The 57671-nt window shown below is 47.3% G+C and carries 48 protein-coding genes and 1 tRNA gene (1 of these 49 running past the window's edge); 18 read left to right on the top strand and 31 right to left on the bottom strand.

Annotated features, from left to right (window positions below):
• From A1359_RS22285 to rlmE, 7 genes are all read right to left on the bottom strand, one after another.
• On the bottom strand, window positions 1-206 hold the 5' portion of the coding sequence (locus A1359_RS22285; protein WP_157200476.1) for a hypothetical protein. The gene continues 160 nt to the left of window position 1, outside the view; 206 of the gene's 366 nt are visible here — the first part of the coding sequence; its start codon is at window positions 204-206; its stop codon lies off the left edge, out of view.
• Between the two features lie 7 nt (window positions 207-213).
• A tRNA-Leu gene (locus A1359_RS04965) sits at window positions 214-299 on the bottom strand.
• 20 nt (window positions 300-319) lie between these two features.
• Window positions 320-694 (bottom strand): preprotein translocase subunit SecG, encoded by a 375-nt coding sequence (secG, locus tag A1359_RS04960; protein WP_066978865.1) that lies wholly within the window; start codon window positions 692-694, stop codon window positions 320-322.
• A 21-nt stretch (window positions 695-715) separates the two neighbouring features.
• The gene (gene tpiA, locus A1359_RS04955; RefSeq protein ID WP_066978862.1) at window positions 716-1462 is read right to left on the bottom strand and encodes a triose-phosphate isomerase; all 747 of its coding nucleotides are present in this window, start codon (window positions 1460-1462) and stop codon (window positions 716-718) included.
• A gap of 54 nt (window positions 1463-1516) precedes the next feature.
• The gene (glmM, locus tag A1359_RS04950; protein WP_066978859.1) at window positions 1517-2857 is read right to left on the bottom strand and encodes a phosphoglucosamine mutase; all 1341 of its coding nucleotides are present in this window, start codon (window positions 2855-2857) and stop codon (window positions 1517-1519) included.
• A 72-nt stretch (window positions 2858-2929) separates the two neighbouring features.
• On the bottom strand, window positions 2930-4852 hold the full coding sequence (gene ftsH, locus A1359_RS04945; RefSeq protein WP_066978856.1) for an ATP-dependent zinc metalloprotease FtsH: 1923 nt from the start codon (window positions 4850-4852) through the stop codon (window positions 2930-2932).
• Window positions 4853-4973: 121 nt separating this feature from the next.
• Entirely contained in the window at window positions 4974-5591 is a 618-nt protein-coding gene (rlmE, locus tag A1359_RS04940) for a 23S rRNA (uridine(2552)-2'-O)-methyltransferase RlmE (RefSeq protein ID WP_066978853.1), read from the bottom strand.
• A gap of 49 nt (window positions 5592-5640) precedes the next feature.
• Between rlmE and A1359_RS04935 the strand changes: the two genes are divergently transcribed.
• A complete protein-coding gene (locus tag A1359_RS04935) occupies window positions 5641-5907 on the top strand; it encodes a YhbY family RNA-binding protein (protein ID WP_066978850.1) in 267 nt (88 codons plus the stop codon).
• A 41-nt stretch (window positions 5908-5948) separates the two neighbouring features.
• On the opposite strand, the gene greA is transcribed toward A1359_RS04935, so the two are convergent.
• From greA to hrcA, 9 genes are all read right to left on the bottom strand, one after another.
• Entirely contained in the window at window positions 5949-6425 is a 477-nt protein-coding gene (gene greA / locus A1359_RS04930; protein WP_066978847.1) for a transcription elongation factor GreA, read from the bottom strand.
• A gap of 27 nt (window positions 6426-6452) precedes the next feature.
• Window positions 6453-9677 (bottom strand): carbamoyl-phosphate synthase large subunit, encoded by a 3225-nt coding sequence (gene carB / locus A1359_RS04925; RefSeq protein ID WP_066978843.1) that lies wholly within the window; start codon window positions 9675-9677, stop codon window positions 6453-6455.
• A 15-nt stretch (window positions 9678-9692) separates the two neighbouring features.
• Window positions 9693-10826, bottom strand: a complete 1134-nt coding sequence (gene carA / locus A1359_RS04920) for a glutamine-hydrolyzing carbamoyl-phosphate synthase small subunit (protein ID WP_066978840.1) — start codon at window positions 10824-10826, stop codon at window positions 9693-9695.
• A 104-nt stretch (window positions 10827-10930) separates the two neighbouring features.
• A complete protein-coding gene (gene dapB, locus A1359_RS04915; protein ID WP_198159276.1) occupies window positions 10931-11740 on the bottom strand; it encodes a 4-hydroxy-tetrahydrodipicolinate reductase in 810 nt (269 codons plus the stop codon).
• A 3-nt stretch (window positions 11741-11743) separates the two neighbouring features.
• A complete protein-coding gene (gene dnaJ, locus A1359_RS04910; RefSeq protein WP_066978834.1) occupies window positions 11744-12886 on the bottom strand; it encodes a molecular chaperone DnaJ in 1143 nt (380 codons plus the stop codon).
• Between the two features lie 81 nt (window positions 12887-12967).
• A complete protein-coding gene (locus A1359_RS04905; RefSeq protein WP_066978830.1) occupies window positions 12968-13498 on the bottom strand; it encodes an REP-associated tyrosine transposase in 531 nt (176 codons plus the stop codon).
• A 561-nt stretch (window positions 13499-14059) separates the two neighbouring features.
• Complete coding sequence (gene dnaK, locus A1359_RS04895; protein WP_066978824.1) at window positions 14060-15994, bottom strand: molecular chaperone DnaK; 1935 nt, start codon at window positions 15992-15994, stop codon at window positions 14060-14062.
• A gap of 69 nt (window positions 15995-16063) precedes the next feature.
• The gene (gene grpE, locus A1359_RS04890; protein WP_066978821.1) at window positions 16064-16708 is read right to left on the bottom strand and encodes a nucleotide exchange factor GrpE; all 645 of its coding nucleotides are present in this window, start codon (window positions 16706-16708) and stop codon (window positions 16064-16066) included.
• A 50-nt stretch (window positions 16709-16758) separates the two neighbouring features.
• Window positions 16759-17799 carry a heat-inducible transcriptional repressor HrcA gene (gene hrcA, locus A1359_RS04885; protein WP_066978818.1) on the bottom strand — a complete coding sequence of 347 codons (1041 nt, stop codon included), beginning with the start codon at window positions 17797-17799 and terminating at the stop codon, window positions 16759-16761.
• A 352-nt stretch (window positions 17800-18151) separates the two neighbouring features.
• Between hrcA and A1359_RS04880 the strand changes: the two genes are divergently transcribed.
• From A1359_RS04880 to A1359_RS04870, 3 genes are all read left to right on the top strand, one after another.
• Entirely contained in the window at window positions 18152-20080 is a 1929-nt protein-coding gene (locus A1359_RS04880) for a cation:proton antiporter (protein ID WP_066978814.1), read from the top strand.
• A 110-nt stretch (window positions 20081-20190) separates the two neighbouring features.
• The gene (locus A1359_RS04875) at window positions 20191-21774 is read left to right on the top strand and encodes a peptide chain release factor 3 (RefSeq protein ID WP_066978811.1); all 1584 of its coding nucleotides are present in this window, start codon (window positions 20191-20193) and stop codon (window positions 21772-21774) included.
• Between the two features lie 289 nt (window positions 21775-22063).
• The gene (locus A1359_RS04870) at window positions 22064-22921 is read left to right on the top strand and encodes a ThiF family adenylyltransferase (RefSeq protein ID WP_066978808.1); all 858 of its coding nucleotides are present in this window, start codon (window positions 22064-22066) and stop codon (window positions 22919-22921) included.
• 143 nt (window positions 22922-23064) lie between these two features.
• Here the strand turns inward: A1359_RS04870 and A1359_RS04865 are convergent, their stop codons facing one another.
• From A1359_RS04865 to A1359_RS04850, 4 genes are all read right to left on the bottom strand, one after another.
• Window positions 23065-23607 (bottom strand): hypothetical protein, encoded by a 543-nt coding sequence (locus tag A1359_RS04865; protein WP_157200475.1) that lies wholly within the window; start codon window positions 23605-23607, stop codon window positions 23065-23067.
• Window positions 23608-23928: 321 nt separating this feature from the next.
• Complete coding sequence (locus A1359_RS04860; RefSeq protein ID WP_066978803.1) at window positions 23929-24210, bottom strand: hypothetical protein; 282 nt, start codon at window positions 24208-24210, stop codon at window positions 23929-23931.
• A 408-nt stretch (window positions 24211-24618) separates the two neighbouring features.
• Window positions 24619-25398, bottom strand: coding sequence for a class D beta-lactamase (gene blaOXA / locus A1359_RS04855; RefSeq protein ID WP_066978966.1), 780 nt, complete (start codon window positions 25396-25398; stop codon window positions 24619-24621).
• Between the two features lie 498 nt (window positions 25399-25896).
• Window positions 25897-27117, bottom strand: a complete 1221-nt coding sequence (locus A1359_RS04850) for an FAD-dependent monooxygenase (RefSeq protein WP_066978963.1) — start codon at window positions 27115-27117, stop codon at window positions 25897-25899.
• A 253-nt stretch (window positions 27118-27370) separates the two neighbouring features.
• Between A1359_RS04850 and A1359_RS04845 the strand changes: the two genes are divergently transcribed.
• Both A1359_RS04845 and A1359_RS04840 read left to right on the top strand, forming a co-directional pair.
• A complete protein-coding gene (locus tag A1359_RS04845; protein ID WP_066978960.1) occupies window positions 27371-32854 on the top strand; it encodes a glutamate synthase-related protein in 5484 nt (1827 codons plus the stop codon).
• A 99-nt stretch (window positions 32855-32953) separates the two neighbouring features.
• Window positions 32954-34693, top strand: a complete 1740-nt coding sequence (locus A1359_RS04840) for a diflavin oxidoreductase (protein WP_066978957.1) — start codon at window positions 32954-32956, stop codon at window positions 34691-34693.
• 242 nt (window positions 34694-34935) lie between these two features.
• Here A1359_RS04840 and A1359_RS04835 read toward each other — a convergent pair whose 3' ends face one another.
• A complete protein-coding gene (locus A1359_RS04835) occupies window positions 34936-35877 on the bottom strand; it encodes a hypothetical protein (protein ID WP_066978800.1) in 942 nt (313 codons plus the stop codon).
• 609 nt (window positions 35878-36486) lie between these two features.
• On the opposite strand from A1359_RS04835, the gene A1359_RS04830 reads away from it, so the two are divergent.
• The 5 genes from A1359_RS04830 to A1359_RS04805 all read left to right on the top strand — a co-directional run bounded on the left by A1359_RS04830 (window position 36487) and on the right by A1359_RS04805 (window position 40611).
• Window positions 36487-36876, top strand: a complete 390-nt coding sequence (locus A1359_RS04830; protein ID WP_066978796.1) for a DUF6632 domain-containing protein — start codon at window positions 36487-36489, stop codon at window positions 36874-36876.
• Window positions 36877-37017: 141 nt separating this feature from the next.
• Window positions 37018-37683 carry a hypothetical protein gene (locus A1359_RS04825; RefSeq protein ID WP_066978793.1) on the top strand — a complete coding sequence of 222 codons (666 nt, stop codon included), beginning with the start codon at window positions 37018-37020 and terminating at the stop codon, window positions 37681-37683.
• Window positions 37684-38793: 1110 nt separating this feature from the next.
• Window positions 38794-39672: a DUF2092 domain-containing protein gene (locus A1359_RS04815; protein WP_083960502.1), complete on the top strand. Its 879-nt coding sequence runs from the start codon at window positions 38794-38796 to the stop codon at window positions 39670-39672.
• 18 nt (window positions 39673-39690) lie between these two features.
• Complete coding sequence (locus tag A1359_RS04810; RefSeq protein WP_066978783.1) at window positions 39691-40065, top strand: hypothetical protein; 375 nt, start codon at window positions 39691-39693, stop codon at window positions 40063-40065.
• 312 nt (window positions 40066-40377) lie between these two features.
• Entirely contained in the window at window positions 40378-40611 is a 234-nt protein-coding gene (locus A1359_RS04805) for an addiction module protein (RefSeq protein WP_066978780.1), read from the top strand.
• Between the two features lie 207 nt (window positions 40612-40818).
• Here the strand turns inward: A1359_RS04805 and hypF are convergent, their stop codons facing one another.
• From hypF to A1359_RS23070, 7 genes are all read right to left on the bottom strand, one after another.
• Entirely contained in the window at window positions 40819-43077 is a 2259-nt protein-coding gene (hypF, locus tag A1359_RS04800; RefSeq protein WP_232322121.1) for a carbamoyltransferase HypF, read from the bottom strand.
• A gap of 6 nt (window positions 43078-43083) precedes the next feature.
• Window positions 43084-44196, bottom strand: a complete 1113-nt coding sequence (gene hypD, locus A1359_RS04795) for a hydrogenase formation protein HypD (RefSeq protein WP_066978774.1) — start codon at window positions 44194-44196, stop codon at window positions 43084-43086.
• A gap of 24 nt (window positions 44197-44220) precedes the next feature.
• Window positions 44221-45063, bottom strand: a complete 843-nt coding sequence (gene hypB / locus A1359_RS04790; protein WP_066978772.1) for a hydrogenase nickel incorporation protein HypB — start codon at window positions 45061-45063, stop codon at window positions 44221-44223.
• A 36-nt stretch (window positions 45064-45099) separates the two neighbouring features.
• Window positions 45100-45450 (bottom strand): hydrogenase maturation nickel metallochaperone HypA, encoded by a 351-nt coding sequence (gene hypA / locus A1359_RS04785; protein ID WP_066978769.1) that lies wholly within the window; start codon window positions 45448-45450, stop codon window positions 45100-45102.
• The gene (locus A1359_RS04780; protein ID WP_066978766.1) at window positions 45443-45679 is read right to left on the bottom strand and encodes a HypC/HybG/HupF family hydrogenase formation chaperone; all 237 of its coding nucleotides are present in this window, start codon (window positions 45677-45679) and stop codon (window positions 45443-45445) included. The genes hypA and A1359_RS04780 overlap by 8 nt, the downstream gene beginning before the upstream one ends.
• Window positions 45680-46103: 424 nt before the next feature.
• On the bottom strand, window positions 46104-47285 hold the full coding sequence (locus A1359_RS23075) for a hypothetical protein (RefSeq protein WP_232322120.1): 1182 nt from the start codon (window positions 47283-47285) through the stop codon (window positions 46104-46106).
• Between the two features lie 156 nt (window positions 47286-47441).
• Complete coding sequence (locus A1359_RS23070; protein ID WP_232322119.1) at window positions 47442-48128, bottom strand: hypothetical protein; 687 nt, start codon at window positions 48126-48128, stop codon at window positions 47442-47444.
• A 305-nt stretch (window positions 48129-48433) separates the two neighbouring features.
• Between A1359_RS23070 and A1359_RS04770 the strand changes: the two genes are divergently transcribed.
• Both A1359_RS04770 and A1359_RS04765 read left to right on the top strand, forming a co-directional pair.
• Window positions 48434-50560 (top strand): bifunctional diguanylate cyclase/phosphodiesterase, encoded by a 2127-nt coding sequence (locus A1359_RS04770; protein WP_232322118.1) that lies wholly within the window; start codon window positions 48434-48436, stop codon window positions 50558-50560.
• Between the two features lie 419 nt (window positions 50561-50979).
• On the top strand, window positions 50980-51561 hold the full coding sequence (locus A1359_RS04765) for a hypothetical protein (RefSeq protein WP_066978763.1): 582 nt from the start codon (window positions 50980-50982) through the stop codon (window positions 51559-51561).
• Between the two features lie 135 nt (window positions 51562-51696).
• Here the strand turns inward: A1359_RS04765 and bfr are convergent, their stop codons facing one another.
• The 3 genes from bfr to A1359_RS04750 form a co-directional block, all read right to left on the bottom strand.
• A complete protein-coding gene (bfr, locus tag A1359_RS04760) occupies window positions 51697-52164 on the bottom strand; it encodes a bacterioferritin (protein ID WP_066978760.1) in 468 nt (155 codons plus the stop codon).
• Window positions 52165-52308: 144 nt separating this feature from the next.
• Window positions 52309-52983: a copper resistance protein B gene (locus A1359_RS04755; RefSeq protein ID WP_232322117.1), complete on the bottom strand. Its 675-nt coding sequence runs from the start codon at window positions 52981-52983 to the stop codon at window positions 52309-52311.
• Window positions 52976-54652, bottom strand: a complete 1677-nt coding sequence (locus A1359_RS04750; protein ID WP_083960501.1) for a copper resistance system multicopper oxidase — start codon at window positions 54650-54652, stop codon at window positions 52976-52978. Before A1359_RS04750 ends, A1359_RS04755 begins: the two co-directional genes overlap by 8 nt.
• 194 nt (window positions 54653-54846) lie before the next feature.
• Between A1359_RS04750 and A1359_RS04745 the strand changes: the two genes are divergently transcribed.
• From A1359_RS04745 to A1359_RS04725, 5 genes are all read left to right on the top strand, one after another.
• Complete coding sequence (locus A1359_RS04745) at window positions 54847-55122, top strand: hypothetical protein (protein ID WP_066978753.1); 276 nt, start codon at window positions 54847-54849, stop codon at window positions 55120-55122.
• Window positions 55122-55316, top strand: coding sequence for a hemin uptake protein HemP (hemP, locus tag A1359_RS23425; RefSeq protein WP_066978750.1), 195 nt, complete (start codon window positions 55122-55124; stop codon window positions 55314-55316). The genes A1359_RS04745 and hemP overlap by 1 nt, the downstream gene beginning before the upstream one ends.
• 78 nt (window positions 55317-55394) lie before the next feature.
• Window positions 55395-56189 carry an energy transducer TonB gene (locus A1359_RS04735; RefSeq protein ID WP_066978747.1) on the top strand — a complete coding sequence of 265 codons (795 nt, stop codon included), beginning with the start codon at window positions 55395-55397 and terminating at the stop codon, window positions 56187-56189.
• 4 nt (window positions 56190-56193) lie between these two features.
• Complete coding sequence (locus A1359_RS04730) at window positions 56194-56937, top strand: MotA/TolQ/ExbB proton channel family protein (protein WP_066978744.1); 744 nt, start codon at window positions 56194-56196, stop codon at window positions 56935-56937.
• The gene (locus A1359_RS04725) at window positions 56937-57362 is read left to right on the top strand and encodes an ExbD/TolR family protein (RefSeq protein WP_066978741.1); all 426 of its coding nucleotides are present in this window, start codon (window positions 56937-56939) and stop codon (window positions 57360-57362) included. The genes A1359_RS04730 and A1359_RS04725 overlap by 1 nt, the downstream gene beginning before the upstream one ends.
• Window positions 57363-57671 lie beyond the last annotated feature (309 nt).

Below are 57671 nucleotides of genomic sequence, written 5' to 3'. Positions count from 1 at the left end.
GCGCTTAAAACCACTTGAAAAAAGCGTCCAAAAAAGCGGCGGTCTATATGGTCAGTGCCTAGGCGCAGCAAAACAGTTTGGTCCTTGACCAAGTGAAAGTTGATAACAAATCGAATGAAATCACGGCTTGCATCTCTTTGCACAATAAAAAACCCGCTAAGCCAGACAGCTTGCGGGTTTTTGCATCTCTTTGCACTTCCGTGCATTCTCAAATGGTACCGATGGGCGGATTTGAACCGCCACGGACTACGTCCACCACCCCCTCAAGATGGCGTGTCTACCAGTTTCACCACATCGGCTTTAAATTTACTTTTTTTGACTATTCTACTTCCTTAATTGCTGGATCTTCCGGCAAGGCGGTAAGTGGTATTGCATCAGCAGCAGGAGCTTGAGTTAGTGGCACATCTGATGGCTGTTCTTTTACAACAGGTGCGTCCATGATGATGTCGGATTTTTTGACATGATAGCCGCTCAACACAGCCAGACCTAAGCTGGTCATGAAAAACAAGCTGGCAAAAATAGCGGTGGATCTGGATAAAAACGATGCAGAACCTTGAGCACCAAAAACCGATCCTGATGCACCACTTCCGAATGCAGCGCCGGCATCAGCGCCTTTACCCTGCTGCATCAGAACCAGGCCGACAATCCCAATACCTAAAAGGATGTGAATAACAATGACAATTTGATACAGCATATTAATCCTAAAGCAAAAATTCTAAACTGAATGACAAATCTGCAGGAAACCTTTTGCATCCAACGAAGCACCGCCTACTAAGCCGCCATCAATATCAGGCATGGCGAAAAGTGCTTTTGCATTGTCTGGCTTGACGCTACCACCGTACAGAATCTGTACTTTTTCGGCGATAACGGGGTTTCTTGCTGCGATACGTTGACGAATATATTGATGAACTTCTTGCGCCTGTTCGTCGCTGGCGGTTTTACCGGTGCCAATAGCCCAAACGGGTTCGTAAGCAATGACAGCATTTTCAAACGCTTCAATACCAGCAGCTTCGATAACAGCATCCAGTTGTTCATCAACGACTTGGAATGTTCTGTCTTGCTCACGCTCTTCCAGGGTTTCACCCACACAAAGAACAGGAATCACATTTTGTTTTTGAGCTTGGCAAAAACGGCTGGCTACTGTTTGATTGGTATCACCGTAGTAAGAACGTCTTTCTGAGTGACCCACTAAAGCATACTTGCAAGCACAATCAGCCAACATGGCAGCCGAAATTTCGCCTGTGTAAGCACCTGAAGCTTGATCAGCTACATTTTGTGCGCCCAGTGCGATCGGTGATGCAGCCAATGCGCCACGAACATCTGACAAATAGACAAATGGAACGCAAACCGCAACTTCTTGGCTAGTGGCATTCAATCCTTCAGCCAATGCTTTCGCAAGTTGCACACCCTCTTCCCGAGAGCCATTCATTTTCCAGTTTCCCATAATCAAAGGTTGCCGCATCACATACTCCAGGCTAAATAAAGCCGACTATAATAAACCCTGAAGGCATTCAATTCAAGATACGATTGCTGTTCTGACATCATTAGCCAGTTGATTAGCATATTTATTAACGTCATCTTCATTCACGCCTTCTACCATTACTCGCACCAAAGGCTCTGTACCTGAGGAGCGTAGCAGTACCCTGCCCTTGTCGCCAAGCTTTTTCTCAACGGCTTCAACCGCTTTTTTGATGCTTTCAATTTCGTCAAGCTTAACCTTAATTTCGGTGCGAATATTGATCAAAACTTGTGGATATTTTTTCATACCCGATTTTAGTTCGTGCAAACTTTTGCCAGTGCGCTGCATTTCTGCCAACACTTGCAAGGCAGACACGATGCCATCGCCGGTTGTCGTTTTATCCAGACAAATAATATGACCGGAACCCTCGCCGCCCAACATGCCTTTTTTCTCAGCTAATAATTCCATAACATAGCGATCACCTACATTGGCGCGGAACAACTGCACGCCTAAGGCCTTTAGGCCATGCTCCATTCCCAGATTGGTCATCAGTGTGCCTACCACAGGGCCGTGCAGCTTACCTTCCTCCAGACGGGATTTGGCGATAATGTAGATTAACTCATCACCATCGACTATCTCGCCTTTGTGATCGACCATAATGATTCTATCGCCGTCTCCATCCAGCGCTATGCCAAGATCGGCTCGATATTCCCATACTTTGGCAGCCAAGGCCTCCGGACTCGTCGCACCGCACTCATCATTGATATTCAACCCATCAGGATCGGCACCAATGGTAACGACTTCCGCACCCACCTCGCTGAATACATGCGGTGCAATATGGTAGGTTGCGCCATTTGCACAATCAATAACAATGCGCATACCTTTAAAATCCAAATGCGGCGGCACGGTTGACTTACAAAACTCGATGTAGCGGCCGGCGGCATCGCCTATGCGCTTAGCTTTTCCAAGCTTTGCCGACTCCACTGTCGTCATAGGCGCATCAATATATTGTTCAATTTGATGCTCCAGATCGTCCGGCAGCTTGGTACCATTGACTGAAAAGAATTTGATACCGTTATCGTAATAGGGATTGTGTGACGCGCTGATAACAATCCCGGCTTTAGCTCTTAAAGTACGCGTCAGATAGGCTACACCCGGTGTTGGCATTGGGCCCAACATGCGGGTATCAACCCCGGCCGCAGACAAACCGGCTTCCAACGCTGATTCAAACATGTAGCCCGAAATACGCGTATCTTTACCAACGATGACAAAACCGCTGCCTTCCTTTGCAAACACCCGACCGGTCGCCCAACCGAGTTTAAGCATGAAATCTGCCGTAATGGGATAGTCACCGACTTTTCCGCGAATACCATCAGTACCAAAATATTTTTTTGCCATATTCAATTCCACATTCCTGTTACCAAAAAAAAGAGAGACCGAAGCCTCTCTTAGTTTTAATTGCCTGCAGGCTTAACCTTGCTCGGTAGCACCATCAACAGTCGCATTACTATCGTCTTTTTTACCCCAATGATCGACTTCAAGATCGGTATTGGAAGAAGGCGGCGTGTCATCCCAACCTTTCGGTTCTCTGACCGGCTTTCTGTTCATCAAATCTTCGATTTGAAATTTATCGATAGTTTCATACTTCATCAATGCTTCAGACATGGTATGCAAAATATCCATATTTTCTTTCAGAATATTTTCTGCACGCTCATAATTTCTATCAATAATCGAGCGAATTTCTTCATCAATAGTATGTGAGGTTTCTTCGGCGACAGATTTATGCTGGGTCACTGAACGCCCCAGAAAAACCTCGCCTTCCTCTTCACTATACGTTAATGGCCCCAATCTTTGCGACAAACCCCATTTGGTTACCATATTTCTAGCCAATTCGGTAGCGCGCTCGATGTCGTTTGAAGCACCGGTTGAAACTTGCTCCCAACCAAAAACCAGCTCTTCGGCAATCCGACCACCATAAAGACTTGAAATCATACTATCCAGCTTACATTTACTGGCACTGTATTGATCGCGCTCAGGCAAAAACATAGTCACACCCAATGCTCGGCCACGGGGCATGATACTCACTTTATAGACTGGGTCATGTTCCGGCACCAACTTGCCTACGATGGCATGTCCCGCTTCGTGGTAAGCGGTCATTTTCTTTTCTTTTTCATCCATGACCATGGAGTGTCTTTCCGCACCCATGATTAATTTGTCTTTGGCTTTTTCCAAATCGACCATGCTGACTAAACGTTTGTTAAAACGCGCTGCGAACAAAGCTGCTTCGTTAACCAAATTGGCCAAATCTGCACCGGAAAAACCTGGCGTGCCTTGGGCGATATATTTAACGGTGATATCTTCAGAAAGCGGCACTTTTTTCAAATGTACATTCAAAATTTGTTCACGCCCTCTAACATCCGGCAAACCGACCACAACTTGTCTGTCGAAACGACCCGGACGCAATAAGGCTTTATCCAATACATCGGAACGGTTGGTTGCAGCAATCACGATAATACCTTCGTGACCTTCAAACCCGTCCATTTCAACCAACAACTGGTTCAAGGTTTGCTCACGCTCGTCGTTACCGCCACCCAAACCTGCGCCACGAGAACGACCGACCGCGTCAATTTCGTCAATAAAGATAATACAAGGCGCATGTTTCTTGGCTTGTTCAAACATGTCGCGCACCCTAGAGGCGCCGACACCAACAAACATTTCTACGAAATCGGAACCTGAAATAGTAAAGAATGGCACTTTAGCTTCGCCAGCAATCGCTCGAGCCAGCAGTGTTTTACCTGTTCCCGGCGGGCCAACCATTAAAGCACCACGCGGTACTTTGCCACCTAATTTCTGGTATTTAGCCGGATCTTTAAGGAAGTCGACCATTTCCTGCACTTCTTCCTTCGCTTCGTCACAGCCTGCTACATCAGCAAAAGTGACTTTGTTCTGATCCTGATCCAGCATTCTGGCTTTGCTTTTACCAAAACCCATGGCTCCACCGCGACCACCAACACCGCCGCCTTGCATTTGGCGCATAAAAAACACCCAAACTGCAATCAGTAACAAGATAGGTCCAAAAGATACAAAAATCTGCATCAGCATGGAAGGCTCTTCAGGTGGCTTAACGACAATCTCCACCCCATTGGCTAACAAATCATCGATCAAATGCGGATCATCAGGCTTGTAAGTTTTAAACTTATCGCCCGATTGCATTCTGCCAATGACGGTATCGTCTGCAATGGCGACTTGCTGCACTTGGCCAGCTTTCACTGCATCAATCATCTGTGAATACGACAAGGTAGCATCAGCTCGAATCGACCGAGAGCCAAAATTGTTGAAAACCGCCATCAAAACCACTGCGATAACAACCCACAGCACTAAATTTTTCATCATATCGCTCAATTTACGCGCTCCGGCCACATTCGGCCCAAATATTTAAAAACGGAGTAATTATATCAGGAATACTCATCTCCCTACCGACCATCATAGCCTGCTGCCTTATGAGTGTACCAAGCTATTTAAATCCTTTTGCCAAAATATACACTTCATTACTTCTGGCCCGTGAAGCTTTGGGCTTGCGAATAACCACACTGGAAAACTGTTGTTTAACTTGATTATGGTAGGCATCAAAGCCTGCACCTTGGAACATTTTAATCAAAAACGTACCACCTTTGACTAAAATACTCTGCGCCGCATCCAAGGCCAATTCGCCTAAATAGATCGCTCGGGGCTGATCAACTTCTTTATTACCACTCATATTGGGGGCCATGTCTGACAATAACAAGTGTACCGGCTCATCATCAAGTACTTTATAAAGTTTTTGCAAGACTTCCTCTTCCCTAAAATCACCCTGAATAAAATCGACACCGACAATCGGCTCAATCTCTAACAAGTCCAAAGCGATCACTTTATCGTTTTTGCCGGCAATTTTCCTGACATATTCCGACCACCCACCCGGCGCCGCCCCCAAATCGACCACATTGATACCAGGGCGAATGATTTTATCTTTCTCTTGAATCTCAATGAGCTTGAATACTGCACGTGAACGATAACCAAGCGCCTGTGCTTTCTTGACATATTCGTCCTGAAAATGTTCCTGCATCCACTGCTGACTACTTTTAGTGCGTGCCATAAATTCTATTGGTGTAAAATTGCTACTATTTTAAGTTAAAGGAAACAGAGTGAATCTCATTGAAAAGAAAAAGCTGAAAGCCCAAGCCCACCTGCTTAAACCGGTGGTGATGATTGGTCATTCCGGCTTAACCCCGGCAGTCATGAAGGAAATCAATTTAGCGCTGGATACTCACGAATTAATCAAAGTCAAAATTCGAGCCGAAAGAGACGACAGAAACATAATCAGGACTCAAATCTGCGCAGAAACGACTGCAGAACTGATACAGTCGATTGGTCAAGTAGCGGTATTTTTTAGAAAGAACCCTAAAAAGTAAAGCCGGGGAGGTAAAACCTCCCTTACTTCATTCCTTATCGGTTAGATATATTCAACCGATAATATTTCGTATTCAATATTACCGCCCGGTGCTTTCACAATCACCACATCTTCGGCTTCTTTGCCAATTAGAGCACGCGCAATCGGTGAGCCCACGGAAATTCGACCCTGCTTGATATCCGCTTCATCCTCACCAACAATTTGATAGGTGACAACTTTACCGGATTCAATATCCTCGATTTCCACTGTTGCCCCAAATATCACTTTGCCATTAGCATCGGTTTTAGTCACATCAATGATGTTTGCATTGGATAACTTACTTTCGATCTCAGCAATTCTGCCTTCTGCAAAACTTTGCTGCTCACGCGCGGCGTGATATTCGGCATTTTCTTTCAAATCGCCGTGTTCGCGGGCGTCAGATATCGCCTGAATGATACGCGGTCTGACGACAGTTTTTAATTCATCCAGCTCGGTACGTAGTTTATTGGCACCCGTCACCGTCAGCGGCACTTTATTCATGAATAACTCCTAAAAACATTTCAAACATCATCCTTTAATAAAAGTTTTATGCAAATCCTGCAAACAATTAACATCACCGGCCGACAACTCACCTAAAGCAAAACAAGCCGCTCTGGCACCGGCCATAGTGGTGTAGTAAGTCACCTTACGCTGCAAGGCTTCGCGACGCATGGTAAACGAATCGGCCACCGCTTTCGCGCCTTCAGTGGTATTAACGATCAATTGGATTTCGCCATTTTTGATCATATCCACCGTATTGGGTCGACCTTCGTTAACCTTGAAAATTTCTTCGCATGCTATGCCGGCGGCTTTCAAGACCTTGGCCGTACCACGGGTTGCGACAATTTCATAGTTTTTGTCGATCAACATCTTAGCCAAATCGGGTAATTTAGGTTTATCGGCATCGCGAATACTAATCAACACTTTGCCGCTTTGACTCAAGTCGACACCAGCCGCTCTTTGCGACTTAGCGAAAGCTTCGCCAAAGGTTTTACCGACCCCCATTACTTCACCGGTTGACTTCATTTCCGGCCCCAATAAGGAATCGACGCCAGGGAATTTGATGAACGGGAATACAGCTTCCTTAACAGAAAAATACTCAGGGATACGCTCTTCGGTGATGCCTTGCTGTTTCAGGGTTTTGCCCACCATGCAACGCGCAGCGATTTTCGCCAGCGGATAGCCGGTGGCTTTAGACACAAACGGTGCGGTACGCGAAGCCCTTGGATTGACTTCAAGCACGTAAATGGTCTCACCCTGAATGGCAAACTGGGTATTCATCAAACCGCAGACGCCCAAAGCTTCGGCCATTTTAGCCACCTGAGCGCGTAATTGATCTTGCAGATGCACAGGCAAATCATAAGGTGGAATTGAACACGCCGAGTCGCCGGAATGTACACCCGCCTGCTCGATATGCTCCATCAAGCCGCCGATCAGCACTGTTTCGCCGTCGTAAATCGCATCGACATCCATTTCTACCGCATCATCCAGGAATCTATCCAGCAATACCGGCGAATCGTTAGACACGCTGACCGCTTCTTTCATGTAGCGGCGTAGACCTTCTTCGTTGAAGACAATTTCCATCGCCCGCCCACCTAATACATAAGACGGACGCACGACCAACGGATAGCCCAGCTCTTTGGCGGAATTGACAGCCTGCTCTACCGAACGCGCGGTAGCATTCGGTGGCTGCAATAGACTCAAGCGTTCCAAAAGTTTTTGGAAACGTTCACGATCTTCGGCTAAATCGATAGAATCCGGCGAGGTGCCGATAATCGGTGCACCTGCAGCTTCCAGGGCGCGCGCCAATTTTAACGGGGTTTGACCACCGTACTGGACGATAACGCCTTTAGGTTTTTCCAGATCGATAATTTCCAGCACGTCTTCCAGCGTCAACGACTCAAAATACAGTCTGTCAGAGGTATCGAAGTCGGTGGATACGGTTTCCGGGTTGCAGTTGACCATGATGGTTTCATAGCCGTCTTCACGCAGCGCCAGCGCCGCATGCACACAGCAATAGTCAAATTCTATCCCCTGACCGATTCGGTTTGGACCGCCACCGAGAATAATGATTTTTTCTCTATCGGTGGGATTGGCTTCGCACTCCTGCTCGTAAGTCGAATACAAATAAGCCGTATCAGAGGCAAATTCTGCCGCACAGGAATCGATACGCTTGTAAACCGGACGTACACCTTGTTTATGTCGAATATTGCGTACTTCCGATTCTTTAGTCGCCAATAACTTGGCCAAACGCGCATCGGAAAAGCCTTTCCGTTTCAGACTCAATAATTCACCGGCTTCCAGCGTCGCCAGCGTTTTGGTTGACAGGGTTTTTTCGGTCACGATCAAATCTTCAACCTGCGCCAAAAACCACGGGTCGATTTTCGATGCCTGATGAATTTCGTCAAAACTTAAACCACTACGAAATGCATCGGCCAGATACCACAAACGTTCAGGCCCCGGATAACGTAATTCTCGCAAAATAGTATCTTCACTATTTTCTGCGGTTAAATCGATGATTTCATCCAGACCGTCCACACCCACTTCCAAGCCACGTAAGGCTTTTTGCAAGGATTCCTGGAAAGTACGGCCGATTGCCATCACTTCGCCCACCGATTTCATCTGCGTGGTCAGTCTGTCATTGGCTTGCGGAAATTTTTCGAAGGCAAACCTTGGCACCTTGGTCACCACATAATCGATGCTCGGCTCAAACGATGCCGGAGTGCTGCCGCCGGTAATCTCGTTACGCAATTCATCCAGCGTGTAGCCAACAGCCAACTTGGCGGCCACTTTAGCAATTGGAAAGCCGGTGGCTTTGGAGGCAAGCGCCGAAGAGCGCGATACCCTTGGATTCATTTCGATCACGATTAAGCGACCATCGTCGGGGTTTACCGCAAACTGTACGTTGGAACCACCGGTATCGACCCCGATTTCCCGCAGCACGGCCAAGGAGGCATTCCGCAGAATTTGGTATTCTTTATCGGTCAGGGTTTGTGCCGGCGCCACAGTGATGGAATCGCCGGTATGTACGCCCATAGGATCAAAGTTTTCAATCGAACAGATAATGATGCAATTGTCTTTTGAATCGCGCACTACTTCCATTTCGAACTCTTTCCAGCCCAAAATCGATTCTTCGATTAATAATTCGCTAGTTGGCGACAAATACAAGCCGCGCTCGCAAATCTCGATAAATTCTTCACGGTTGTAGGCAATACCGCCGCCGCTGCCACCCATGGTAAACGACGGCCTAACAACAGTCGGATAACCCACTTCTTCTTGCGCAGCAAAAGCTTCTTCCATGCTGTGCGCGACTTTGGCTTTTGAGACAGCCAGACCGATTCGACCCATCGCCTCATTAAACAAGGCGCGATCCTCGGCCATGTTGATGGCTTCCTTGGTTGCGCCTATCATTTCCACACCGTATTTTTCCAATACGCCGTGCTTGTCCAAAGCCAAGGCACAGTTCAGCGCAGTCTGACCACCCATGGTCGGCAATACGGCATCGGGACGTTCCTTTTCAATAATTTTTTCTACCGTTTGCCAATCGATAGGCTCGATGTAAATCGCATCGGCCATATCCGGATCGGTCATGATGGTAGCGGGATTGGAGTTGACCAGAATCACCCGGTAGCCTTCTTCGCGCAAGGCTTTACAGGCTTGAGTACCTGAATAATCGAACTCGCAAGCCTGACCGATAACGATCGGTCCGGCGCCCAGTAATAAAATCGATTTTATGTCGGTTCTTTTTGGCATAGGACTCTATAACACTTAAGCAGGACGGGGCTGATTCATCAGCGCCATGAAATCATCAAACAAGGCCTCGACATCATGCGGACCTGGACTGGCTTCAGGATGCCCCTGAAAACTGAATGCCGGACAATCGGTACGCTCCATGCCCTGCAAACTGCCGTCGAACAGTGAATGATAAGTAGCGCGTAAATTAACAGGCAAAGAATCCGCACTAACCGCAAAACCATGATTCTGACTACTAATCATCACTCGACCACTGTCTTTATGCTGTACCGGATGATTAGCGCCGTGATGGCCGAATTTCATTTTTTCGGTTTTCGCGCCGCTGGCAAGCGCCAGTAATTGATGACCTAAACAGATGCCAAACAGCGGAATCTTGTGCTCCAGTATGATTTTAATGGCTTCGATAGCATAATCGCATGGCTCCGGATCGCCCGGGCCGTTGGATAAAAACACCCCATCGGGATTCATCGCCAGCACCTTATCCGCCGGCGTAGTGGCGGGCACCACGGTTACTCGGCAACCGCGATTGACTAACAAGCGCAAAATATTACGTTTGACGCCAAAATCATAGGCCACGACGTGCTTTGTTGGCTTTAAAGCTTCGGTATGGCCTTCACCCAAGCGCCAGACGTTTTCAGACCATTCGTATACTTTAGACGTGGTGACTTCTTTGGCCAAATCCATACCTTGCAAGCCGGGAAAGCCCTCAATGGCCTGTTTGGCGGCTTCGACATTAATACTGTCGCCAGCCATGATACAACCACGTTGCGCACCTTTATCACGTAATAAACGGGTCAATTTGCGGGTATCAATATCGGCAATCGCCACCACCTTATGCTCACGCAGATACTCCGGCAAGGTTTTTTCAAGGCGCCAGTTACTAGCTAATAATGGCAAATCCCGCACCACCAAGCCACTGGCAAAAACAGCTATGGACTCGTCATCTTCGGCATTGGTGCCGACATTGCCGATGTGCGGATAAGTTAAAGTAACAATTTGGCGCGCGTAGGAAGGGTCGCTGAGTATTTCCTGGTAACCGGTCATTGCCGTATTAAAAACCACTTCCCCAACGGAACAGCCATCGGCACCTATAGAGATGCCGTGAAACTCAGTTCCGTCTTCCAATACCAGTAGTGCAGGTTTATTCAAGATTGGCCACCTTAGATGTAGAAAACGGGATGAGCCTGACGACTAATCCCGTTCCGAGAGAGTAAAAACTAATGCAATTTTACGAAATTATGGCGATTTGGTCATTAACAATTTTTCAGATCTAACACATCCTGCATATCAAACAGGCCAACAGACTTATCTTCCAGCCATATTGCAGCCCTTACCGCACCATTGGCGAAAGTCATACGGCTAGTGGCTTTATGGGTAATTTCCACCCGCTCACCCTCGTCAGCAAACATCACAGTATGCTCGCCTACAATGTCGCCGGCCCGTATAGTAGAAAAACCAATGGTTTTGCGATCACGCACACCAGTATCGCCTTCGCGACCATAAATTGCGCAGTCTTTTAAGTCACGACCCAGGGCTGAAGCCACCACTTCACCCATACGCAGTGCCGTGCCGGACGGTGCATCGACTTTGTGCCTATGATGCGCCTCTATGACTTCGATATCGGTGTATTCACCCATCACCTTGGCGGTTATTTCCAATAACTTTAAGGACAAATTGACACCGACACTAAAATTCGGCGCCATCACAATGGCGATATCCTTGGCTGCCTCGGCAATCATGGCTTTTTGTGCCACTGAATAACCGGTGGTGCCTATCACGACTTTTTTACCCGCTAGTCGGCAAATTTCGATGTAGTCCATCGATGCTTCCGGCCGGGTAAAATCGATTAACACATCAAATTGATCCAAAACAGCCGCTAAATTATCCCCCACAGACAATCCCAAGCTGGATATTGCCGCCAATTCGCCAGCGTCTTTACCTACTGCCAGGCTTTCAGGCCGGGAAATAGCCACTGTCAACTCAGCCTGTTCGGACAAAGCCGCCGCCTTTACCAAGCATACGCCCATACGGCCGGACACTCCGACCAACGCAATACGTATCATGATTTATCCTGTCAATTTATCGAAAAAGCTTTTCACACCGTCAACCCAGCCGTGCTCTTGCGGGCTATGCTGCTTGCCACCACCACTGAGTGATGCCTGCAACTGCTCTACCAAGGCTTGCTGTTCTTTGGTTAAGCGCACAGGTGTTTCAATCTGCACTCGGCACAACAAATCACCTACCGCACCACCACGCACCGGCTTAACACCTTTACCTCGTAAGCGGAATAGTTTGCCGGTTTGCGTTTCCGCAGGGACTTTCAGCTTAACTTTACCATTTAGAGTCGGCACTTCCAGTTCACCGCCTAAGCAGGCAGTTGGAAAACTGATGGGCATTTCACAATATAAATTGGCGCCATCGCGGGTAAAAATCGCATGATCCTTAACCTGCACTTGTACATACAGATCTCCCGATGGCCCACTATTCACGCCGGCCTCGCCTTCCCCGGCCAACCGTATCCGGTCACCGGTATCTACTCCGGGTGGTACTTTGACATTGAGGGTTTTGGTTTCCTGTATCCGCCCCTGACCGTAACATTTAGGACAGGGATCTTTGATCTGCTTGCCGCTGCCATGACAGGTCGGACAAGTTTGTTGCACGGAAAAGAATCCCTGTTGCATCCTGACCTGGCCGTGGCCATGACAGGTGCTACAGGTGACAGGGCTACTACCTTTTTTAGCGCCGGAGCCGCTACATTCACCGCACGCCACCAGCACAGGCACCTTAACGACCGCCTCGGTGCCACCTACAGCCTCTTCCAGCGTCAACTCCAGGTTGTAGCGTAAATCGGCGCCACGCTGCACGTTGCTGCGCTGCTGCCGGCCACCGCCGCCAAAAATATCACCGAACACATCACCAAAAATATCACTAAAATCCGCACCGCCGCCGCTAAAACCACCACGACCGCCCATGGACTGATCGACGCCGGCATGACCAAATTGATCATAAGCCGAACGTTTTTTCGGGTCCGACAGCACTTCATAAGCTTCCTTGATCAGCTTGAATTTCTTCTCAGCTTCCACTGGACTGTCACTATTTCTGTCCGGATGAAATTTCATCGCCATCTTGCGATAACTTTTCTTGATCTCGGCTTCACTGGCGTTGCGATCAACTTCCAGCAGTTTGTAAAAATCTTCTTTTGCGGCCATTTTTAATTTAAGGGATATTTCTTTAATATTTATTTACGAGAACGTAGGATGGGTAGAGCGACAGCGAAACCCATCAAACAATTATTCCAAATCCAAATCACTTTCCAAAACGTTAGCACCCGACCAATTCACAGGAAGAATGCCGCGTTTAACATAACGATGAAACGACGAATAAGGCCAATCTTGCGCCCATTTTACAAGACCATGCTTGACTGGGTTGAAATGAATATAATCCACATGCTTCATAAAGTCGTCTTCATCTCTGACGCAATGTTCCCAAAATCGCCTTTGCCAAATGCCCCGTTCTTGCTTAAGCGCCCGACTATTGGAAATCCACTCAACTGATTCAATATTGCGCGAAAACTCGGCTTTAATTTGTCGCCAACGCAGACTGAAATCATCGTCACCTTCCGGCAAAGTCCATATGCAATGCAGATGTTCCGGCAACACAACCATGGCATCAATGCTAAAAGGATGCTTTTGCCTCACATTCCGAAAGGCTTCCCGCAAAGTGCCGACATGTTCAACCAATAATGCTCGATTTCGCTCAGCCAAATTGACGGTAAAAAAATAACAGCCAGCTTTGATTCGATAGCGACGGTATTCTGTCATTGCTTCAATACCTTTACAGGTTAATTAGCGCCGCCAGACAACCATCAAATTGTTAACCACTACGATAACTCGTCCAGCAATTCCGTGGAGTTGATATTGACAGCTTCAATATAATTACGCTCGATTAACAGCAATGTAGGATGGGTAGAGCGACAGCGAAACCCATCAAGACAGTACCAACTATTTATGATCCCGACTCACTCTCCAAAACACCAACTCCGACCACACCGTTTACAGAATGCTGCTTTAACATAGCGGTGAAACGCTTTAAATCGATGGGTTTCGCTATCGCTCTACCCATCCTACGGACTGCAGCCCATAGCGTTACCACGCAGAGCTTCACTGCCATTAAGTTAAGGAAGAACAATCCCTTCTCCCTCCGGGAGAAGGTTAGGATGAGGGGATTAAATAAAGCTTTTTTGCCTTATTATAAATCTCCTCTCCCCAACCCTCTCCAGCAGGAGAGGGAGCTTTTTCTTAACTTAATGGCATTGACGCAGAGCTTGGGGACGATAAATAAAAAGTAAAGGCGGATTACCTTTCGGCAATCCGCCCTATGCATTACTTATTATCGTCCTTAACTTCCTCAAACTCGGCATCGACCACATCGTGATCTGAATCGGCTTGTTGTTGACCACCTTCAGCATGCGCTTCACCAGCACCGGCTTCCGCACCACCTTTTTGAGCATAAACCCGCTCAGCCAGTTTGCCGGACAGTTCGGTCAACGCATTGGTTTTGGCTTCGATGGCATCTTTATCGTCGCCTTTCAACACAGCATGCAAGTCACTAATCGCAGACTCAATGGCTGATTTTTCTTCGCCGCTGACTTGATCACCCAAGTCTTTCATGGATTTTTCGGTGGCGTGTATCATGCCTTCGGCTGAATTACGCGCGGAAACCAGCTCTTTCAACTTGCGATCTTCATCAGCATGCAATTCAGCATCTCTGACCATACGTTCAACTTCGTCGTCGGACAAACCGCTGGAGGCTTTGATAATAATCGATTGTTTTTTACCGGTAGCTTTGTCTTTGGCAGACACGTTCAAAATACCGTTGGCATCGATATCAAAAGACACTTCGACTTGCGGAATACCCCGTGGTGCAGGTGGAATGTCCTGTAAATCGAAACGGCCCAAGGATTTATTGCCGGAAGCCACTTCGCGCTCGCCTTGCAATACGTGTACGGTAACCGCTGTTTGGTTGTCTTCCGCAGTCGAGAACACTTGCGAAGCGTTAGTCGGAATAGTGGTGTTTTTCTCGATTAACTTGGTCATCACGCCGCCCAGGGTTTCGATACCCAAAGACAGTGGCGTCACATCCAACAATAATACGTCTTTAACATCGCCACCCAAAACACCGGCTTGAATCGCTGCGCCCAGCGCTACTGCTTCGTCAGGGTTAACGTCTTTACGCGGCTCTTTACCGAACAATTCTTTTACAAAAGCCTGTACTTTCGGCATCCGCGATTGACCACCGACCAAAATCACATCGTTAATTTTTGATGTTGAAATGCCGGCATCTTTAATCGCTTGCAGGCAAGGGCCTTTGGTGCGCTCGATCAACTCGTCAACCAACGACTCCAGTTTGGCGCGGGTCAGTTTAACGTTCAAATGCTTAGGACCTGCCGCATCCGCTGTGATGTACGGCAGATTAATGTCGGTTTGCTCGGAAGACGATAGCTCGATTTTGGCTTTTTCCGCGGCTTCTTTCAAACGCTGCAATGCCAGAGGATCGTTGTGCAGATCGATGCCGCTGTCTTTTTTAAACTCGCCGGCCAAAAATTCTATGACGCGCAAGTCAAAATCTTCGCCGCCCAGGAAAGTATCGCCGTTGGTGGCCAATACTTCGAACTGGTGCTCGCCTTCGATTTCAGCGATTTCGATGATGGAAATATCAAACGTACCACCACCCAAGTCGTAAACCGCGATGGTGGTATCACCTTTAGGTTTGTCCATGCCGAACGCCAATGCCGCAGCAGTCGGTTCATTGATGATGCGTTTGACGTCCAGACCGGCAATCCGACCAGCGTCTTTAGTCGCTTGACGTTGTGAATCGTTGAAATAGGCCGGTACGGTGATCACAGCTTCGGTGACTTCTTCACCCAAAAAGGCTTCGGCGTCTTTTTTCATCTTCATCAATACGCGAGATGATACTTCAGGCGGCGCCATTTTTTTGCCGTGGCATTCCACCCAGGCATCGCCATTGTTGGCTTCCATAATTTTGTATGGCACCATTTTGATATCTTTTTGCACCGCATCTTCTTTAAAGCGACGGCCGATCAGACGTTTGATGGCAAACAAAGTGTTTTCAGGATTGGTGACCGCTTGGCGTTTGGCCGATTGACCAACCAATACTTCGTTGTCGCCAGTAAAGGCGATAATAGAGGGAGTGGTACGTGCGCCTTCGCTATTTTCGATCACGCGGGCAGTGCCATTTTCCAGGACAGCCACACATGAGTTAGTGGTGCCCAAATCGATTCCGATCATTTTAGCCATTGAATTTTCTCCAGACTTGAATAGGTAAATTAAAAAGTTGTTAGCGATATGCGGTTGATAGTTTTAATTTCAAGCCTGCTCATCAATTTTTGAGCTATCGACCGGTTTATCCTCGGCTTTGGCAACCACCACCATCGCCGGACGCAACAAACGGCCGTTTAAAACATAACCTTTTTGGAACACAGTGATGACATGATTAGGCGCAATGGTTGAACTGGGTTGCATGACCATGGCCTGATGTAATTCCGGATTAAACGGCTGCCCGGCAGGATCGATGGTTTCGATATTGAATTTGGCAAACACGGCTTCGAACTGTTTCATGGTCAGCTCGCTACCTTCCCTAAGCTTAACCAGCTCCGGACTATCGCCCGCAGCCGCTTGAACACCTAATTCCAGACTATCCAGCACACTCAATAATTCTTTGGCAAATTTGGCCAAGCCGTATTTGCGCTCATCTTCCAGGTCTTTCTGTACCCGCTTTTTCAGGTTTTCCATTTCCGCCAAGGTACGCACGGCTTTGTCCAGGTTTGCCGCAGCTTGCTGTTGCGCCTCTGCTAATTGTTGCTGCAAGACTTCGATACTGACTTCTACCGGCTGGGTATCCTCGGCATTTTCTTCGACTTGCTCAGAAAACACTTCGTTGGTTTGCTCAAGCACTTCAGCGATTAAATCACTATCCGTCTGCTGCTCATGGCTTGATTGCTGATGACTCATGGTTCACTCCAAAGTTGTAATTTTTAAGTTCCGTATAACGATAAGGGCGTTTATTTGCTATTCAAGGCCGCGCTTAATAATTTTGCCGTTACATCGACAAACGGTATGATTTTTTCGTAAGCCATGCGCGTCGGTCCAATCACACCCAGCACACCTACTACTTCGTCATTAATGGAATATGACGAGGTAACCAGACTGCAATGATCAAAAGCCTGATAACCCGATTCCTCGCCGATAAAAATCTGCACGCCTTCGACTAGCAGACATTGATCCAACAAATGAATCACACCACGCTTTTGACTAAACGCTTCAAACAACTGTTTCAAACGCTCCATGTCCGATAACTCCGAAAAACCCATCAGATTGGTTTCGCCGCTCAAGACATAATCATCTTTCGGCTTCTGGGAAAAGGTTAATTGCGCCATATTTACTGCATCAATCATACCCTGATTGACTTTATTACGATCGCCTTCCATGTCTTTCAAAATTAAATCGCGAATTTTGGCCAAACTACGGCCAGCATACACAGCATTCAGATAATTGGCCGCTTGCTGCAGTTCTGCCGGGCTATACAATCTGTCCGTGTGTATGATTTTGTTATGCACTTCTTGCCCATCGGTGACAAAAATCACCAACACACGAGTATTAGACATCGGTAAAAATTCGATATGCCGCAACACCACGGTTTCCCTGCGCGGCAAGGTCACCACACCGGCCATTTTAGTCACATCAGATAGTAATCTGGAGGCTTTGCCTAACACATCGCCAGGCTCATCTGTGTCTGCCAGCAAGCTGCTTTGAAATTGATCCAGTTCGCTGGATTCTAGTGGCTTAACCGTCAACAAGCTGTTTACGAACAAGCGATAGCCGCTGACAGTTGGCACGCGGCCCGCCGATGTATGTGGAGAATGTATCAAGCCCATATCTTCCAAATCAGCCATCACATTGCGTATGGTGGCAGGACTTAGATTTAACTTAGGGTCTTTGGACAACACCCTTGAACCAACAGGTTGACCGTCATGTATATAGCGTTCCACCAGCGTTTTTAAAAGGTAAAGCGATCTCTCGTTTAAATCCTGATTGTTTATCACATCGCCACCTAAAGCCGACTATTAGCACTCTGAATGCGTGAGTGCCAGAGAAAATTATCAGCTGGTTTAAGCCTTGTCAACCAAGCAGTATCTAAATACAGCTATAGCAGACTTGATAGTTACAGGAATTGCCGTTAACGTTTTTTAAATTAACTTGGCCTTAGCTTTGGTAACATAGTGTTTGAAACCCTGCTGACAGCTTGCTTTTTGTACATATCACACAAGGCCAGATTGCGAACCAGGAACATATCATTTTTAGGAATTTACAGGGTTTTTCTATCAAAACCTTGTGCTGCTGTTGCAAGAAACCTCTCTGCCATAGCCAGCCAACACAACGGAGCTATTCAAACACATGCATGATGATGATGTTATTTTTGCCCTGGCCGGCATCGGTTTAATCAGCATTCTCTGCCAGTGGTTTGCTTGGCGGGTCAAGCTACCCGCTATCTTATTCTTGCTGCTAGCAGGTATTCTGGTTGGGCCCGGCACGGGCTTGCTAAACCCGGATGAACTATTTGGACAACTCTTATTGCCCATTATTTCGCTTGCTGTTGCTGTCATTTTGTTCGAAGGCAGCCTGACACTTAAATTTAAAGAAATTCAAGGCCTACAAGTGGTGGTACGCCGCCTGGTTACGACCGGTGTTTTAGTTACCTGGATTATCATTGCCTTAGCCACACATTGGTTACTAGATTTTTCCTGGAAACTGTCTTTTCTGTTTGGTGCCATTACTGTCGTCACAGGACCTACAGTCGTAGTACCGATGCTACGCACGGTTAGACCTACCGCAAATATCGCCAAAATATTACGCTGGGAAGGCATCGTCATCGACCCCATTGGTGCTTTTCTAGGCCTTTTAGTGTTTCAGTTCATCATCTCCGAAGCCGACAGCGAAGCCATCGGGCAAACGCTGATTATTTTCTTCAAAACCCTGTTATTAAGTTCCTGTATTGGTGCCATAGCGGGCTATGGTTTCGGTCGCTTGATACGCAATCATTCGTTGCCGGAATATCTACACAACATTGCCGCCCTAGCTTTAGTGTTTGGCGTCTTTGCTGCATCGAATGCAGTAGAGCACGAATCCGGCTTAATCGCAGTGACAATAATGGGTATCACACTCACCAATATGAAACAGGTGCCCACCGACGACATCTTAAACTTCAAAGAAAGTCTCAGCGTATTGTTGATTTCCGGACTGTTTATTATTTTAGCGGCCCGCATCAACTTTTCATTGTTTATGGCACTGGGCTGGAAGGCGGCCGGAGTATTTTTGGTGATTCAATTCATCGCCCGCCCGATAAAGGCCTTTCTTGCCACACGAGGCACCTCACTTAAATTGGGTGAAAAAATCATGATAGGCTGGATTGCTCCGCGCGGCATCGTTGCCGCTGCGACTGCAGCGGTGTTTGCCCTCCGTTTGCAAGAACACAGCGATCAGGTGAAAAACCTTGCTGACTCACAATCCAGCCACTTACTAACCGACCTGGAATATTTACAAGCCGACTTACTGGTCCCCTTGACCTTTATGATCATCATAGGCACTGTAGTCCTGCAAAGCATTACCTCTCGTTTTATTGCGCAGAAACTGGGCGTCAGCGAACCGGAGGCCAAAGGTATTTTAATTGTCGGCGCCAACCCCTTTGGCCGTCAGCTAGGGGTCGCTCTGCGCGATTGCGGTTTTGATGTATTAATGGCCGATACCAGTTGGGGTCACATTCGGGCCGCGCGCATGGATGGTTTGCAAACTTATTTTGGCAACATCGTTTCTGAACACGCCGACCAACATTTGGAATTGATAGGCATAGGCCACATGCTGGCTTTATCTGAATATCCTGAAATCAATCAGCTCGCCTGCCAACGGTATCGTGCTGAATTTGGACGTCAGGCTATTTATTCAATCCAAGCCGAAAACAACTCACCCACAGGTAGTCGCTCGAATTTCAGCATGCCCTTGATAGGCAGAAGTTTATTTAATACCGATAGCAACATCAAACAATTGCTCGCCATGCTGAACAATGGCGCCAAAATCCACAAAACCATATTTACCGAGCAGTATACTTTTCAACATTTTAATCAGCATCACCCGGAAACGACTGCGCTGTTGTTTGCAGTCCCCCCCAATGGCTCCATCAAATTCTTCTCGCAGGATAACGATATAACGCCAAAACCCGGCTGGATGTTAGTCTCATTAATGCCTGCTGAAACGGAAGATGTGAACCAATCAACTGAAACCGATGATGCACCAGAGCAAATCATGGAACTGGCTACGTCCATACCTTAGTTAACGCAACTATACATGCTTGTTTTAACTGCATACTCAACAATCGGCACTTATTTTTTACCGCAAAAACCGCGATAATAGCTAATTGATATACCCATTTATTCCTGACCATGACCTCCGAAATAACCGCAGAAACTAATAGACGCCGTACCTTTGCCATCATCTCGCATCCGGATGCCGGTAAAACCACCATCACCGAAAAACTATTACTGTTCGGCGGTGCCATTCAGCTGGCAGGCTCGGTCAAAGGCCGCAAAGCAGCCCGCCATGCCACCTCCGACTGGATGGAAATGGAAAAGGAACGCGGCATTTCGGTGACGACCTCGGTCATGCAGTTCGAACATAACGACTGCATTATCAACCTGCTAGACACACCAGGCCACGAAGACTTTTCTGAAGATACTTACCGTACATTGACCGCCGTGGATTCGGCATTGATGGTGATCGACGTCGCCAAAGGCGTAGAAGACAGAACCATCAAACTGATGGAAGTCTGCCGGTTACGCGATACACCCATCCTTACCTTCATCAACAAACTCGACCGTGAAGGCCGTGAACCCATCGAATTGCTGGATGAAGTGGAAAGCGTGTTGCAAATAGAATGCGCACCGATAACCTGGCCAATCGGCATGGGCAAACGCTTCAAAGGCGTGTATCAGATGTACAAGGATGAAATTTTATTGTTCAGCCCGCATCACGGCGGCAAAATCGCCAAAGCAGAAATCATAAAAGGCTTAAACAACCCGCACCTGGACGAACTATTGGGTTATCAGGCTGACGAATTGCGCGAAGAGATTGAGTTAGTCAAAGGCGCCAGTCACGAATTTGATTTACAGAAATACCTGTCCGGCGAACAAACCCCGGTGTTTTTTGGCTCCGCCATCAATAACTTCGGCATCATAGAATTACTGGATGCCTTTGCCGAGTTCGCTCCCGCCCCGAAACCACGCAAAGCCGAACAGCGCGAAGTAGAACCTACCGAAGAAAAATTCACCGGCTTTGTATTTAAAATCCAGGCCAACATGGACCCTTCCCACCGTGACCGAGTGGCGTTCATGCGCATCTGCTCCGGCAAGTTTGACAAGGGTATGAAAGCCAATCATGTACGCATCGGCAAAAATATTCAGATGGCTAATGCGATCACCTTTCAGGCCGACAGCCGGAAAAACGTTGAAGAAGCCTATCCCGGCGACATTATCGGCTTACATAATCACGGCACCATTCAAGTGGGAGACACCTTCACTCAGGGTGAAACCCTGAAGTACGGTGGTATTCCCTACTTTGCGCCGGAATTATTCCGCCGGGTGGTTTTAAAAGATCCGTTACGTGCCAAAGCCCTGCAAAAAGGCCTGGTGCAATTGACTGAAGAAGGCGCGACACAGTTGTTTAAACCACTAAAAAACAACGATTTAATTTTAGGCGCTGTCGGTATTTTACAGTTTGATGTCACCGCCCATCGCTTGAAAAATGAATATAACGTCGAATGCGTCTACGATGCCTCGCCGATCAACACCGTACGCTGGATCAGCGCTAAAAACCCGGCCAAACTGGAAGAGTTTAAAAACAAAGCCTTTGAAAATTTGGCGGAAGACGGTGGCGGATATTTAGTGTATCTAGCCAGCAGCCGGGTCAACCTGCAACTGACGGAAGAACGTTGGCCGGATATTAACTTTAGTGCGACACGGGAGCTGTAGGGCTAGAGCTCCTCGTACGAATGTCTTAGTATCAGGTTATAACTCGCTCAAAGGATTCAGCGCGGTACTGCTATTAATTAGAAAATATCGGGAGTACAAACCTAGGTTACTACTCCCGATAGATTTGCTCGACACTTAATACGCATAACCGACAAAAATCATTATCAGTTCAATTGCAAGCCTTCGCTACAAAATCATAAGTTGAATTGCTTACCCTAGTCGCAGCCCTAAAACGGATTTCTGGACTAAAATCCAAGCTATCGTTTAAACAGACGCAACCAGGACTGAAATGACAACTTTTGACTATGATTTAGCATTTTCTCGCAACAGCGGCATCACCAGCATTACAGAACAGCAACGCTTAAAAAATGCCACCTTTGCCATAGCCGGCATGGGAGGAGTTGGCGGCGACTATCTAATTACACTAGCCCGCGCAGGCGTTGGCAATTTCAAGATATCGGATTTCGATGACTTTGAATTGGGCAATTTTAATCGCCAATATGGCGCTACCCTGTCATCCATCGGACGAAAAAAAATGGATGTCATGCGCGATTTAGCGCTCGACATTAACCCGGATGCCCAGATTCAAACTTATGGCGACGGTATCAATGCCAGCAATGTCGATGATTTTCTGCAAGGGGTTGATGTCTTTATCGACGCGGTAGAGTTTTTCGAGATAGCCGCGCACAAACTGATAATCGATGCCTGTATGAAACGCGGCATACCAGCCATTTTCGGGGTTCCACTCGGTTTTGGAGTCGGCGTTTTAATCTATACCTCAAATGGCATGGCGTTCGATGATTATTTTGATCTGGATTACTCCGCCCCGGTTGAACATCAGGTGTTAAAAATGTCACTCGGCTGCGCACCTGCCGGATTCCATCTGAAGTATCTAGACCCTTCCTCAATAGACCTAGCCAAACGCAAAGCGCCCAGCATTGCCAGCGGCTGTAAACTGGCAACCGGCATCGTTATCACTCAAGCCATCTTGGCGCTCTTACACCCCAATGAACTCAAATCCCTGCCACACTACACCTGTTACGATGCTCGCTTAAACCGCCTTAAAAAAGGCTATTTATGGTTAGGTAACAAAAACCCCATACAAAAGCTAAAATTTTATCTGGCTAGAAAAATGTTGGGTATCTAATAGCTGAATAGCCGCATCAAGCTGGACTGTAATGGTCAACAAAAAGCTTTTTGCGGCTTCCAAATTTTAATGGTTGCAAAATGAAAGACCTGCCCCTATTTTCCCCCGTAGCTATCTATTAGCAGCCCGCGTAGGTCCAGAACTCATACCGGCCAGAACAAGGTGTTATCGATCCCGTATGTAAAGAATTCCTTCCGGCTTATTTTCTTCCCTTTAGGATTGTAGTAACTCGGCATCAAGCCCGCGTTGTCGACAAGGCAGTCGATGGGAAGGTTTACGTCGGGCACCGACAACATCTGCGTGACGATGTAGCAGCCCGTTATTCGCGCCATCCTTTCACATAATTCCTGAGCTCCCGCGCTGCCGCCGATATTGCAGGCCGAGAACCAGATCACACGCAACGTAGAGTTGCTGTAAATAGGCTCCATCAGCTGGACATTGTCCTTGGTGATAGTAGTACCGATGGCAAGATGGGCTGGATAGGTAGATTTGTCTTCGAAGCCGTGGCAATTAAAAATCAGATGATTTACGCCTTGAGGTACCTCGTTCTTAATCATCTGGTCAGACGGTGCACCCGCCTTAATTACCGGGGAGTACTTGACCTTAATCTTGTATTGGACGTTGTCAGCGTTTAGCGCAACGCTTGGACCCTGTAGGCCTATCCAGCGAATCTTTGATTTACCCATGGCAACCCCCATCGATACGACGAATGTAGCGTTCCGCTCGTTATTCTGCAGGCTCCGCCACTTACCGTGCCTGGCGGCAGCGCTGCAGCAAACAGGGCGCATGGCACACGAGCTTGCAGGTTGCGCGGCCTAAAACGAATTACACGGTTATCAGTACAATTACCACTAAATCTGGATTAAAACAATTGATTTGTGATCTGCATGGATTTTCCCTTTCCATATATCATCCCAACAGTGTCAAAAAACGCTTTTGGAGCTTGCAATGCTAAGCATTTCAGTGCGGGCAACCCATGCGCAGAACATCATCATCAAACTTGACTGTCAATCTTTGCTCATTTCTTCAATAGAGTTGACGCGGCATTGTTCAGGCTTGCCATCCTTATATGACGCAGATATGCCAACCGGATCATTAGCACCAATGATGACCAGATACGCTTGCTCGTCGATACAAACCTTGCGCAACCTCCAGGTGGCTACGTGACCCTGAATATTGATGTGTTCGAGGGTTATCTGCTCCAGTGGCAACGATCTTGCCTCCGGTGGCATGGCATATGCCGTCAACGATATCATTGTTAGTAATGCGTAGAAAATCAAATTTTTCATATTCGTTTCCTCCGTTAATTAAGCGTAATCAATTTTGCCAGCAAAACCCCATCAAAGGAAATCCGAACAATAGCGAAGCAACGGCGCCTTGGAATCAAGTAAGACACAAAAGCTTTTTACGGCTTACAATTTAATGATTGCAAAATGAAAGACCTGACCTTATTTTCCGCAAGCAGCCACCCGACTGCAAAGGTCATAACCAGTAAGTTTTCGTAGGGCAACGCTTTTTTGCCCACCATTCAGGATAACAACCTTCCATTCCGCGTGGGCATAAAAACCGTGCCCACCTTACCGGGCTATTTTCTTATAGTAAGCATACTGTCAGCACTGCGACCACCGGACTTGCCCAACAACCGTTTCAGATTAGGGTTCGCTTTGCTCACACAATCTAACCTTATTACTTAGGCATTACTCAATAATTCCTTTAGCCTGCAATGCTTGTCTTGTTAACGTTATGCGTAATGGTAAATCCTTTTCATTACGAGTTTCTATATTGGTAGCAAAAAACCAAACGTTTTTTGGCGTCTCTAAATAACCAACATACCACCCGACTTGTGGTTTTGCTCGTGAAGCCCAACCTGTTTTCGCATAAATAGTATAGGTAGCTGTTTGATCTACCATCATTATTTCTTTAAGCGTGTCGTAAGAGAATTCACTAAATGGTAGAGACCGCAAATATACTTTCTTTAGAAATGCAACTTGCTCTAATGCACTAATTTCAAGTGAACCATCCAACCAAAAAGTGGTTAAGTTAAAAGGTTCTTGCAAATGACCATACCCTGATTTATTAAAATAATACTGATACTTCTTTTTACCTACCCTGCGCGCTAGTTCTTGATAACACCAAACGCAAGAAACTTTAAATGCACTTTCAAGAGTTTGGTCATGGTTCCAAACTGGTAAATCGTAAATATGACCATCCCATTTAAATACGTCATTTTTGCCTAAAATCGCTTTCTCTTCTAGGGAGATTAATGTATTCATTATTTTAAATGTTGATGCTATCGCTTGGCTTTGCTTGGCACGAGACTCGTTGTGAATAAAGGTATATTCACCATCAAGAGAGGAAATGACGATGGTTCCTTCTACTCCTTGTTGCTCAAAGAGCTTAGCAAAGTCTTTATCTTCTGCGCTGACACATGCAGAAAATATTGTGAGTAAAAATATGATGAAGAATTTATTGAGCATAACGACCAAGTTGTGCGGTGCAAATGAAGAGCCATAGGGTGTGCCGACGACAGGAGGCGCACAGATAGCGTCTGACGACAGCATCCTATCGCGTTGCAAAGATCATAACCAGTATGGTTTTCGTAGGGTGGACAACACTTTTTTGCCCACCATTCAGGATAACAACCTTCCATTCCGCGTGGGCAAAAAAAACCGTGCCCACCTTACCCTGGCTTTGGGATCAATCTCAAATAGCTTCGAGATGTAGTCGATACCGCCATGACCTAGTTTGGTCGCTTCTATGCCCGCATAACGACGCTTATTCTTTTCCGATAGCGTACTAAACAGTCGCTGCATTTTGATCTCAATGGCCTGCTCGTAACCAATCACTTGTTTCTAATCTTACGTTGGGTAAAGTGCTTTATTATCCTTGATTAGAGTTATCAATTCAGGGAAGTTGTTTTGGGCGATATCCTTAAGAACGTAAGATACCTTTCCCCATACACTGCAAATAATACTTTACCCCACAGACAGCTTTTCACCTTTCGCCAGCTTCGGTAACTTTCCTTCCAGACCCATTGCTGCTTTCATGACTTTATTTCTGACCGGCGTAATTCGCTGGGCAAGTCCTAAGCCTAAGTTTCTGATTAATTTGACTGGCAGAATATCGTTGCTGAATGATTTATAAAAAACATCCATTACAGTCATCATTTTTAAATTTTCATTACGACGCATGGCTTCATAACGCTGTAGCACTGAAAGATCGGCAATGTCTTTACCGCGACCCTGCGCTTCCACCAGCACCTCAGCCAACGCAGCCGCATCCAGCAAACCAATATTCACCCCTTGCCCCGCTAAAGGATTGATCATATGAGCGGCATCGCCGACCAAAGCAATGCCTGGTTTTACATAGCGCTGTGCATGCTGACGCTTTAATGGAAAGCTGGCCACGCCCAATATCTGATTTATTTCTCCCAAACAATCCGGGAAGGCCGCCAAAAGTTCGGTTTTTAATGCATCTAAAGGCAAGGCTTTTAATCGCCTGACTTCATCCGGTGATTGGTACCATACAATCGAACCGTAATTATCCGTCAACGGTAAAAACGCCTGCGGACCGCTAGGCACAAAGCGCTGCCAGGTAATATCCTGCTGCGGATAAGCTGTCTCCACATAAATCACCAAAGCATGTTGATTGTAATCCCAACTGGTAACGCCCAAACCTACGGACTGCCGTATCCGTGATTGACCGCCGTCTGCAGCCACCAATAGCTTGGTTTGTAACTCAGTCCCATCAGCCAAAATTACATCAGAACTACTGCCGTTGTAGTTAAATTTTTCGATGGTGGCCGGCATGAAAACCTGGACATTACTAAAGGCGGGCAATCTTTCCAGCAATGCCAGCTGGGTAATCCGATTTTCGACGATATAACCCAACTCTGGCAGCCGAATGTCATCACTGTTAAAGGTGGTATCGCCCGCGCTCTCCCAGACTCGCATACGCTTGAACGGACAAAAGCGCCGGGAAGCAACACCTTCCCAGGCACCTATGGTTTCCAAGATATTTCTGGAGGCAATACTCAAGGCGGAAACCCTTAAATCGTGCGGCTGTTCAGCAGAAAACGCTTCTGGCGCCTGTGATTCAATTAATGCCACCCGCAAATTGCTGCCGCCTAAACCACAAGCCACGGCCGCACCCACCATCCCGCCACCCACAATTATTACGTCAAAATGTTCTTTCATAGTTGTCATAAAGTCTCAAATCAAAGGTTAAGCAGGCGATCTACTCGGTTCATTATCTGCAGATGGCATGACAGAAATGACACCAAGTGGTATCATTAGTCAGTTTTACCGACAGAATTTTGAACAAATTTGTAAGGTTTTCGCTGCAGCAATTGACTCTAACACGCAGCCGATAGAAAAACCATCAACAGCACTACCGACGTGGCAAATACCGGGTAGTAAATTTAATCAGAAAGACAGGATCTGGAAGGCCATGATTAACGAAGCCCAGAAAATCAATTCAGTACAAACACTTTACGACGCCGACTTATCTCAAGATAGCTGCGGAGTTGGCTTTATCACTCGCAAGGACAGCCAACAAACTCACGAAGTTTTGCTGAAGTCGCATGAAGCGTTATGCACCATTCCGCATCGCGGTGGCATGAGCGCAGAGGGCATTGGTGATGGCGCAGGGGTGAATATAGACCTGTCTTTAAAGTTTTTCCGCAAGATTACCGGCGTGGAAAATTTGGAACTAGGTCAATTTGGCGTTGCTAATTTCTTCTTTCCGGAAGATCACGCCCATTACGACTCCAGCGCTATGCAGTTGGTAGAAGAACACCTCAAGCAATTTGGCCTGCCTGTTATCAAATGGCGCGAAGTAGCAGTCGATAAATCAGTATTGAACGCGGCCGCTGTCAAAGCGCAATTACCGATTAAACAGCTGATTTTCGGTCGCCCCACTGCCTTAAAAGACGTCAGCCATGCAGAGTTTGAGCGCTATATTCAAAACGCATTACTGGCAATTGAAGCAGACGGCTTTAGTCGTCCGGAGTTGAAAGGTTTTTATCCGCTATCCATGAGTTCGCGCACACAGGTCTATAAAGGCCGCTTGAATTCTTTTGAGGTGATCCCTTATTTTGTCGATCTCTACGACAAAGATAACGAAATCAGCACACTGTTTTTCCATACGCGATTTTCCACCAACACCGCGCCGGCCACCATGATGGCGCAGCCATTCCGTTACATGGCCCACAACGGCGAACTGAACACCGACAAGAAAAATCGTCTGAGCGAAAATGCCATTGCCCGGCAAAAAAACAAACACATTGTATTTCCTTGCGGACAGTCCGATTCCGGTCGACTGGATCAAACCCTGACTCGACGGATCAATGAAGACGAACTGGACATTGTCACCGCAATTTTAGCGATGATGCCGCCAGCCTGGGAAAACGACTCCACCTTATCTGATGAGGTGCGAGCCATGCTGGAATACTTTAGCTTGTACGAAGAAAAGAACGACGGCCCGGCCGCGCTAATTTTCAATGATGGTATTCGCGTTGGCGCCCGACTGGACCGTTTGGGTTTAAGACCTTTACGCTCAGTAGAAACGAACGATTATTTGGCCGTAATGTCGGAAGCCGGCCAAATAGATTTCCCGCCTGAAGACGTCTTATACCGCGGCCGCATTGAAGCCGGCGGCATGTTGTATTTCGACCACCAGACTGGTCAATCGTATAACAGCCACCAAGTGATGGAAAGACTGGCCAAAGAAAAAGATTATAAAACGCTGCTAAAACAAAGCTGCGTCCACATCACGGACTTACCAAATGTTGAGCTATCTGAAATCGGCAACGATCACGAGCTGAATATCGATCAACGCCATACGGCCTACTCGCTGAATCAGGAAAGCTTTAAATTCCTGCTCGATCCTATCCTACAAAGCGGTCTTGAAAAGGTTTCGGCTATGGGCTATGGCTTGGCGCCCAACGCATTGAGCGCCGCAGAAGGTGGCATGTCTCGCTACTTTAGTCAGCGTTTTGCCCAAGTTACCAATCCACCATTGGATTCATTACGCGAAAGCGATGGCATGACATTACGGGTAGCGCTGGGTGCAAAACCCACGTTTGCCCCGCATAACAGCAAGCAGCTGATGATCGAGTCGCCCATTTTGCAACGCACTCAGCTGGAACAAATCCGCCGACAAACCCAGGTCAAAACCATTACCCTGGACATGTTGTACAGCCCGGATTTTGCTAATGCAGAACAAAACGAAAAATCTTTGCTGTTGGCAATAGCAGCCGTCTGCGAACAAGTCGAGCAAGCCGCTCGTAGCAACGCTGGCATCATTATTCTCAGCGACGCCAATATCAGCACACACAAAGCCGCCATCCCTGCCCTGCTGATGATAGCTGCTGCCAACCAACATTTGGTAAAACAAGGCCTACGTTTCAGCTCTTCATTAATTATGGAAACTGGCCAGGCTGCCAGCCCACATGATGTTGCAACCATACTGGGTTTCGGTGCCTCTGCAATTTGCCTGCTTAGTGTGCACAATCGGGTTTTGACCGAATTTGCCGACCAGGCAGCCAGACAAAAAGCCTTGTATCACTTTCAAAAAGGTGTGGAAAAATCGCTGATGAAAACCATGGGCAAATTTGGCCTGTGTACGGCTGAAAGCTACATCGGCGGCGAATTTTTCGAATCCAACTATCTGGATACCGACGAACCTAAGCTACAAGCTTATTTCCCTAATATTCACGCATCTGTTGGCGGCGTCCGTTATGCCGACATCGCGGCCAGCGCCAGCGAATGGCACCATAAAGCACTGACGGTTAAAGACGAAAGCGACATTCCATTCCTCGGATTATTCAAAGAACGCCAGGATGGTGCCGGTCATACCTTTGGGAATACGGCAGTGCGTGAATACATCAACATGACCGATGAAGCTATCCTGTACATTGCTCATGAGCAAGCACCAGAAGCCAGCGACACTGCCTATCGGGACTTTGGTTACGAAAAACGCACACCAGAACAAATCGACAATTTCGGCATCACCCCTGCCTACCGCAGCTTTACCCGTAATTTAGCTCTGGAAAGAGCGAACCGGCCGGCAGCGCTGCGTGATGTGATGGATTTCCCTGTTGACCTTTCCGCCGCAAATAGCAAAGACGACTTTGATCGCCTGCTGGGTAGCCAGAATATACAGGGCAATATTAATTTCCTGGTTCGTGGCTTAAAAATTGATCAGGCTAATGGCATGGTATTTGTCATTAGCTTTAGCAAAGACAATAGCAAAGCCCGCCTGGAACAATTGGCAGCTCATTTTAAAGCCCGCTTTGCCAATCATGATTTTGGCATCAGCGTAGAAAGCGACGCCATTACGCTGCGCGTCAATAATGACGAAAGCAGTATTTATCATTATCTCAACAACCTCCGCGCGACCCGTTCCAGCATTGCCCTGGACAAAGTACAACCGGCTCATGAAATCACCTCGACCCTTGCATCCGGAGCCATGAGTCACGGCGCATTGTTAGCTGAAGCCCACGAAGCCGTGGCGCAAGGCACCAATATCGCCGGCGCCAAAAGTAACTCCGGCGAAGGCGGCGAACACTCAAGCCGTTTCGGCACCCTGCGTTCCAGCAAAATCAAACAGTTTGCTTCCGGTCGCTTCGGCGTCTGGGCAGGCTATCTGGCTGACCCGACTATCGAAGAAATCGAAATCAAAATCGGCCAGGGCGCAAAACCCGGTGAAGGCGGTCAGTTGCCGGCAGCCAAAGTATCGGTAGAAATTGCCGCATTACGCGGCGGCACGCCTAAAGTGGAATTAGTCAGCCCACCACCGCATCACGACACCTATTCCATCGAAGATTTAGGCCAGTTGATTCACGATGCCAAAGCGGCCCGTGTACGCGTAGTCGTGAAACTGGTTTCATCTGAAGGCATAGGCACTATTGCCGTCGGCGTTGCCAAAGCCGGTGCCGATGTTATCAACGTAGCCGGTAATACCGGCGGTACCGGCGCGGCGGCGGTGACCAGTTTAAAAAACACGGGTCGCTCACCGGAAATCGGTATCGCAGAAGTACATCAAGCACTGGCAGCCAACGGCTTGCGCGAGAAAGTTGTACTGCGTTGCAGCGCTGCGCATCAAAACGGCGTGGACGTGGTGAAATCCGCCATATTGGGTGGCGATTCTTTCGAGTTCGGCACCACCGCGCTCATGATGTTGCGCTGTGTAATGGCGAAAAACTGCAACATTCGCTGCCCGGCTGGCTTGACGACTGCCCACGAAGAATTCAAAGGCGACCCGCGCGTTTTAGCACAATTTTTCATGAATCTGGCCCACGAAGTTCGAGAGATTCTGGCTAGCTTGGGCTATACCAGCCTGGCTGAAATTCGCGGTAAAACCGAATTACTGCATTTAATCAATCATTCCTGCATGGTCGGTCAAATTCATTTGCACAAACTACTGGCCGAAGTAGAAGAAATCAAAATCGACAAACCCATTTACCTGGAAAAAGATTTCACTATCGACGACAAGATTTTCGCTGAGGTCAAAACGGCTTTATTCGAAAATGAGCAAAAACAAGTCATAGTCGAAAGTGATGAATTCAAACTCAACAACCGCAACAAAACCGTCGGCGGCCAAACGGCTATCGATATCGAGCGCTTGTTAAACCACGAATTAAGCCCCGAACAAATTGCTGAGTCTAAGATCATTTATACCAACCAGCATGGCCGTCGTTATCTGGCCGATGACACTATCATCGTCCGCACTCACGGCTCGGCCGGTCAAAGTTATGCCGCTTTTAATAACGACGGCATCCGCATGGAACATACCGGCACCTGCAATGATGGTGTAGGCAAAACAGCCTGTGGTGGCACCATAGTCATCAAATCGCCGGGTGGTGGTTCGCAAAATCCGGGTGGAAACGTGTTGATTGGTAACTTTGCCTTGTTTGGCGCATCCGGCGGCAAAACCTTTATTAACGGCGAAGCTGGTGATCGTTTTGCTGTGCGAAATTCAGGCGCAATGGCGGTGGTAGAGGGTGTTGGTGATTTTGGCTGCGAATACATGATCAACGGTGCTGTACTGAATTTAGGTGAATTCGGTAAAGGTTTTTGCACCGGCATGTCCGGCGGCAACGCCTATCAGTATGATCCGCAAAACCGCCTGCAAGATTTGTATGACAAAACCTCCGTCAGTATTCACAGCCTGAATGATGGCACTGAGATTGCCGCCAGTCATGAACAATTTATTTTGTACATGCTGGAGCAACATATTGAACATACCGACTCCATTAAAGCCAAGACCATTTTGGCTAACTGGGCTGCAGAACGTCAGCACTTTAAATTTGCCTTGCCACTATGGTTAAATAGAACCCAAACGGCTGAATTCCTCAGTCAGTCTATGGATCGTAAAGCCATGATCGAAGAACTGTCCGTTGCTGCAGCACATCAGCAGATTGCGCAAATCAAGCAGGCTTATGAAAACAATACTCCATTGTTTAATGGCGCCATCCCCGGTTACGGCGATATCGACAGTGAATTGACACTGAAGTTAATCAACAGCTACGCCGTCATCGACAAGGCCCAACAAATTGCCAAAGACCAACTCAACAAAGCGGGGTTGCCGCTCAGCGATAACCTGATCGACAAGCATGCTCGTAAGTTGATCATGGAAAGACCACGAAAACTGCAGGACGCACAGGTCAAACACATTCGCGAAGCCTATAGTCAGTACGACGATGCCCAACTCGCGACCCTAATGGCTGAAAAACGTCTGTCTGACTATAAAACCGCTCTTATGCTACGCGATGTACAAAGCATCTATTCCATTGGCTCTACCGCCTGGATTATCGAACAAGACAACCTCAATCGGCAGGCCTTGGCCGGAGTACCGTCTATCGATAAAAACTTGGCTAGCCTGGAAAGCTTGGCTATCGTCAAAGACATGCTGGAAAACGAGCCGGTTTAATCTCACGGCAGATAGGTAATACCTATCTGCCTATTAACCTACAAGATAATCAAACAAAATGTTTGCGCAGCCAGAATGCTGCCTTTAGATGGTAAATTAATGAAAGCACCTTTTATCCCACTTAATGCTCCTTACAGTGATACTCAACGCGCTTGGCTGACCGGTTTTTTTGCCGGCATGCACAGTCACATGCTGCATAGTGCCGGTAGCGTTAACCAAGCCAATGCCAGAATATTGCATATTCTTTATGGTAGCCAGACCGGTAATTCAGAATCACTGGCCAACGATGCCGCCGCCAGCGCTAAAAGCCATGGCCTGCAACCCGTGGTCAAAAGCATGGACGAAGTGGAAATCGAGCAACTGGTAAAAATGGATTATCTATTAATCGTCACCAGTACTTACGGTGAAGGCGCCATGCCGGACAATGCCGAAATGCTGTGGGAAGCTGCCAGCAGTGATGATGCGCCACGCCTGGAAAACCTGAAGTATTCAATTCTTGCTCTGGGTGATACCAGTTACGACCTGTTCTGTCAGGCAGGTATCGATTGGGATAATCGCTTAGAAGCACTTGGCGCTCAACGCATTTTCGATCGGGTTGATTGTGACGTTGATTTTGAAACAGCCGCAGAACAATGGATCAGTGAAGTCATCCCGCTGATGGCAGAAGGCGCTGAAACGGTTGCCATTATCGACACAGATACACACAACGCAAAATCGACCTACAATCGGAAAAACCCCTTCTCGGCTAAATTGACTGTCAACCGTATCCTGACGGCGCTGGATTCATCCAAAGAAACCCGTCATTACGAAATATCCATCGCAGGGTCCGAGCTTAGTTATGAAGCCGGCGACGCTCTGTGCGTGATACCCACCAATTGCCCTGACTTGGTTGCCGAGATTCTTAAAGTTTTAGGCTGCAGCGGTCAAGAAGATGAACCTGTCAATGGCAAACTAACGCCATTCTCCGAAGCTTTGCGCACCCAGTTTGAAATCAAACTACCTAGCAAAGAACTGTTAGAAGAAATCGCCAATCGCTCGGGAGATCAAGAACTGAATAACCTGCTGAGCAGCGGCGATAAAGACAAATTAAACGATTATTTATGGGGCCGCGATACGCTGGATCTATTGCTGCAATTTCCTGACGTCGAGTTTTCTGCCGCTGAATTCTTGCGCCTGCTAAAACCTTTGCAACACCGCGCCTACTCCATTTCGTCCAGCGGAAAAAGATATCCTGACAGCGTACATTTAACCGTTGCCAGTGTGCGCTACGATGCTCACGGCCGCCAACATAAAGGCGTCTGTTCCACCTATTTGGCAGATTTGGCACATGCAGATACGGATGTACGCATATTCTTCACACCCAACAACAACTTCCGCGTACCCAGCGATGATAGCCTGCCGATGATTATGGTCGGCCCCGGCACCGGCATTGCCCCGTTCCGGGCATTTCTGCAAGAACGCGAAATCCGCAATGCATCCGGTAAAAACTGGCTATTCTTTGGCGACCGCAACGCCGCCAGTGACTTCATCTACCGAGATGAAATCGAAGCTATGCAAGCCAGCGGTTTATTATCCAGACTCGATCTGGCGTTCTCGCGCGATCAGGCGGAAAAAATCTATGTGCAAGATCGCATGCTGGAAAACGGTGCCGAACTATTCGCCTGGCTGGAACAAGGCGGCTATTTCTTCGTTTGCGGCGATGCATACCGCATGGCTAAAGACGTCGATCAAACTCTGCATGATGTGATATGCATTCACGGCAACAAATCCGTCACCGAAGCCATTGATTACGTCAATCAACTGAAAAAAGATAAACGTTATGTACGGGATGTTTATTAATTTGTCCGAATAGATACAGCCGTAATGTTTAGGGTGTTTTCCTGAAAGCAAAACACCCGGCAGTTTCAAAATCTTTGGTGGATTACCGATCGGCGATCCAAGGCCGTAAGGTGCAATTCATAGGGCGTCAATAGGCGTAGCCATATTGCGCAGCATGTTGGCTTTAATCATTCGGCGTATTACGCTTTCGCTAATACGCCCTACGCGGGCTAAAACATTCAACGGTAAATGTTTTAGTGCGATTAATTGAAAGTAACCAGTTCAGTGCATTTTAGTTTAGCCGCTGTAGGAGCATAGATAAAGTCCTTAATTTCATCTTCTTGGGTACTTGGATATAACTTTTCTTTTTCCATTTCCCAACGCCTCTTAAAGTAATTAAGAAACAGCTCAGACATATTCCAGTGATCAGATTCAAAGAGTTCCTGAGTCCCAAGTTTTATTTCGGATTCCCAATGAAGATAAGGCATTTTTGATACCGGCTCTGTCAAGTAAAAGCTGTTAAAAACCTCCATCTTTCTGGATTCCTTACGGATAATAATAAACAGCGGTAGGCTGGGCAGACCGTCATAGACGAAAACACCCAGCGAACCTGTTATGGTATCGTCGATGCGGCTGATCACATCTTCCAGCGAGACTTTGAATAATTTGGAATATTCATTGAATTCATGCGGATTAAAGCCATTGGTTTCCTGGGCGCGTAACTCACCACTTCTGCTATCAGGTTTTAAAATTAGCATTCTGAAGTGAACGCCGGTTTTTATTGCATTTTCCAGTTCCCTTGATTTATTCTTGAAACGAGGATCGAAGGTTATCAGCCAATAGACATAATCGCCCGGTTTTAGCCCATGCATAATTTGACTGAAATCGAATTCTTTATTAGTGATGCCTAGGAACCCCCTTTTAACGGAATTCATTAAAATGCTATCGACATACTTGCCCAACGATTGGCGCAAACTTATTTCCGCGTCTTTATGTTCTTCAGCGGCAATAAACCAATGATGAAAATAACCGACCGAGACAATCACGGATAGGAATAAACCAAATTCCGAAATGATTTTAAATACCCATTCATATTCTTGGTAGGCCGAATTATGAGCCAGCCCCTCAAATAATTTATAAAGGGTAAATCCGCCAAAAACCATTACTAGCGCTAACAGCCATTTAAGTTTTATTGTTGTGGTCATAATCGTTCCTTATATTTGGTAAAAGGTATCTCTAAGTATTGAAGCCTTGCCAATACGCCAAATGGCAGGTGTTGATCCCTGTATGAGAGTCTTCCCAAGTACGGATTGCAATTCAGCCACAGGTATTAAGTGTGTGAACTGGGCTCGGGCAATCCAACCGTCAAAAGTTGATCAGTAACTGTTACACATATTGCTAGCGGTGCGTTAGATTCATAGAGTTTGAGCGTTGAATATACAAAAAATTAGCCTGTTTTGCTTGCGTATCTAATTCAACAGCGAATTATTCGCGAATTTTAGTGACAATCAGCATCGCTAATAAGGCAAACGCACCTGAGCAAAAGAAAGCCAGCCCGCGTATCTCCGAATACGCTTCACTATTCGGACCTACGGCCCTAAAGCATCATACGATGCGCTTCATAGGGAAGAAACGATGATTTTAGCATTGACACAAATTTATTACCGTCTATGATCAGGTGCAAATAAAGCCCGTAGGATGCACTAAGCAAAATCGATGCACATCAATCGCGACAAATGCAGTTAGTGCCTCACTGAATCCTTGTATGATGAATTTTAACAACGAACAGCCCAGAAAAACCAGGAGAAAATCTCATGCAGCAAGAAGAAAAACTTAGGTATTTAAAAACGGCTCTATCGGTCATTGGCGTGATTTACATTATCGGTGTTCCGGCAATGATGATGCTGATTTGGCCGTCAGGTTGGGGTTGGACGCCGGCACAACCAGAATACGAACACATGATTATGGGTGTCTATGCCACTTTAGGGGTGTTTTTATACTTAGCCGCTAAAGATCCATTAGCCCATGCCAGCCTTATCTGGTTTACGATCTGGTCGAATATTGTCCACGGTGGCATTATGTTTTATTACGCCATTGTTGATGAAACCGACCGGATAAATCTATTGGGTGATATCCCCGCTTTATTTATTGTAGCTTTTGTCTTGTGGTATCTGATGCCAACAAAAACTCGTTATTTTGGTTAAAAATAACAAAACACGGGATCAGCCGCGTAGGATACGCACCGCGAACCTTTTTGGCGTTTGATTCATCTGAAACTATTGAAAATGGTATGCGGAGCATACCCTACGCGGCTAACAATCTCAAATCAAAGCATGGAGAAATTTATGAAAAAATTATTCAGTTTAAATGTATTTGGAATTAGTCTTGTTCTTGCAGGTTCTTTGGTTTCTAATTCAAACGCAGCAACTGTCTGGACTAACTGGGAAAGTGCAACTCTCGGAACTAATGGCACTGCAATTGGTTCCCTCGGTAATGTCAGCATTACCTATAATGGCCAGCTCCTAAATAACACTAATATTTCAGGTAACAGTACTTTATGGAACCCTTTGACAACATATATCGGTGGTTCGGTCGACGCATCACCCGCGGTTGTAGGGGATATATTGACTCTAAATCAATCGCCTGGGATTATCACTTTCTCGTCAACTGTCACCAATCCGTTAATTGCATTCTGGAGTTTAGGTCAACCTGGAATTCCAGCGAGTTTCGAGTTTAACGCAACTCCAGTAGTTCAAGCCGGAGGACCCAACAGCATTTATGGCGGCTCTTCAATTACTGTAACTGGTAACTCCGTTTTGGGAAGTGAAGGAAATGGAATAGTCCTATTTGAAGGTGAATTTAAAACTATTGCATGGACAAACACTTATGAAAATTACTATGGAATTACGGTGGGAACTGCCAAACCTGTTCCAGTTCCTGCGGGCGCTTGGTTATTTTTTACTGGCATGGCATCTCTAATCGGTATTACAAAATTTAGAAGAAAATGCTAATCGAGTAACCGAAGGTAACTAGCCCCCAGTCCCCACACCACTCAGCGTGCGGTTCCGTAAAGCCGCGTACTTTTTTGGCGTGTGATTCATCTGAAACTATTGAAAATGGTATGCGGAGCATACCCGCGGCTGATGTGAGTCGTGAAAAAATGGATTCATTTGGTGAAATGTCTTTCAATCCAAGGTGATTGTTGGGCTTCCTGTCGTCAGCCCAACCTACCGTGCTATCTGCAGACCCTGGCTAACTGGGGATACAATCTGCTCATAGCAATTCAAATTGCATTGACTGGGAATGCTGCAACAATAGCGTGCGAGTAGTTACAAGGCATGAATGTTGAAAATCTCGCCACGAAGTCTGCTCTGAGCCTAACCTATGGGAAGCAACTGGAAGGGATGAATTTTCATGAACCAAATTCTTAAAACAGTATTCCGTATGTTTTCCTAAAACATCGTGTTTTCATGGTAGATTTGTCTGGTTAGTAGGTAAATCATTTGTAAAGGTATGCGTTATGATTATTCGAAAGAAAGGTTACTATCTTCTGGTCACGGCAATCTGTATTTCCGCGACCTCATTCCCAACACACGCGTGGAGAGCCTACGGAGGCGGAAGCGGAGTTGCCTATGGACCTCACGGCGGTTCGGCGTCCTGGAGTCATGGCTCCGGGGTCGCCTATGGACCTCACGGCGGTTCGGCCGCCTGGAGCCACCCTCATGGCTATGGCTATGGCTATCATCCCCCCGCATATTATGGCGGCGGCGGTTACAGCGGAGGCGCTGTCGCTGCGGCAGGTGTTGCCGGTCTCGCGGTAGGGGCTATGATTGGCGCAGCTGCAGCATCCCGCCCCCCGCCCCCGCCTACTACCATTGTGGTGCAACAGCCCATGGCGCCTGCGCCGATGATGCTTGGCACTAGCCTGACCTACCTGCCGGCTGGTTGCGTAAATATAAATATCAGTTCGGGTCAATATTATCAATGTGGCATAAACTGGTTTAGACCCTATTTCGGCAGCAACGGCGCCTATTACCAGGTAGTTCCAGCACCGTACTAAGTTTGCTGAACGATAGCTAGACCAATACCCATCACTGTTAGTTTTATAAAGAGATCTGATCATGCAAAATGAACCAAAGTATTCCAGAAATATGTCGTCAAAACTTATCCTGTTACCCGTGATCGTTCTTGCACTTTCCTCACAAGGCTGCGCAAACCAGGAGAAAATTCCCGTCGATGTGCAAACTCAAGCCGCAGCAAAGACAGCAGAACAACAACCGGCGGCGCAAGCTGAAAATCCTGCACCGCCTCCGGCGCCGATTATTGAACAATATGCTCTGGATAGGCTTAAGCAGATGAGTGATAAACTAGCCTCTAGCAAGACAATCACCTATCATTCGAACAGCTTTATCGAACTACAAGCGGTTACCGGTCAATTTCTAACTTTTTTTGTCGACTCCGATGTTGCCTTGCAGCGGCCTAATAAATTACGGGTCAATGTTTCAGGTGACGTATCGAACTTTCAACTGTATTTCGATGGGTCAAATGTTTCGGCCTTCGATCCAGAGAAGAATTTATATGCTGTTTCCAAGCCAGTCAATACCATGGATGAAATGCTGGAATTTGTAATGAATAAGGCTCAAATTAACTTTCCCGCTGCGGATTTTATGTATAGCGATCCTTACGCAGTAATGACCAAAAATTTAACCCATGCTATCGTAGTGGGCCCATCAATGGTTAACGGGATTCCTTGTGAACATTTCGCCTTCATGGAGCCTGGTATAAATTGGGAAATCTGGATCGAAAGCGGCAAAAAAGCACTGCCGCTCCGTTTAGCTATGACCTATAAGCAAATCCCAAACTTTCCCCGTTTCCTGGTTGAATACGCAGACTGGAATCTGAATCCCAAGCTAAGTGCAAATACCTTTGAGTTTAAAATACCCGCCAATTCCAAACAAATAGAGTTTGATGCTTATCGGGCTGAGCAAAAAGCAAAGTAAATTGATGAGGATAAAACGATGAACCGAATGAAAAAAATACTTTTGTTTGCCAGCTTTACCTCGGTGATGATGACATCATTTCCTGCCGGGGCTTGGATGGCTGCCGGTTATCGCGGCTTCGCTGTTGGCGGCGGCGGATCAGGAGCCGCCTATGGCCGTTACGGTGGTTACGCATCCTGGAATCATGGCTCAGGTTACGCTACCAACGCCTATGGCGGATCGGCGGCCTGGAATCATGGCTCTGGCTACGCTCACGGGGCTTACGGTGGCTCAGCCTCATGGAATCATGGATCCGGATCTGCCTATGGAGCACGCGGAGGCTCGGCTGCCTGGAGTAATGGTTCTGGGACTGCAACCGGGCCTCATGGTGGCTCAGCCACCTGGTCGAGGTAGGCTAATAAATACAATGAAAATGCCTTTGCCCATGAACGAAATGTCAGGTAAAAGAGCATCATATAAATAGCCTAATACCTTAAATCAAGGCTATGTTTGCCTTAATAGCCCGCGTAGCTCCGAATAGCGTTAGTGTATTCGGAGGAATGAAGGTTTAAATTCGTCCTTTAAAACTTTGCGTGAGCTGCGCAACATAGTTTGAATGACGGTACACCGAATAATCAAGTACGAACTGATAATGGAAAAACATAAATTGTCAGGTCACTTATGCGTTCGGTGTTAGATTTTTACCGAACAAGGATAATGTCCGCTATGAATAATATCTCTATTTCCGATATTCTTGAACTTCTGGTGCAGGGGCGCATTCGGCTTGCTGAGCTTATCTGGGACAGCGTTGCCGCAGTGCCGGAAGCCGTAGAAGTTTCACCCGAGCTTAAAGCTGAACTAGAACTGTGCTTGCTGGAGTTCGAAGCGAATCCGGAAGCTGGTTATTCCAGGGATCAGGTGAAATCATGCCTTAAAGATGGCGCATGGCGTACCGCCTGAAATTTTCTAAACGAGCGTTACGTGAAACGGGCGAAGCCCAAGAATGGTATGAATTACAAAGCCCTGGTCTCGGTGAAGAATTTATTGCTGCAATGAAGCTGTATTGCATGATGCCCGAAATCCGAATCGTTGGCCTAAAAACCGCTAACCCATCGTTCAACACGGACGCACCCGGTGAAACAGGTTGCCTGGAGAGAGTGATACCGATTACTGTTGACCGGCTTCGATCAACTGGCCAAAGCTGATACCACCATCGCCGGCCGGTAGCTCTTCATGCAAATAGACATCGAACCCTTGTTTGACTAATCCTGCCAGCGCCTGCTCCGTCAACAGTCTGTTTTGAAAAACACCACCCGACAAGCCCACTTGCGATACTGCATATTTTTCTCGATGAAGTACGGCCTGATCAACAATAGCCGCCGCTAAACTGGCATGAAACACCGACGCTCGTTCTGATGGACTGATGCTGGAATCCTTTAAAAAAGCTATCAGCGGGCTCCAGTCTGTGATGAGGATTTCAGACCCATCTTTCATCTGCGGCAACCCAATGATCTGATCGGTTTTACGACCAACTGCTTCCAATTGCATGGCTGCATGGCCTTCATAACTGGAATGCTGCGCAATACCAATCAACGCTGTAGCGGCATCAAACAGGCGCCCGGCAGAACTGGACTGTGGGCAATTTATTTTGCGTTCCCAGGCTGCTCGTAGCAGCTGGCTATCTTGCTGACAGTCCGGCCAATCTTGACCAATCTGCCAACACAACGCTAAGGCGCAACGCCAGGGTTGCCGACTGGCTTTATCGCCACCGGGCAGATAAAACGACTTCAACGATCCCACGCGGCGCCACTGCCCGGGGCTACCAAGCAATGTCTCACCGCCCCAAATACTGCCGTCTTCGCCATAGCCGGTGCCATCCCAGGTAAAAACCAAAGACGATCCTGTTAAAGCATGCTCCCCCACCAACGCCGATGCATGGGCATGATGATGAAAAACCGGCACAACTGGCAGTTTGGCTTGTCTGGCCCACTGATGAGAGTGATAACCCGGATGTGCATCGCATAAGATGGCTTCAGGCCGGACGCCATAAAGCTGCTGAAAATCGGCAATCACTTGTTCAAAAACCTGCCCGCTTCTTAGGCTACCCAGATCGCCAATATGCGGCGAAATAACTATTCGGTCGCGAAACCCCAGAGCTATGGTATTTTTCAGATCGGCACCCACAGCTAATAAAGGTTGTTTAAACTGAAAACTCACTTGGCGCTCTATCGGCGCAGCACCGCGCCCTACCCGTAAGGGGCGGGTTTTGCCGGCAATGCAACGATAAACTGAATCATCCGCCGGGCGTCGGATAGGCCGATCATGATGTAAATAAGCATCCGCTATTTTTTGAAGCCTGATTTCGACATCATCGGCATCTGTCAGCACAGGTTCGCCACTTAAATTTGCCGAGGTAGCCACTAGCGGCTTGCCAACAGCATTGGCCAGCAAATGATGCAGCGGACTGTAAGGCAGCATCAAGCCCAGCTCATTTAAATCTGGCGCTATCGCCTCTGTCAGCATGGAGTTAAGCTGTTTTTTTACCAACACAATCGGTCGCAATGGCGAGCAAAGTCGTTGTTTTTCGCAATCTCGCAAATCGGCCAGTTGCTCGACCAGCTCCAAGCCATTTTCGCCGCGCCAGGGCACCAGCACTGCTAGCGGTTTGTCCGGACGAATTTTTCGCTGTCGTAAACGATTGACCGCCAAAGCTTGAGTCGCATCGCATAGTAAATGGTAACCACCGACACCTTTAACGGCGATGATCCAACCCGCTAGCAAGCCTTCCACACAAGCCGACAAGGCGGTTTCGTTTCCAGAGACATCGGCAAAACCTAGGCGGCGAAAAGTCAGGCTAGGGCCACAAACGCTACAAGCTAAAGGCTGCGCATGATAGCGGCGATCGAGTTGATTGCTGTATTCAGCATGGCAGGCCGGACACAGAGGAAAGTCCGCCATTGCCGTGTTGGGCCTGTCGTAAGGTAAGCGATCGATGATGGTGTATCTTGGGCCGCATTGGGTACAATTGATGAAAGGATAACGATAACGCCTCTCCTGCGGATTTTGCATTTCGGCCAGACAATCGTCACAGACAAAATAATCCGGCGGTATATGGTTATCCAAACTTGCGCCCGTTTCACTCCCTAGAATTACAAATTCGCTAAAACCCTCAGCGGCAACTGGCTTAGAGTTTGGAGGCTGCGGTTGGGATAGCGGCGGCGCGCGATGAACAAGTCCGATTTTGAATGCCGTTAGGGCATCAGCCTGCCCTTCGACATGTATCTCCACTTGTCCACTGCAATTTCGCACCCATCCGGTCAAACCTAATTCATGAGCCAGCCGACTGACAAAAGGCCGAAAACCGACGCCTTGCACCCTGCCGGTGATAACGATGCGCAGCGCCAGCACAGTCATCTTGCCGTGCAAACAGACTCAGGACACTTCAGCGATTTCAGCCGATTCTTTACGCAGTCCACTAGACCACCAAATACGGCAAGCGCCTTCATCCGATACCATGCAAGGACCGACTGGATTACGCGGGGTACAGGGTGAGCCATAAATGCGACATTCCAGCGGGGTAATTTTGCCCAACACCACCTTGGCACAATCACAACCCGGCGGCATTTGACCGGCATTTTCACGCGCTTGTTTGGCAAAATCCGGAAACCGTAACCGCACATTGTGTTCAGCATAGCGTTGGTTTAACTCGAAACCGGAGGCCGGAATCACGCCAATGCCACGCCAAGGCGCATCGACTACATCCATCGTGGCTTGGATTAAACGTTTAGCCACTGGATTGCCTTGCGGCCTAACCAGTTGTGAGTAACAATTATCCAAAAAAGGCCGCTGCTCTATCAGCTGCCGTAATACCGAATACGTCGCCGCCAACAAACTTTCCGTTGTAAAGCCGGCGATGGCAGCGGGGATATGGTGTTTATCCACCACAAAAGACCACTCTTCAGGTCCCATTACGGTAGACACATGGCCGGGCGCAATCAGCGCATCAAATCCTGGTTGTTCGGACTCCAACAACATAGACACAGCCGGCCAGGTCAATCGTCCACTTAACAACAACAGCAGATTAGCCGGAATGCCTTCGGCTATCATGCCGGCTACCGGAGCGATGGTGGTTTCGAAACCGGCAGCAAAAAACACCACGGTTTTATGCGGCTCGGCACGGGCTATTTTGACCGCCTCCTGTGGCGAGGCTACCGGGCGTACATCGGCACCTGCAGCTTTGGCCTGCTCCAATGTTCGTATATCTTTTTTAGCAACATTCACCGGCACCCGCAGCATATCGCCAAAGCTGACCAGCACGATATCTTCCTGCAAGGCCATTTGAATGGCCTGATAAATATCTTGCTCCGGGCAGACACAAACTGGACAGCCAGGACCGGGAATCAAATCGATTTGACTCGGCAAAGCCTTGCGTAAACCCGCCATAGAGATAGAGCGCTCGTGTCCACCGCACACATTCATCAAACGCACTTTGTTGGGCAAGGGCAAATCGCAAATTTTTTGCAGCCATTCTTGGGCAGTGTGCATCAGGGTTTACCTTTTGAGGATGTTTCAGGCTAGTGTAACTGGACGAAAATGCACTTCCGCTGCATTTAGATGCAGATTTTGCCCATCTTGTTGCACGCGAGGCTTAATGGTCTGCTGTTGCTGGACACGTAGCTTGTGATCGCTGACTTCCTGTTGCAACCAGTCCAACCAGGCATTCAAACCATCACCGCTACGACTGGAAAGCGGCAATACAGGTATCTGACTAGCCAAAGCCCGCTGACAATGCTCGGCCTTTTCCAATGAAAAATCATCCAGATGCGGTAACAGATCGGTTTTGCTGATCAGCATTAAGTCGGCGGCACGAAACATTACCGGATATTTGGCCGGTTTGTCGTCGCCTTCGGTCACTGACAACAAGGTGACATTGCGGTGATGCCCCAAATCAAAACTAGCCGGACAAACCAAATTGCCGACGTTTTCTATGAATAGCAGATCGATAGCCGCTAAATCAAGCTGCGGCAGCGCACCCTCGATCAAATGTGCATCCAGATGACAGGCGGTACCGGTGGTGATTTGATAAGCCGGCACACCTTGCGCCCGAATGCGATCGGCATCGTTTTCGGTTTCCAGATCACCTTCTATGACGGCCATCTTCAGTTTATGTTTGAGATTTCGGATGGTGGCTTCCAATAACGCCGTCTTCCCAGACCCCGGGGAAGACATTAAATTGATCACCAAAACGCCCTGCGCATCAAAAGTAGCCCGATTACGTTCGGCCTGCTCGTTGTTGTGTTTGAGTAAATTACTCAACACGGAAACAGCCGTGTTGGTTGCTTTTGGTTTAGGCGGGGTAAAAATTAAATGACGATTGCCCGCCGTCACATTACAGCCACAGGTATTACACATAATCAAACTCCCTACAGTTTTTACTCAGGCTAGAACTCAATCCACACCCTCTAATTCAACTCGCGCCAGAATCAGCTCGTCGCCACTCAGTAGCCGAGTATCAAAGCCACCACACGACCTGCAAAGCAGATTATTGGCGCTGGCTTCGGATTCTATAGCGCACTGATTACACACAACCCTGACCGGCTGATTTTCCAAAATCAGCTCGGCTAGTTCGGCCACTGTGCCGACACAAGCCATACTAAACGCGCTGTCTAACAACAGGGGTTCGACACCCGATAGCGGCCCTATTCTGACAGTGATAGACACCACCTTTTCAGCATGGTGTGTTTCTGCGATAGCCTTGACTTGATCCAGCAAATCCTCGCAGAGCGAAAGCTCATGCACTAGCGACTTCCTGTAAATACATTTCGTCAAATAACTCCCAGGCAGTATGCGCATCTTGTTCAGAAATTTTCTGAATGGCATAACCCACATGGATTAGCACGTAATCGCCTACCTGCAGATCATCGTCTTGCAGCAAAAATAAACTGACTTCGCGCTGCACACCTTTCGCGGTGCACTTGGCGTTATAGCCATCGATATGACTAATTTGCATAGGGATAGCAAGGCACATAGCAGTTTCCTGTTAGATAAAAATATCATGTCGATCAATAGTTATGACCTCAATGATAATGCACTGGTGACAATTTAGCTAAAACCATTGTATTTAAGCGAGACTCGGCCGTTCAAGCCAGATCATAGTGCGGTGTGAATATTGAGATTGATATTCACCAACCAAAGATTACCCCCTATTCATGCTTTCATAACTATGTAACCTAAACACCTGCCTGAAAAACGCTGGCAAACGTTTCAGGTTTAATATCAATAGGGTCAAAATAGACACCTAAGTTCAATCGAGTTGAACGATCATGATCGCCCCCGATTGTCCTACAATCTTTGGTTATCAATGGCCGTTAATTGATATACAGCTGCCATAAATGCTGTGTATCCAAATCAAAAACCGAAACTTGGAGCTCAGCCAAAAACCAGAGTCTGCTTCAAATTGGAATAAAAACGAAAGCAATCACGTCATTTTGGTAGTTGTCTTTTGTCTTGTATTCCCTGTAACCCTTACTGGCGGCAATGCCCAGCACATAATTTTCTCCAGAATGCTTGATTAACATCGAACTGGTTTGGCCGTTTTTCAATTTAAAATATGTATCATCTATTGGCAGTTTCTCGCCCACGCGATATAAAAAATGATTAGCAACGCTCAAAATCATCCCTTTGCGATCAGTAAATACCGCAAAACTATTCTGCATAATAGAACCGTCAGGCTCTTTTGGCAGGACTTCGCTCAGCATCACAGCTAATTGTGGTTCACTGTCAAATACAATGCCAATCCCACCCAACACTTTACTAGTGTCCGTCAAATCAGTAATGGCAGCGTTGTAAATATAGGTGTGACGATCGTTATAAAGGGCTGTCGGTGTAAAGCTGGACACGCTATAGGATTGGCTATCAGCATTAACCATAGCACTCCTAAAACCCGACGATTCATCGACCCTCATACCCACCGAACCTAATTGCTGAGGACTTGAAACGGCGAGTATTTCGCCTTGTGTATCGTACAGGTATAGATTGGTATAAACCGTATAAAGGGTGTTGATATAAGAGAGAATTTCACTGATCTCACTGGTGTCGGCATCAGAAAGGTCTGACTTTGCCAGATTGCGGCGAAACGCCGAAGTCAAAGCCCACCATCTGCAATCGTTGGCGCGCTCGTAAAGATTGCGATCCATGATGTCTACCGCCAGCGATGCCAGGAAACCGGCATTATTGAGATGCGATGACATCACTGTTACTTCCTGTAGGCTTTTGACCGAGGCATTGAAGATATTGGCAATGTCAGAACCAATCTGTTTGATAGCCTCCAACACCGGCATAAATTCCGCAGCATTTTTTCGCGCCGAAGCTATTTTTCCGTTCAACACCAATAAGCCAAGGTCAGCATTGATATCTAGCGAAGCTTGACGGATTTCTTTTAGTTCCGATGGAAAACTGTCAGATTGGTCAATGATCGCTGTGTATTCCTGGCCATCTTTAACAGACACGTCTCGATTAAAAGCTGAATCTAGTCGGGTTAACATCTGCCCGTGCCAACCCAGACCATAAAAACCTTGATAACCATTGGTGCTTCTCCTGTTAATGATGTAATCATACTGTTGAAAACGAGCCAATGAGATCGTTGCCGACTTATTAGATCTAGCACTCAGTGGTAATATCTGTTCGTTACTGCTAGCAATAACTCGTCCCTCTGAGTTCAAAATGCTGATGACTTCGCTACTAGATTCGCATACCAAATTGGCAAAGATACCCTGCATTTCATCGTCAAATCAAAAACACAAACACAGTACACCGAGAGTTTGCGAGTTTTTTTGATCAGTTTCGGTAATCTTGCAGGAATAAATTAACGAATGGCGTCGATTTGCTTGCAGCTCGCTATAGCGAAAGGTTTCCACGTAGGCCTGGTCCGAGGCTAAGGTTTCCTGTATTAAAGGATCAGTTGACGCAGTGATTTGATTACTTGGGTCTAAATGTGCTCGGATTTTTCCACACGTGTCGAATATGATAATTTCATCGTAAACACTGTACTTTTTGACATATTCCTTTAGTCGACTTTCAATAAAATCAACTTGTCTGACATCAGGCTGAGACTGCTGCAGAAAAACCCGAATATCATCGTCTGTTGCCAGAAACCCTACGTCGGCCGTCCGTTCATAAAGATTGCGAATCAGTAAATCGATGGCAACTTGCGCCCTGGAAGCGTTATCCAACGCTAGTTTTTGTAAATTTTCGCGTAACAAGCTGCCAGTCAGTTTTTTCTGCAGTTCCCCAAATTTACTTTGAGTACGATGCATGTCATCCAAAATCGTCGACGCAACATTGTGACTATTAATCTTGCCGATGAGAGTGATTTTCCCCCACCATTGGTTCAATTGTGCTAATCGGTTTTCAAAGCTTTTGACCTCAGCCATGGCGGCTAATAGTTTGATTGAGTGGGTATTGATTAAAGTGTCCATGATTCCTCGTCCAACGATGTGAAATGATCAATAACGGTAAGCATTCATTTTTGATTCAACCTGATTTGCTTAGAGCTCTTAAGCAAAATTCACACCATTGGCTTTATGCTGATTTTACTGAATTAAATGTCAATCGATAATCTACTGCGCACTAAAACGGTGCGCGCTGCACCTTAATAATGTCTAAAATCATTCCTCGCCAGGAACCATGGCCTCGATTCAATAACTTAGCTAATCCCAGATAACGGCACAAAACATGCTAACTGGTTTCACAGCCGTTTTTTTTGGATTATGACGCATTAATTATGCAACGAACTACCGCAAATCAGTTTTCCAAAAATCTTTCCCCCAGCCTAATGGGTTTGCTACAAGATAGAGAACGAATGCTTTGTACTTTGATGAGTAATCTGAAAGGTATGGTCTATTGTTGCCTGTTAGATGCTGATTGGACAATGGTGTTTGTGAGTGACGGTTGCTTATCGTTGACTGGCTATAGCCCTGAAGATTTGTTGTTTAACCAAATCGTTTCCTATGAAAAACTGACTTTCCCTGATGACCGCCTCTGGGTACGAGAGTTGATCGATAATGCGGCAAAATCGAATCAGCAATTTGAACTTGAATACCGCATTACCCATGTCAACGGCGAAACCCGCTGGGTACATGAGAGCGGCTTACCTTTGTTTAATGAAAATTATGAGTTAGTGGCTCTGGAAGGATTCATTCAGGATATAACCACGCGCAAACATAGCGAACAACTCGCCCGCGACGCAGAATTACGTTATCGCTCTATCTTCGAAAACGCCATTGAAGGCATCTATCAAACCACACCCAACGGCCAATACCTGGATTTTAATCCAGCCTTGGCACGGATATACGGATATGGATCACTCCAAGATCTGAAAAACAGCATTTCCGATATTCAGTACCAACTTTATGTTGATCCAAACAAGCGTGCTGAATATGTTGCACTTCTTAAAACGTTAGGTAAAGTGCAAAGCTTTGAGGCGCAGGTGTATCAAAAAAACGGTGACATCATTTGGATTACTGAGAACGCCAGAGAGGTGCGAGACCAGGACGGTCAGTTATTATTTTACGAGGGTACAGTCGAAGATATTTCTGAGCGCAAAAACTACGAACAACAAATCGAATACCAAGCCACGCATGACAGTTTAACGGGTTTACCTAACCGTACCATACTGACTGATCGTTTGCAGCAATGTATGAGTTTTGCCGATTGTCATGATCATAAAGTGGCCGTTGCATTTCTTGATCTCGATCACTTTAAACTGATCAACGACAGCATGGGACACCATATTGGCGATGGATTGCTGACAGTAATTGCTGAGCGACTGTCGAAGTGTGTTCGCGAATCTGACAGCGTCGTTCGCTTAGGCGGTGATGAATTTGTCTTGTTGCTAACGTGTTTACAAAAAGTTGAAGATATTACTCAGAGAATGCTGCGCATACTCAGTGCTGTGGCAGAGCCCTGTATTGTTGATAAACTCGAGTTTATCGTTTCATGTAGCATAGGGATTAGCGTTTATCCGGGCGATGGCAGCGATGCAAATACCCTGCTAAAACACGCAGACTTAGCCATGTATAAGGCCAAACAGTCCGGACGCAATACTTTTCAGCTTTACACGCTAGAGTTGAATCAAGCATTGAAGAAACGGATAGAAATTGAATATAGCCTCCGCCACGCTATCGAAAATGAAGAATTCTTATTGTATTTTCAGCCCAAGATCAACCTGGCAACCGGCAAGCTTTGTGGCGCTGAGGCGTTGATTCGCTGGCAACCGAAAGATGGCCCGTTAATATCTCCACTGAGCTTTATTCCTGTCGCCGAAGAAACCGGACAAATCGAAGCGCTCGGTCGATGGGTATTAGGCAATGCTTGCCGTGCAGCTAACCAATTTAGTCAGTTACTGGGTAAACCTTTCTCTGTGGCTGTGAATGTCTCGCCACGACAGTTTCGCCATTGCGACCTCGTTAGCACAGTGGAACAAGTTATCAAGGATACGAATGTTAATCCAGGTTGTTTGGAACTGGAAATCACCGAATCTTGCCTCGTGCATGATACGCCAGCCTTTATCAAAACCCTCCATGACCTTAAATCGCTAGGACTAACATTGGCGATTGATGATTTTGGCACAGGTTATTCGAGTATGGCGTATTTGAAAGATTTTCCGGTTGACCGATTAAAAATAGATAAGGCATTTGTTGGCAACCTTGAAAACGAGCCCGCCAATGTTGCCATCCTTAAAGCTATCATAGCCTTGGGACACAGTTTTGGTCTAAAGGTAGTAGCAGAGGGCGTTGAAACAGCCTATCAACAAGCCTATTTACATGGAATGGGCTGTGACGAGTTACAAGGGTATTATTTCAGCAAGCCTTTACCATTAGCTGACTTCTTACTGATCTTAAAAAAATAGGATATGGAACTACCTATTCGTTTAATGACTTGCACTACGTATTGTCATCAGGTTAAACGTGTTCAAGTTCGGCTAGCTGACGCTCTCAATTTGAATAGCTTTAACAAAGCCAATTTAGTTGCCCAGCCCCTTGCAGAGGTACAACTTTGATTTACGACTGGCTGCTTTGGGTTGCTATAGATAGCAATTTCAAAGACTGAACACGATCCCCTAAGATAATAACTCAACTATTAGAGGCACCTTCGAGTATACTCAAATCCTAGCCTCTGATTAAGTTCATCTTTGATCACGCTGACTCTCGACATCTTTCCGGTTCCAGCCGCTCGGTTCCACCTTAGTCAATTAGTTAGTTGGCATCAATAAATTCATGTAATCAGGGACACCAACCATAATCCTTTGCAATCAGCTTATAACTTGCAATGCTCAAAACTCTATATAAAAAGCTATTCGAGCGAACTGGCTTTACACTTATTAACGATAATCGAAGCGGTCGATTGGTCGCTGTGATTGAATGTATATTTAATCAGAATGCTCGTGATGCCGGGGCTGCAAACTTTCCAGCGCTTAACGGGCCAATTCTTGATCTATGCAACGAATACAATGTTGGCATAGTTGAAATGCCTTGTCCTGAAATGCGTTTTTTGGGTTTTGAAAGAAAACGACAACCAGGGCAATCAATTAGAGATGCACTTGATACGGTTGAAGGCCGTAACTGTTGCAGAAAAATGAGCATCGATATTGTAGACCGCATTGAAGATTACACTAAGCAGGGATATCAGCTATTAGCCATCCTTGGCGGCAATCCAATGAGTCCAGGGTGCGCAATTCATTGTCAAGACAGTAATTTACTAGCTCATTCAGGGGTATTCATGAAGGAACTTCAGGATGAACTTCGGAAACGGCATATTGAAATACCTTTTAAAGGCATCCGAGATTCTGATCCGGAAATGTTTGCACTGGATATTGAGTGGGTGCGCGAAATTTTTTCTGCCAGAGGTTAAGTTATCCCTTTTAGCCGCCACGATGTCAAACGGCTGAAAAAATAAAATCTTCGCACCACTAACCGATTTTCTGAATACCGTTCGTTCTAATTATTTTAAGCAGCGAAAGGTATTGGATTTGCAAAGATGAGTGCCTTACAACTGTGATTGCAGATAATTGGGCAGACCAATACGTTCAATCAAACCCAATTGCTGTTCCAGCCAATGAGCATGATCATGCTCGGTGTCTTCCAGCATCACCCGTAAAATTTCGCGGGTTTGATAATCCTGCACCGATTCGCAAAATGCCATTACTTTGCGCAAGTCCCTGACTACTTTTAGCTCCACTGCCAAGTCGTTTTGCAGCATATCCTTTACCGTATGGCCTACCTGCAAAGGCTCCCGTTTGCTTAAATCAGGCATGCCTTCCAAAAACAGGAGGCGCTTGATCAAAGCGTCGGCATGATTGGTTTCGTCCTGCACTTCATGCGCGATGCGCTCGTACAATTTATAAAAGCCCCAGTTTTCATACATGCGGGAATGGATAAAGTACTGATCGATGGCTGTCAATTCGCCAGCAAGTAGTTCATTTAATTGCGCAATGACTTGTTCGTTGCCTTTCATTCGATGTCTCCGATTACGCTTAATGTAGAGTTATGCTGTCTACTGAAATAGTTTATCACCCTACTGTTGAATAATACGCTAGATTTTGTAGCTCGAACTTGGGTAGCGAACAGCTCAATCCGACGGCACAAACTCCAGACGAAATCAGTACCAAACCCGAAACCCCACCACCCCACGCACACTATGGTGATGTTCGCGCAAGGACTCTTCCTCGACATAATCAAAACCCACATAGGGCGCAAACTCTCGCTCGATTTCGTAGCGCAAGCGCATGCCGGCTTCGAATTCGGTAATACCGGCCTTGACGCCACGATATTGCAAATCCTGGGCTGCAACATTAACTTCGATGCGCGGTGCCAGAATCAGCCGTTGCGTCAGCAACAGTTCATAGCCCAAGCTCAAACGCCCCAGCACATTGCCGTTCTGAGTAATAAACATAGCGCTATCGACTTCGATGAAATACGGTGCCAAACCCTGAAAACCGATTACTGCATCAAAAGTGCGTTCCGGTTCGAAAGCCCGACGGGCACCGATCTGAAAATCCCAAAAAGTATCGATATTGCGGCTATATAACATCTGTAAATCGGCACGACCGAAAATATCCTGATCACTGGAATAGTCGCCCTCGGTTTTCAACCATAGCTTGTTTTCGTCGTTTCCGATCCATTGTTGCACATCCCATTTGAACAAATGCAGATCCTGGTTACCCTCGTATTCCAGGCGTTCGGCTTTGAAATGGCTGAAAATCATGTCGTCGTCTTGCGCCTGAGTATGACCGGCAAACAGCACCAACAGTAGAGTCCTGGCAACTCTATTCATGCTGATGAGCCGCATGATCTGCTGTTTTTTCGACGATGAATTTGCGAAACATGCCGGTATCCATGTGATACAGTAAATGGCAATGAAACGCCCAATCGCCCTCGGCATCCGCCGGCACGTCGACGCTGACAGTCTGTCCTGGCTTGACATTGATAACGTGTTTTTTGGGGCTATACATGCCATTACCGTTGTCCAGATATTGCCACAAGCCGTGCAGATGAATAGGATGATTCATCATGGTTTCATTGACATAATGAAAGCGGATGCGCTCACCCAGTTTGACCCGAATCGGCTCGGCATCGGAATATTTCACATCATCAAAAGACCAGATATAGCGGTTCATGTTACCGGTCAGGCGCAGAGTGATTTCCCGATCCGGCGGACCCATCAAGCCATGTTCGGGGATGGCGGCTTTTAAGTCGCGATAATCCAGCACGGAAGTCGCTGCCAAATCCGTATCAGTGTCGTGTGCCGGCATGTTGGCCTGATGCGATGCATGTGCAGAGTGATTGTCGGCCGACAGGGGGGCGTGATCGGATGCAGCCGTTACATCTTGCGCCTCTAAAGTCAGGGCTTTATCGGTATCATGGCTGCCATGCCCGGCATGCGCCCCACCCATCTCTGCTAATGTCAGTAAAGTCATAGGTCGCAAGGCTGGAGCCGCTACCAGCAAATCCTCTCGCGGAGTCAACGAGGCATGGGCATAACCACTACGATCCATAGCTTCGGCAAAAACACTATAAGCCTGTTCCGTTTGAGGCTTTACCAGCACATCGTAGGTTTCCGCTACTGCTATGCGAAATTCCTCGACATCGACAGGGGCTACCGACTGCCCATCTGCAGCAACTACCTGCATTTTCAAACCGGGGATGCGCACATCGAAATGGGTCATGGCTGAGGCGTTGATGAAGCGCAAACGCACCTTATCACCCAGCTTAAACATATACTTCTGCCCTGCTTCAGGCGTCTTACCGTTGATCAAAAAATGATAGGTTGCGCCGTTAACATCGGCGATATCGGTCGGCTCCATGCGCATTTGTCCCCAGGCCATGCGATCGGCAACGGTTTCCCAAAACCCCAGCCGTTCGATGTCGCTAAAGAAGTCAGCTAGCGTACGTTTTTGGAAATTGTAATAGTCGCTCTGCTTCTTTAAGCGGGCCAGCGTGCGGTGCGGATCGGCTTCCGGCCAATCCGACAGCATCACCACATAATCACGATCAACTAATTGTTGGTCGTGACTTGGCTCGATAATAATGGCGCCAAACAAGCCTTGTTGTTCTTGCATGCCGGAATGGCCGTGATACCAATAGGTGCCATGCTGTTTGACTTGAAATTGATAGCTAAAAGTCTGTCCCGGCGCTATGCCATCAAAACTCACGCCCGGCACACCGTCCATTTTGTAAGGCAACACAATGCCGTGCCAATGGATTGACGTCTCTTGTTGCATGGCATTGGTAACCTGTAATGTCACGTCTTCACTTTCCCGCCAATGCAGCGTCGGCGCCGGCAAGCTATCGTTGGCAACGACAGCCACTTGCGGCTCGCCAATAAGATTAACGGACTTTTCGTTAATGACTAAACGGTAAGTATCGGCATAAACCGAATGGACACCGACATACAAACCGAAGATGGCAAACATCACTGTGCTTATGCGAGTAGGTGTTGTCATGATTTTTTTACTTGGCACATCAACACCTCCCAATCGGCAAAATAGGCTTGCAATAATATATTGACTTTTAAATGAAAATCATTATCATTTGTATCTGACAGCTTTCTCTCGTGCTGTCACCGGCGCACCTGATCATTCTCCAGTGTATTAGCAGTGTGCGCCGTTTTTAACTTTTTATTTTTCAAGAGGTTTGTATGCTTTCAGCCAATGCCAATACTACCGGCAAACAGGACATGATCCAATTGCATGCCGCCACCTGCCTGATGATGACTCGCTTCATCAACGGCCGCCATTGTCCCAAGCTGGCACATGTGATCGTACAGCAACTGCAAAAACTACTCTCCCATCCTGTTACGCAAGAAATACCCGACAGCCGCGATATGTATCTGCAGTTACTGGAACACTGGCAAAGCGTATTGAGTTCACTTTTGGAGCAGAAACAGGCAGCACGACCAAGCCATCTTTACTAATGAATGAAACGACAGTGACAAACCTCAATCAACAATATAGTACCGAACCGTCCAAACCGGAACCAACCGGCAACCGGCGCAAGTTCAGCAGCAAACAGTTGTTTGCGGCGCAAAACGAAATTGTTATAGAGCACATGGGCGAAGAATACCGCCTACGCATTACCAGTAACGGTAAATTGATCCTGACCAAATAATTTTTCGACTCAATCGCATAGCCAGCCAACCTAAGGGTAAGCCAGCCAAGCACCAATAACTGCTTAGCGTGAGGCTATATGATTGCCAATCTTTGTTTCCTCCAGTTCGCCGCCGTATCTAACCGCCCACAACGCGAGCCGATAGTCTCTCAATTCGGTAGATTGACCGGAAATCAAGCCTATAGAACTTGGCTTGGCATTGGTATTGCCGCTGGCATGCATCTGGCTATTTTGGTTTTGTTGCCCAACGAGACTAACGAAACAGTTATTACCCCACCGCAACCCATCATGGTCAACTGGTTCAGTGCAGCGGCAGAAACAAAATTCACCTCACCGCCTCCCAAGTCGATGTCACAGCCGGATAGGGTCGTAAAAAAAACCAACCCCAAACCCAAACCCTTGCCGAAAGTCGCCAAATCGAAACCAGTATTGGCTACAACCAACGAAACCGCTTCGCCACAGACAGTGCTGAAGAGCGAATACGAACCGCAACAACTGCCGCCGACAACATCCGCGCAACCCGCCCAGTCGGTCGAATCCACAGCCAGCGCAGCCAGCGCGACCAGTGCTGAAAGCGAGCAGGCACCGTTGTCGCTACCAAGTTTACAAGCCGATTACCTGAATAACCCGGCGCCAGATTACCCAGACGATTCGCGTCGGCAAGGCGAACAAGGTCGGGTCTTGCTGCGGGTATTTGTCAATGCTGCCGGAGTAGTCGAACAAGTGGCGCTACGCAAATCCAGCGGCCACCCCCGCCTGGACCAAGCGGCCCTGGAAACCGTAAAAACCTGGCGCTTCGTGGCGGCCAGGCGAGGCACCGAAGCTGTTGCAGCCTGGGTGGTAGTACCAATTTCATTCAGCTTAGAAGGTTAATCCTATGACATTCAATCAAAATATCAGTCATTTTTTGTCACAAAGCGATGGCGTCGGCCAGGCGTTGTTTACGTTGCTGCTGGTGATGTCTATCAGCAGCTGGTATTTCATCGTCATCAAAGCCTGGCAAGGCATGTCCAACCGGCGGCAAACCCGGCGATTCCTGGATCAATTCTGGAATGCCGCTTCGCTGGATGAAGTCGCTCAACAACTGCATCAGCATCGTGATGATGAGCCTTTTTCGCATCTGACCTATCACGCTATCAATGCCACACGTCACCATGCACTTCACGGCGTACAACGTCTGCAGGAAACCGGATCCGCCGGCGAGTTTCTGACCCGGGCGATTCGACGCGTCATCGACGAAGAAACTGCCAAGCTGGAATGGGGCCTGACAGCACTGGCTTCAATTGCCAGCACCTCGCCCTTCGTCGGTTTGTTTGGCACCGTCTGGGGCGTTTACCATGCCTTGCTCGGCATCGGCCAAAGTGGACAGGGCTCGCTGGAACAAATCGCCGGCCCGGTCGGTGAAGCCTTGATCATGACCGGACTAGGGTTGGCGGTGGCGATTCCGGCAGTACTGGCTTACAACGATTGCGTACGTTCCAATCGCCTGTTACTGGCGCAACTGGATGCCTTTGCCCACGACCTGTTTGCATTTTTAACCACCGGTTCAGCCATCATCGCTTCCCAAGTTGACGCGACTGCCTCACAAAAACTGACCTTGATCAACACGGGAGTGAAGTAATGGCATTCGGTAGCTTCGATCAACACAAAACCGGCGGCCATACCGTGGCCGAAATCAACATGATTCCGCTGATCGATGTGATGCTGGTGCTATTGGTGATATTCATGATCACAGCTCCCATGATGACGCACACGGTGAAGATCGACTTGCCCAAGGCCAGCAGTCAGCCGCCACAGGCGACAGCAGTCGAACCGGTCAATCTGGCTATCGACGCCGAGGGGAAATTGTTCTGGAATCAGGAACCAGTAAGCCGCGAACAGTTGCAGCAAAAACTGGCACAACTGGCTCTTGAACCGGATGCTGCAGAACTACACATTCGAGCAGACAAAACCGCCGCCTACCAGTTTGTCGCCGAAACGCTGGCTGACGCAGCACAAGCCGGCGTTAGTCGCATCGGCTTTGTATCGGAACCGGATAAAACCTAATCCAGCCAGACAAAATGGGATAGATGGAACCCAACAAAATGCAGGCAACTTTTGCATCTCGCTATTTAGAATGATTCTCAATAATTAAACAGAATATGACATCCGTTTATGAAAATACTCCATTTATTCTTTGGCACGCCCCTCACGGTGAAGATAGAAATTGACACGAAATTTTTCACATCCCTGATAGAAACCGGCCAAATCCATGTTACCGACTTTCGCTGCCTGGATCTAAGTTCGAAGCAAATCGTCTGGAGAATGCTGCTGTCGCTAGCCAAATCCAGATTTAGGAATATGCATGGAATATCA

The organism is Methylomonas lenta (assembly GCF_001644015.1).
Taxonomy (GTDB): Bacteria; Pseudomonadota; Gammaproteobacteria; order Methylococcales; family Methylomonadaceae; genus Methylomonas; species Methylomonas lenta.
This window is presented reverse-complemented; position numbering and strand designations above follow the sequence as displayed.

Coding starts and splice junctions, on each gene's coding strand:
- secG (WP_066978865.1), bottom strand. CDS start 694: ATGCTGTATCAAATTGTCATTGTTATTCACATCCTTTTAGGTATTGGG.
- tpiA (WP_066978862.1), bottom strand. CDS start 1,462: ATGCGGCAACCTTTGATTATGGGAAACTGGAAAATGAATGGCTCTCGG.
- glmM (WP_066978859.1), bottom strand. CDS start 2,857: ATGGCAAAAAAATATTTTGGTACTGATGGTATTCGCGGAAAAGTCGGT.
- ftsH (WP_066978856.1), bottom strand. CDS start 4,852: ATGATGAAAAATTTAGTGCTGTGGGTTGTTATCGCAGTGGTTTTGATG.
- rlmE (WP_066978853.1), bottom strand. CDS start 5,591: ATGGCACGCACTAAAAGTAGTCAGCAGTGGATGCAGGAACATTTTCAG.
- greA (WP_066978847.1), bottom strand. CDS start 6,425: ATGAATAAAGTGCCGCTGACGGTGACGGGTGCCAATAAACTACGTACC.
- carB (WP_066978843.1), bottom strand. CDS start 9,677: ATGCCAAAAAGAACCGACATAAAATCGATTTTATTACTGGGCGCCGGA.
- dapB (WP_198159276.1), bottom strand. CDS start 11,740: ATGATACGTATTGCGTTGGTCGGAGTGTCCGGCCGTATGGGCGTATGC.
- dnaJ (WP_066978834.1), bottom strand. CDS start 12,886: ATGGCCGCAAAAGAAGATTTTTACAAACTGCTGGAAGTTGATCGCAAC.
- A1359_RS04905 (WP_066978830.1), bottom strand. CDS start 13,498: ATGACAGAATACCGTCGCTATCGAATCAAAGCTGGCTGTTATTTTTTT.
- dnaK (WP_066978824.1), bottom strand. CDS start 15,994: ATGGCTAAAATGATCGGAATCGATTTGGGCACCACTAACTCATGTGTG.
- grpE (WP_066978821.1), bottom strand. CDS start 16,708: ATGAGTCATCAGCAATCAAGCCATGAGCAGCAGACGGATAGTGATTTA.
- A1359_RS04880 (WP_066978814.1), top strand. CDS start 18,152: ATGCATGATGATGATGTTATTTTTGCCCTGGCCGGCATCGGTTTAATC.
- A1359_RS04875 (WP_066978811.1), top strand. CDS start 20,191: ATGACCTCCGAAATAACCGCAGAAACTAATAGACGCCGTACCTTTGCC.
- A1359_RS04870 (WP_066978808.1), top strand. CDS start 22,064: ATGACAACTTTTGACTATGATTTAGCATTTTCTCGCAACAGCGGCATC.
- A1359_RS04865 (WP_157200475.1), bottom strand. CDS start 23,607: ATGGGTAAATCAAAGATTCGCTGGATAGGCCTACAGGGTCCAAGCGTT.
- A1359_RS04860 (WP_066978803.1), bottom strand. CDS start 24,210: ATGAAAAATTTGATTTTCTACGCATTACTAACAATGATATCGTTGACG.
- blaOXA (WP_066978966.1), bottom strand. CDS start 25,398: ATGCTCAATAAATTCTTCATCATATTTTTACTCACAATATTTTCTGCA.
- A1359_RS04850 (WP_066978963.1), bottom strand. CDS start 27,117: ATGAAAGAACATTTTGACGTAATAATTGTGGGTGGCGGGATGGTGGGT.
- A1359_RS04845 (WP_066978960.1), top strand. CDS start 27,371: ATGATTAACGAAGCCCAGAAAATCAATTCAGTACAAACACTTTACGAC.
- A1359_RS04840 (WP_066978957.1), top strand. CDS start 32,954: ATGAAAGCACCTTTTATCCCACTTAATGCTCCTTACAGTGATACTCAA.
- A1359_RS04835 (WP_066978800.1), bottom strand. CDS start 35,877: ATGACCACAACAATAAAACTTAAATGGCTGTTAGCGCTAGTAATGGTT.
- A1359_RS04830 (WP_066978796.1), top strand. CDS start 36,487: ATGCAGCAAGAAGAAAAACTTAGGTATTTAAAAACGGCTCTATCGGTC.
- A1359_RS04825 (WP_066978793.1), top strand. CDS start 37,018: ATGAAAAAATTATTCAGTTTAAATGTATTTGGAATTAGTCTTGTTCTT.
- A1359_RS04815 (WP_083960502.1), top strand. CDS start 38,794: ATGCAAAATGAACCAAAGTATTCCAGAAATATGTCGTCAAAACTTATC.
- A1359_RS04810 (WP_066978783.1), top strand. CDS start 39,691: ATGAACCGAATGAAAAAAATACTTTTGTTTGCCAGCTTTACCTCGGTG.
- A1359_RS04805 (WP_066978780.1), top strand. CDS start 40,378: ATGAATAATATCTCTATTTCCGATATTCTTGAACTTCTGGTGCAGGGG.
- hypD (WP_066978774.1), bottom strand. CDS start 44,196: ATGCACACTGCCCAAGAATGGCTGCAAAAAATTTGCGATTTGCCCTTG.
- hypB (WP_066978772.1), bottom strand. CDS start 45,063: ATGTGTAATACCTGTGGCTGTAATGTGACGGCGGGCAATCGTCATTTA.
- A1359_RS04780 (WP_066978766.1), bottom strand. CDS start 45,679: ATGTGCCTTGCTATCCCTATGCAAATTAGTCATATCGATGGCTATAAC.
- A1359_RS23070 (WP_232322119.1), bottom strand. CDS start 48,128: ATGGACACTTTAATCAATACCCACTCAATCAAACTATTAGCCGCCATG.
- A1359_RS04770 (WP_232322118.1), top strand. CDS start 48,434: ATGCAACGAACTACCGCAAATCAGTTTTCCAAAAATCTTTCCCCCAGC.
- A1359_RS04765 (WP_066978763.1), top strand. CDS start 50,980: ATGCTCAAAACTCTATATAAAAAGCTATTCGAGCGAACTGGCTTTACA.
- bfr (WP_066978760.1), bottom strand. CDS start 52,164: ATGAAAGGCAACGAACAAGTCATTGCGCAATTAAATGAACTACTTGCT.
- A1359_RS04755 (WP_232322117.1), bottom strand. CDS start 52,983: ATGAATAGAGTTGCCAGGACTCTACTGTTGGTGCTGTTTGCCGGTCAT.
- A1359_RS04750 (WP_083960501.1), bottom strand. CDS start 54,652: ATGACAACACCTACTCGCATAAGCACAGTGATGTTTGCCATCTTCGGT.
- A1359_RS04745 (WP_066978753.1), top strand. CDS start 54,847: ATGCTTTCAGCCAATGCCAATACTACCGGCAAACAGGACATGATCCAA.
- hemP (WP_066978750.1), top strand. CDS start 55,122: ATGAATGAAACGACAGTGACAAACCTCAATCAACAATATAGTACCGAA.
- A1359_RS04735 (WP_066978747.1), top strand. CDS start 55,395: ATGATTGCCAATCTTTGTTTCCTCCAGTTCGCCGCCGTATCTAACCGC.
- A1359_RS04730 (WP_066978744.1), top strand. CDS start 56,194: ATGACATTCAATCAAAATATCAGTCATTTTTTGTCACAAAGCGATGGC.
- A1359_RS04725 (WP_066978741.1), top strand. CDS start 56,937: ATGGCATTCGGTAGCTTCGATCAACACAAAACCGGCGGCCATACCGTG.